Below are 46694 nucleotides of genomic sequence, written 5' to 3' on the forward strand. Positions count from 1 at the left end.
TTCTCGACGGTCGTGAGGACCTTCTCCAGGTCGGCGCCGTCGAGGGCGACGGGCACCGCGGTGTCGCCGGAGGACTTCTTGAGCCCCGCCTGCACGGCCTTGTCGGTCTGGAAGATCTTCACGAGCTTGAGGTAGGTCGCGTTGTCCTTGTCCTCGGGACGGGACGCGAAGATGTTGACGTAGGGCTGAGCCTGGGCGTCCTTCGCGTCGTCGGTGGTGAGCGCGTCCTTGAAGGTCAGCCCGGCCTTCGTCACGAAGTCGTTGTTGAGGATCGCGGCGTCCACGTCGGGCAGCGCGTTGGGGATGAGCGCGGCCTCGAGCGGCGTGACCTTGACCTTCGACTTCGCCGTGTCGATGTCGGCGATGTCGCTGAACGCGGTGCCGCCGCTCTTGAGCGAGATGAGTCCGGCGGACTGCAGCACGAGCAGCGCGCGGGCCTGGTTCGACGCATCGTTCGGAACCGCCACGCTGCCGCCGGCGGGGATGGCCTTCACGCTGTCGTGCTTCTTGGAGTAGAGGCCGAGGGGGTAGATCGCGGTGGATCCGATCGGGACGAGCTTCTGCCCTGAGGCCACGTTGTACTGCGCGAGGTAGACGATGTGCTGGAACTCGTTGAGGTCGAGGTCCTTCTCGGTGAGGGCCGGGTTGGGCTTGTCGTAGGACTGGAAGTCGACGAGCTGCACGTCGATGCCGTCCTTCTTCGCGGCCGCGACGAAGGCGGGCCACTGCGGGTCGCTCTTGCCGACGACTCCGATCTTGACGGTCTTGTCCGAGGAGGACGCGGACGAGCAGCCGGCGAGCGAGAAGGCGAGCGCGGCGGCCGCGGTGGCGGCCACGAGCACGGTGGTGAGACGACGGGACATGACGGTGGGTTTCCTCTCTTGGGGGACTCCGTCACGCTATGCGTGGGATCGGATCCCTCCCGAATCGAGGTGTCACACGGCGTCACAGCCTCCCGTGCTCGCTCAGTCGACCTCTTCCAAGCCCTGCAGCCGCAGCTGCTCCAGATCGAGCCGAGCCGAGATCCGCCGGACGATGAGGTCGTCCACCGTGCCGGACCTGCGCAGCCCGAGCAGCACCTCGCGCTTGCGATCGAGCAGCGCGAGCTTGAGCCGGGTGAACTCCTCGTGCCGCACCAGCGGCGAGCGCTGGAGCAGGTCGACGTCGTCCGAGGTGGCGAGCATCTGCAGCGTGGCGCCCTCGGCGGAGGCGCGCGCGCCGACGGCTCCCTGACCGTCGTCCCCGTCCGGCGCGTCGCCGTCCGGGGAGGGATCCGAGCGCGCGGACTCCAGGTCTCCGATCGATTCCCTCCGATCCGTTTGCCCGGCGAGCGGATCGGGTTGGTCGAGGATGGCGTCCAGCGCCTCCACCTCGGCATCGACGAGGGCCTGCTCGCGGGCCAGGGTGCGCGCGTTTGCATATTCCAGCATCTGGTAGCCCTCGAAGCGCACCCGGTCCCGCACGTCGTCGCTGACCCCGTGCTCGACCGCGAGGTCGTCGAGCGCGGCGAGCGCCGCCCCCGAGATCGCACGCTCGGCGAGCTCGTACTCCTCGGCCTCGCCCTGATCGCGCGGGATCCTCGCCCAGCGCACCATCGCGGGAAGGAGCATCCCCTGCACGAGCAGGCTCAGCAGGATGACGCCCGCCGTGACGAAGACGATCTCGTCCCTGCCGTCCAACGCTCCCCCGGCGATCTGGCCGGTGGGCACGCTCAGCGCGATCGCGAGCGAGACCGCGCCCCGCATTCCCGCGAAGGTGCTCAGCACCCGGGAACGGGCGCGCACCCCGCGCGGAGGCCGAGGCCCCCCGCGCGGCGAGAGGAACGGGACGCCGAGCAGCTGGAACGCGTAGCGCACGGCCAGCAGCACGACCCAGACCGCGATCGTGACGAGCACGAGGCGTCCGATCGCGCCGATCGACGTGTGGTGCAGCACGAACTGCACCTCGAGGCCGATGAGCACGAACAGGGCGCCGTTGAGCAGGAAGACCCCGAACGGCCAGGCGGCGTCCGCTTGGCGCCGCGAGGCGGCCGTCGTGACCCTGGGCGACACGTAGGCGATGATGACGCCGGCGACGACGACCGCGAGCACGCCCGACGCGCCGATCACCTCGGCGAGGAGGAAGGCGACGAACGGGATGAGGAGCAGCGTCGTGTTGATCACGATGGTCGAGGCGACGGCCCGCAGCAGCAGGTAGCCGAGCGCGGCGACGACGACGCCGGCGAGGATGCCGCCGACGTAGGACACGACGACCGTCCACGTCACGCTGAGCGGGCTGATGCGTCCGCCGACGGCGAGAGAGAGCGCGATCGCGTACAGCACGAGAGCCGTGCCGTCGTTCGTCAGGCTCTCCGCCTTGAGCTTCATGAACATGCGCCGCGGGAGCATGCGTCCCAGCGCCGCGACCGCCGTGGCGTCCGGCGGGGCGACGGCGGCGCCGAGGATCAGCGCGGTCTCCCAGGGCAGGCCGAACAGCAGACCGACCGCGGCGACGGAGAAGGCGGACGCCACGACGAGCAATGTGCTCATGGGCAGGATGTAGCGGAAATCACGACGGATCGACCGCAGCGAGGTCGTCAGGCTCTCCCAGAACAGCATCACCGGCAGGAACAGCAGCAGCACCGTCTCCGGAGGGAGCTGGATCTCGCGCAGCGCGGGCACGAACCCGAGGGCGAGTCCCAGCACGACCAGGACGAGAGGGAGCGCGATCCGCAGACGCGGGGCGAGAAGGGCTCCGACCAGAATGGTCGCGCCCAGCAGTACGGTGACTTCGAGTCCTTGCATCAGTGCCTTCCGACGAGCGCGATCGCACGGGGCGGCGCGCACCCGTGCTGGGCTTCAGCACCGTCCACCCCCACGGTATTCCCGTCCGCCGCCTCCGACCAGGGCATCCGTGCGAACAGCGGCCCGGGACGCCTCAGAGTTTGAAGAAGGCGACGACGCCGTGCAGCGCGAGCTCGACGCCGATCGCCGCGATGAGGAATCCCATCACGCGGGTGAGCGCGCCGATCCCCGTCGGCCCGAGCTTCTCGACCAGTGCGGTGCCGTAGCGCAGGGAGATCGCGATGACGACGGCGATCGCGAGGCAGGCGAGGACCACGCCGATGCGCTCGTCGACGCGGGTGTGCCGCGCGGAGAGCGCGATCACCATGCCGATCGCGCCCGGACCCGCCACGAGCGGGAGCGCCATCGGTGAGAAGCTGATGTCGCGCTTGCTGATCGCCCCCTCCTTCTCCTCCCCGGAGAGCTTCGGCTGGGCGGTCAGCATCCCGTATCCCGAGTGCAGGACCACGAGGCCACCGGCGATCTGCAGGGCCGCCAGGGAGATCCCGAAGACGCTGAGCAGCAGCGTGCCGGCGACCGCGAAGACGATGAGGATCGCGGCGACGCAGATCCCGGTGCGCCAGGCCTGCCGGCGCACGTCTTTCTCCGCCATCCCGGACGTGAGACCGGCGAACGCGGCGAGCGCGCCGATCGGATTGGTGATCGGGATGAGCGCGACGAACGACGCGAGCAGGACGGTCCACATGGCTCCATTCTCCTCCGAGGCGGATACTGTTCGAGGAGGGCGACCCGCCCGCGAGTCGGAGGAGAGCACATGTTCGGTGAGAAGCGACGCGAGGAACGACGCGACGAGGAAGCACTCGACCTCGCGAAGAAGCAGGCGGCGGAGGCCGTCGATTCGAGCGAGACCGACGATGCGTCGTTCGAGCCGGACGAGCCCCTCGAGGAGTCCGAGGAGACCGACGACGTCCGGGAGCACCCCGGTCGCTGACCTCTGACGTGCGCGGCCCGCGCCTCGCGTGTCAGAGGATCGGGGACATCATCGCCACCGCGTTCTGTCCCAGCCGCCGCGGCCACGGCCACGCCGCGACCTCCTCGGCGGTCACTCTGCGCGAGGCCGCGAGATACTCCTGCTGACGCGCGCCGACGCGCGCGGCGAGGGCCGGGCTGTCCGCGAGGAGGTTGTTCTCGTCGTTCAGCTGCAGGCTGCGCCGATCCATGTTGGCGGATCCGACGAGGCACAGTCGGTCGTCGATCGTCATGGTCTTCGCGTGCAGCAGTCCGAGCGGGTACTCGTACACCTCGACCCCTGCGTGCAGCAGGTCGGCGTAGGTGCTCCGTGCCGTCGCGGCGACCAGCCAGGAGTCGTTGTGCGCCGGGAGGATCAGGGTCGTCGCGACGCCGCGCTGCGGGGCCGCGCAGATCGCCTGCAGCAGCGGCTGGTCCGGGGCGAAGTACGGCGTCGTGATGGTGAGGCGATCGCGCGCGGATGCGATCGCCGTGACGAAGGCCTCCGACATCGCGGGATCGGGCGAGGTCGGCCCCGTCCCGAACATGGCCGCCACGTCGCTCCCCGCGTGCGGTGCGGGCGCGCCGGGTGTCGCCGAGCCGGTGTCCGCCGTCACCTGCTCCCCCGTCTCGGCGCGCCAGGAGGTGAGGAACAGCCACTGCTCCTGGGCGACCACGGGTCCTTCGCAGCGGAAGAAGACGTCGACCCAGGGAGCGAACCGCGGCTTGATGCGGAAGGCCGCGTCCGCGCAGTTCCGGCTCCCGCAGAAGGCGACACGCCCGTCGATCACGACGATCTTGCGATGGTTGCGCAGGTCGGGACGCCCGATCGCGAGGTGCCCGAGTCGCGGCACGTCATCGAGCGCGGCCACGAGGTGTGCTCCCGCGTCGCGCAATTGCCCGACGCGCGGAGAGCGCAGGAAGAGCTTCGATCCGAGCGCGTCGACGAGGATCCGGCACGCGACACCACGCCGCGCTGCGGCGGCCACGGCGTCCGCGACGCGGCCCCCGTCCCCGTCGTCGAGCCAGATGTAGAAGCTGATGTGGACGCTCGTGGTGGCGGCATCGATGTCGGCGACAAGCTCGTCGATCGCCCCTTGGGAACTCTCCGCGAGGGTGATCCGGTTGCCCGCGGTCGGACCGAAGCCGTTGATCGACTGGACGAGGCGGAACGCCGACGCGTCCGTGGGGTCCAGGTGCTCCGGCGCGGGTGCGACCGGTCGGGCGATCGCCTGCTCCGCGTCGCGGAGCGCCTTGACCCTCCGTCGTCCGATGTCGGTCTCGCCGAGGAGGAGGTAGGCGAGGATCCCGACCAGCGGCAGGAAGAGCACGACGGCCACCCACGCGACGCGCGCGGACGGGGTGCGGTTCGGACGGACCAGGGCCAGGCCGATGACGACGAGCTGCGCGACGAGGACGACGATCGAGAGGATCACGCCTCCGGGGCCGAAGGCGGTGCTTCCACTCCAGATCACGGGCGCGTCAGTCCCAGAGCGGATCCTGCGGAACCGCGAGATAGCCGGCGCGGAGCTCGTCCCGCAGGCTCGGTCGGGACGGATGCCAGCCGAGACGCTCCCTGGCACGGTCGGCTCCGGCGTGCTGGTCCAGCAGGAGCAGTTCGGCGAGCGCCGGATGGATCCGCGGCGCGGCCTCCGCGACCGTCTCCGCCTGCGTCGCGCCACCCACCGCGGACGCGGCGGCCTCTGCGAGTTCCCCCACGGTCGGGGCGTCGTCGTTCGCCGCGATGTAGAGCTCGTTGTTGTGCGATTCGGCACCGACGATCCGCACATACAGGTCGGCGAGGTCGTCCACGTGCACCGTAGCCCAGTGCTGTGCGCCATCGCCGAGGTATGGGACGACCGTCGATCCGTCGCTCGTCCGCGCATCGTCCACGAAGCGCCGCGGGATGCCCTGTCCGTGGCCGTAGACCACCCCGGGGAAGACGATGACGGAGCGGACCGACTCCTGCGCCATCAGGCTCTTCTGCATGTCCACCATCCACGACACCGCGGCGGGCGGACGCTGCGGGGACCGCTCGGTGAGGTCGCGGCCGGATCCGAACGTCCAGAGGCTGCTGGTGTAGATGAACGGCTTGTCCCCGTTGGTCAGCCCCGGCGTGATCGCCGCGATGAACTCGGCGTCGCCCGCGTGCGACGTGGCGGTGTGGATCACGCCGTCCGATTCCAGCGCGAGCGCGTCGAGCGTGCGGGAGTCGTCCTCGTCCGCGAAGAACGCCTCCGCCCCTGCCGCCTGCACCTCCGCCGCCTCGTCCTGGTCCTCGACGAGCGCGGTCACCCGATAGTCGGCCGCGAGGAGAGCGTTCATCACCCCCCGCCCGAGGAAGCCGGTGGCTCCGGTCAGCAGCACGCTCATCTTGTCCTCCTCGTGGGCCCTCGCGGTCCGGTCTGCGTCCGACGCTATCCGCCGCCCGGCCCGGCGACAAGGGTCGGATCCCCGTGCCGGAACGACGCGCCGTGGCGTCCGCTGGTCAACGGATCGCCCGCGGAGTACCGTCGCTCCCAGCGGGCGCGCCCGGCCCGCCCGGAACGAGGGAGTGCAGAATGAGCGATCACGCCGACAGGGTCTCCGCCGCGCTGATGGGGTCGCCGGCTCCCCGAGACCTCGCCTGGACGGACTTCGTCATGCTCTGGAAGGAGCGTGCGGACGAAGTCGAGGAGGAGTCGGGAGATCGCCTGGCCGTGCGCATGAACGGCCACCGGGTCGTCTTCCGGCGCCCCCACGACGGCGTGGTCTCGATCCAGGACGTCGAGGACGCCCGCCACCTGCTGACCGCGCAGCCGGTCGAGAAGGGCGAAGGACGTCTCCTCGCCGTCACCATGGACGACGAGCGGGCCCGCATCTGGGATTTCGATCTCGACGCGACGACGGTCCAGGACGAGACGCACACCCTGCGGGACGGGGATCCGCGGGCGCATCACCTGCGCACGGTCGAGCGGCACACCGGGCGCGACGACGAGCGCGACCTCGTGCACTACTTCGACGAGGTGGCCGATCGGATGCAGACCGAGTTCGCGGGCCGCCGATTCGTGCTGTTCGGTCACGGCGACGGCACGTCGGATGCGGCCGCGCTCTTCGCCGCGCGTCTGCGCAAGGAGCATCCGCTCGTCGCGGGCGCGATGATCGCCGAGGAGCGGATCGACCTGAGCGCCGCCACCCCTGCCGACATCGAGGCGGCGGCGCAGAAGGCCGCCGCCCGGGGCTGACCGGCCCTCACCGCAACGGGCCGTATTCCGCGGCCGCGGCCGCGACGCGGTTGTTGTAGTGGCCGGAAGCAGGCGATCAACGCTCGGCGCCGAGCACGTCCGTTCGACACCCGCAGCGCAGGGTGCCCCGGGCGGCGAGATGTCCGCGGCCGTGCCGGTGGGCGCGGGCGAGGGACGCCTGCGCGGATCCTCCGCTCGGGCGTTCCGCGGAACGGCGAGACCCGGAGCGCCCGGGCGGGCGGGAGATGCGTCGTGCGTGCGTGCTCGGCATCTCGTCACCACCCTCGCGTCTCATCGCGTCATCCCCGTTATTTAGCATGATTCTCGTTTTCGTTAATGATCCGGCCCGGCGATGCAACTCCTGTCAAGTCGAGTGCGACGCAGCGATTCACCGCGAAGGATGCGGCTGTTATTGAGAACGGTTGTCAGTAAGCTGGCGGGATGATCCTGCCTCGCGTTCCGGTCGTCGCCGTGACGGGGCATCTCGGCGCGGGTAAGACGAGCCTGCTCAACCACCTGCTGCGCGCGGAGGGCGCACGGATCGGCGTGGTCGTGAACGACTTCGGCACGCTGAACGTCGACGCGGCCCTGGTCACCGGTCAGATCGACGAGGCCGCGGCCATCTCCGGAGGTTGCGTGTGGTGCCTCCCCGACGCCGGCGGCTTGGACGAGGCCCTGGAACGCCTCTCCCACCCCCGCCTCCGCCTGGATGCGATCGTGGTGGAGGCCAGCGGCGCGGCGGACCCCGTCGTCCTGGCGAGACTGATCCGGTTCAGCGGCGCCGAACGCGTCAGGCCCGGCGGCGTGGTCGAGGTGATCGACGCGGTCGAGCACTTCACCACCGTCGACACGCGCGAGGCCCCGCCCCTGCGCTATCGCGCCGCGACCCTCGCCGTGATCGGCAAGAGCGACCTGCTGCCGCCGGACGAGCGCGCACGCACGGTCGAACGGATCCGACACCGCATCCGGGAGAGCAATCCACGGATCCCCGTCCTCCTCGCTCGCCACGGCGGCATCGACCCCGCACTGGTCTTCGATGTCGCGGAGCACGCGGATCCCGCCGACCAGCTGCCGATCGCCGCCCTCCTGCGGGAGGAGGCGCACGACCACTCGCCCGGGCACGCGCACGCGCAGGCGACGTCGATCGCGCTGCGCGGGCCCGTCGCGCCCGGAGCCCTGGTCGATTTGCTCGAAGATCCGCCGCCAGGCGCCTACCGGATCAAAGGACGCGTGCGCGTTCGTACTCCGAGGGACGATCGCGGGTACGTGGTCAACGTCGTCGGGCGCATGCTCCACATCGCCGCGTTGCCCGAGCCGCCGCGCGACGGAGAGCTCGTCGCCATCGGGCCGATGCTCGACCCCGTCGAGGCGCATCGGCGGCTGGCCGCCGTGCTCGACGCTCCGTCCGCGGCCCCCGATGCCGCCGGGCTCAGGAGACTCCGGCGGCATCGACGCCTCAGCGAGTGACGTGCCCGTGCCCCCGGTGCGGCGATCCGTCAGGGGACGCGCGCGGCGTAGGCGACCGTCGCCTTCGTCGACGCGATCAGGTGCGGGACGCGCGAGCGATGGACTCGATCGACGCGTCCAGGGTGCGGGTGAACTCGTCGTCGCTCTGCGACACGGCCAGGCCGTCGAGCAGCGCACGGCTGAAGCTCGCGATCACGCCGGGATTCCGCGCCAGACGTGCGTTCGCCTCGTCCCGGCCGTACCCGCCGGAGAGCGCGACGACGCGCGCGACCCTCGGATGGTCGACGAGCTCCCCGTAGAAGCCGTCGACGCTCGGCAGGGTGAGCTTGACGGCGACCCTCCCCGCCTCCGGGAGCGCGTCCAGCTGCGCGAGGAGCTGCGCTTTCAGGAGTTCCTCCGCCCGTTGCTTGTCGGGGATGCGGATGTCGATCTCCGGTTCGAGGATCGGCACGAGTCCCGCCGCCAGAACGTGCTCGGCGACCTGGATCTGCTGCGCCACCACCCTCGCGATGCCGATCGGGTCGGCGGCATGGACGAGCGACCGCTCCTTCGTGCCGAACACGCCGCGGTCCGCGGCGTGGGCGAGCAGACCGTCGAGATCGTTGATCTCACGCATCGTCTGCACGCCGTCCCGGGGATCGTCGAGTCCGTGATCGATCTTCAGGAAGGGCAGGATCCCCTTCACCTTCCACAGGTACGCAGCCACGCCGATCCCGTCGACCGTCCGATCGAGGGTGCCGTCGAACAGGATCGCCCCCAGGATGCGATCCCCGGTGAAGGCCGAGCTGGTGAGGACGCGGGAGCGGGCGGCGTGGATGCGCTCGAGCATCTCCTCCTCGTCGCGATACTGCGACTCGTCGACGCCATAGCGCCGGAGCGCGTCCGGCGTGCTTCCCCCGCTCTGGTCGAGCGCGGCGATGAAGCCCCTCCCCTTCTCGAACCGGGCGAGCTGGGCGGCGTCGGGCATCGGCAGGTGCTGGGGGCCTCGGCGGGCCGGTCTGGCAACCACGCTCAGCCCTGTCGGCCTTTGAAGCGCGGGTTGAGCTTGTTGATGACGTAGACCCGCCCTCGGCGGCGCACCACCTGGGCTCCGGGCTGATTCTTGAGGGATTTGAGGGACGCACGGACTTTCATGATGACTCCTTACTGAGAATGATTATCATTCGCTAGCATACGAGGCACCAGACAAAAGATGAAAAGAGGGACGCGCATGGAACCGGTCGGCGTGATCGCGGTGGTGGGCGCAGGCGACACGGAACGAGGCGGCTACGCGACCGCACTGGCGCACCGGACGAACCGGGCGCTCATCCCCGCGTCGCGGCTGTCAGGATCTCCCGATCCAGCGCAGGAGGCCGCCGTGCTGGCGTCCTGGACCGACGTCCCGGAGGGCGTCGTGGTCGACATGCCCGACGAGGTGCCCGCGGGCGAGATCATCGGCACCTTCGTCGACGTCGAGCAGGGGAGCACCCTCCTCGGCATCGTGTGCGTCGTCGACGCGGCACGAGTGCGCGACGAACTGCGACGGGTGGACGACGTGCCGCTGAGGGACAGGGACAGCGGTATCGCCGCCCTGCGGGAGTCGCGCGCACGGCTCACCGCGTGGCAGATCGAGTTCGCCTCGACGATCGCGCTGGTGAACTGGTCGACTCTGGCCGCCTCGGAGCTGTCGCTCATCGCGTCGCTGCTGAGTCATCTGAGCCCCCGCGCGCGTCTACGCTTGCACGGCGGTATCGTGGAGCGCCTCGTCTCGGACGACGCCTACGCGGTGGAACAGGACCGCCCAGGATGGATGTGCCTTCTCAACGAGAGCTTCGATCCCCCGCTGACGGATCCCCGGGTGTCCGCCCTGCGCTACGAACAGGTCCGCCCGCTGCATCCGGGGCGCCTGGCCCACCTCCTGGACGCGCGGATCGAGCCGGGAGAGTTCGGCACCGTGGTGCGCTCCGCCGGATTCTGCCGTCTCGCGAGCCGCGGCGGCATCGTCGCGCAATGGGAGCACGTCGGGTCCGTGATCTCCCTCAATCCGGTCGCCGTCGACGCGCGACTCGACGATGCGGACGAGATGCTCTCCCTCGGACAGGACCTCGCGTTCGTCGGGATCGACCTGGACCGGGACGGTCTCGTCGCCGCGCTGGACGAGGCCGCACTCACCGATGCCGAACTCGCCGAGGGCCCCGAAGCCTGGGCGAGGTTCGCCGACCCGTTCCCCACCTGGGCGACGGCATCCGATCGGCAGGACTGAACGCCCCGGCGCGTGTGAGGCACGAGACGCGGCAGGGGTGCGTCGCGCACGACGCACCCCGGGCGTGCAGGAGCGTTCGACGCGCTCCGCGAACGGTTCCGACCGACTCAGTGCTCGTCGTAGTGGTCGCCGTGCTGCGCGTGCTTGTGGCCGTCGTGGAGATAGTCCACGTGCCCGTCGTGCTCGACGGTGTCGTGACCGCAGTCGGCGCCGTGCGCATGGTCGGCGGGCGTGTGCTCCGCCACCGACTCGTGCTCGTCGTAGTGGTCGCCGTGCAGCGCGTGCCGGTGCGTGCCGTGCACGTAGTCGACATGGTCGCCATGAGGCACTGCCTCGTGGCCGCAGGCCGCCCCGTGCTCGTGCTCCGCGGCGGTGTGCTCGGCGTGGACGTCGGTGTCGGTCATGATGACCCTTTCTCTATTGATGGGCGGTGCGGAGGGTGACGCTTGCGGAATCGCGGCCTGAGTTTCCGCAGTTTCCCGGACGTGCGCGAGCGCATCGGCGATGACGTGGCTGACATGCAGATCCGCGAGCCGGCAGATGACCTCCTTGCCGCTTCGCTGCGATGTGACCAGCCCCGCCTGGCGCAGGGTCCGCAGATGCTGGGACACCAGCGGCTGCGACATGCCCGTCGCCTCGACCAGCGCTCCGACCGTCCGCGGCTCCTGCCCGATCGCGTGCAGAAGCTCCAGTCTCGACGCACTGCCCAGCACTTTGAAGAGTTCGGCAGCGGCGGCGATTCCCCGATTCATGATCTTTTCCTCCATACGACCATACATATAAATATATTGCAATGTGTCGATAGAGTTGGGAATCGTTCTCACTCGGGGCGCCGACGTCGAAGCCCCGAGTGAGAACGAGTCGCCGGTCGAGGCGGTCCCGGCGCAGGCGCTCAGCCGAGTCGCTCTGTGAGGTCGAACCAGCGGAGCTCGAGCTCCGAGACCTCGTCCTCCTGCGCCGTGATCGCCTTCATCCGCTCCCCCAGCCCCGCGTAGTCGGACTGGTCGTGGTCGGCGAGCGCGTGCTTCGCCTTCTCGACCTCGCCGTTCAGCTTCTCCATCCGCCGTTCGAGCGCCGCGAGCTCCTTCTCCGCGGCACGCCGATCCGCCCCGGTCAAGACGGCGCTGCCGGACGCGGCGGCGGGATCCGGGCGCCCTGCAGACGCGTCGGGGAGCTGTGCCCGCATCCGCAGATACTCATCGACGCCGCCCGGGAGATGCCGGAGACGCCCCGAGCCATCCGGTCCCGGAAGAATCGCGTACTGCTGATCCGTCACCCGCTCCAGGAAGTAGCGGTCGTGCGAGACGACGAGCAGAGTGCCCGGCCAGGAGTCGAGCAGGTCCTCGATCGCGGCCAGCATGTCGGTGTCCATGTCGTTCGTCGGCTCGTCGAGGATCAGCACGTTCGGCTGGTCGAGCAGCACGAGCAGCAGCTGCAGGCGCCGCTGCTGACCGCCCGACAGATCCTTGACCGGAGTGGACAACTGCGCCGACGAGAAGCCCAACCGTTCGAGCAGCTGCCCCGGGGTGAGCTCGGCCGCCTTCGATCCCGTGCCGAAGGTGTAAGTCGTGCGGAGGCGCCCGATCACGACCCGCACGGGCTCGTCCCACACGTCCTGCAGCTCATCGAGGCGCTGTGTGAGCGTGCGCACCTGCACGGTCTTCCCGTGCTTGACCCGTCCGGAGGTCGGCGCGACCGTGCCGGACACGAGTCCCAGCAGCGTCGACTTCCCCGCACCGTTGACGCCGAGGATCCCGGTGCGCTCGCCCGGCGCGATCCGCCACTCGACGTCGCGGAGGACGTCCCTGTCCCCGAAGCGCACGCCCGCGTCGACGAGGTCGACGACGTCCTTGCCCAGGCGAGAGACGGCGAGCGACTGCAGAGCGATCCGATCGCGGATCTCCGGGACGTCGGAGATGAGCGCGTTGGCGGCGTCGATCCGGAACTTCGGCTTCGAGGTGCGGGCCGGGGCGCCGCGGCGCAGCCAGGCGAGCTCCTTGCGGGCGAGGTTCTGACGCTTCGCCTCCGTGGCGGCGGCCATGCGGTCGCGCTCGACGCGCTGCAGGATGTACGCGGCGTATCCGCCCTCGAAGGGCTCGACGATCCTGTCGTGCACCTCCCAGGTCTCCGTGCAGACCTCGTCGAGGAACCAGCGGTCGTGCGTCACGACGAGCAGGGCGCCCTGGTTCGCCGGCCAGCGCCTCTTGAGGTGAGCGGCGAGCCACGTGATGGCCTCGACGTCGAGGTGGTTGGTCGGCTCGTCGAGGGCGAGCACGTCCCAGTCGCCGGCGAGGAGCCGGGCGAGGGCGACGCGGCGCCGCTGGCCGCCGGACAGGTCCGCGACCGAGGCGTTCCAGTCGAGATCGCCGACGAGCCCCTCGATCACATCGCGGATCTTCGCGTCACCGGCCCACTCGTGCTCCGGCGCCTCTCCGACGATGGTCCGCCCGACCGTGAGCGCATCGTCGAGCACGTCCGCCTGATCCAGGACGCCGATCGTGGTGCCTCCGCGCACGGTGACCCGGCCGCGGTCCGGCTCGCGCCGCCCGGCGAGCATCGCGAGGAGGCTGGACTTGCCGTCGCCGTTGCGGCCGACGATCCCGATCCGATCGCCCTCCTCGATCCCGAGGGTGAGGGAGTCGAAGACCACGCGGGTGGGGAACTCGAGGTGGAGGCCTTCGGCCCCGAGGAGATGTGCCATGTCCGTACCAGGCTAGTCGTGCCGTGCTCGGCGCTCTCCGTGCACGGGCGAGTCCGGTACGGTCGGGGAGTGCGCGCCGATGCGATGATCAAGCCCCGCGGCCGCAGGATGAAGGTGGTATGAACGTTTCGCGTCACTCGTCGGAACGAGCGCGTTTCTCCGTGAGCCTGCTTCTCGTCGCGGCCGTGGTCGTCGCAGGCGCGTACATCACCTGGGCCCGCCTTCCCGCCGAGCATCGCCGTAGGCCGTGGGCGGAGGACGCGAACGTCTTCCTCTTCGACGCCGTTCGCCACGGCCCTTGGAACGTGGTCGTCGAGGGCTACGCGGGGTATCAGCATCTCATCCCTCGTCTCGTCATCGCAGCCATCTATCCATTCTTCGACATCGTTCGATACCCGATGCTCGTCTTCGCCATCTGTTCCGTACTCACAGGACTCGCCGCCGCTGCGGTTCTCTGGCTCGCGCGGGACCTCGTGCCGTGGCTGCCCGCGCGATTGACGCTCGCCACGATCACCGTGCTCCTTCCCTTGTCCGCTCAAGAGACCGTCGGGAATCTCGCCGACCTGCACGTCTACGCGATGTGGCTCGCGCCGTGGCTACTCCTGTACAGACCGCGCAAGTGGAGCACAAGCGCGGGCTGGGCCGTCGTCACCTTCCTCGTGGTCATGACGGAAGTACAGGCGGTCTTCTTTCTCTGGATCATCGCATTCCGGCTTCGCCGCGCCGAAGTACGAGCCTTTCCGATCTTTGCGGCGTATCTCTCGGGCGCCGCGTGGCAGATCGTCACTGCTCTCCTCGTCTCCCGCCCTCCCGGTGAAGGACCGCTGAGCATCGGCTCGACCACGCTTGGATGGATGATCAACACGGTGATCCCCATAGTGCAAGCGGACCCAGACGCGGTCCGAGCGATCATCCGGACGTCGGGCGTTCTCCTTGCCTGGCTGATCCTCATCCCGATCGTCGTCGCTGCGGGCGTCGTCTTTTGGAAAGGCGCGACCGCGCAGCGCGTGCTCACCGCCGCTCTGTTGTTGGGCTCCGCGGCAACCTACACCGGCAGCGTCTGGGCGAACAGCTCGAACGCCTTCCGCTATGCCGAAGTCGGCCTGGAGCACATCGATGCGCTTGCGGTGAACATACGGTACGGCGTCCCGTCCGGCATGTTCCTGATCGCTGTCATCCCGGTCGCTGCCGCAGTCCTCGTGGATCGCGCACGGGACGCCCCTGCATCCGAGCACCGAACGTCGACACGCGTGCATCTGACGGCGGCCATTGCCGCGATCTGCTGCAGCGCCCTGATCGTCCTTCTTTGGCATGGGTCCCTTCATGTCTTCTCGCTCCGCACGACGGTCCCCGAATGGCCGACCGCCGCGCGCGCGGCGATTGACGAATGCCAGTCTGTGTCGCCGCCGACCACCGTCACGCTTCCGGTGGCCCCGTGGCGATCCGTGACGCTTTCCTGTCACGAGCTGCTTGCCGTGCATCGATGACGATCGCGTTTCCCGAAGGGGAATCCGCGGGCCTGCGATCCGAGCCCTCGCCCGTCGAAAGCGGCGGCTCCCTGACGCACGAGAAACGTCCTCTCTTGAAGGGCGCCGCCCATCCGCTGACCGCGTCGCCGGTCGATCTGGCCACGCGGCTGCCGGAGGGCCTGACGCTCGACGCGGCACAGCGCGCCGCCGCGCAGGCGTTGGACGCGCCGCACCGGCACGGCGTCTATCTGTACGGCCCCGTGGGCCGGGGAAAGACCGTGCTCGCGGAGGCGTACCTCGACGCCCTCCCGACGCGACGCCGACGGCGCGTGCACATGCACGACTTCTTCCGCGACCTGCAGGGATCCCTCGGCGCCGACCGCATCCCGCTCCCCCAGGCGCTGGACCGCTTGGTCGGGCGGACACGCGTGCTGCTGTTCGACGAGTTCCACGTGGACGACGTCGCCGACGCCGTGTACCTCGCCGCGACCGTCCAGCACGTGCGGGAGCGCGGGATCCTCCTCGTCGCCACCTCGAACGAGACGCCGGCGGAGCTCCTTCCCGGGGTCTGGCACGAACGCTTCGTCCCGACGATCGACCTCATCGAGCGCCATCTGGACGTCATCCCGATCGGCGAGGGCGCCGACTACCGGCGCACCGACGCGGGACGACCCGCGATCGGTTTCGCGGCGGGGTCGTGGATCGTCGCGGATCCCGGCGAGCAGCCGCCGCCGACGCTCCTCGCCGCGGACGGCGGAATAGAGATCCCCGTCCGCGCGCAGGACGGGGATCGCATCGTCGCGTCGTTCGACGACCTGTGCCGCTCGCCGCTCGGAACGGCACAGTATCTGTGGCTCGCCGAGCGCGCCACAGGGCTGCGCCTCGTGGACGTGCCCGACCTGTCCGGCGCCGACAGGGAGGCGCTGCTCCGGTTCTGCCATCTCGTCGACGTGCTGCACGATCGCGACGTGCGCCTCGACGTGCGCGCCGCCGCCCCGGCCGAGAGCATGAGCTCGGCGGCGGTCCCTCCGCGGGCGCTCCAGCGCACCCTCAGCCGCCTTGCGATGCTCGCGCGCGGGACGGCCTGACGGAGGAACGCCCGACCACCCGGCGTCCGGTCACTCGGCCGTCCGCAGGTGGACGACGTCGCCCGCGGACACGCGGCGCTCGACGCCGTCGACCCGCACGACGAGCGCGCCGTCCGGGGCGAGCGCCGTCGCCTCCCCGAGGAGCTCGGCATCGCCGGGGAGAACCACGCGCACCCGGCGTCCGAGCGTCACACAGCGTTCCGCCACCGCGGCGTGCAGGCCGCTCGCGACCGCGGAGCCGTGCTCGATGAGACCGGCGACGGCCGCGTCGAGTCGCGCGAGGTACCCCGCCACGAGCAGATCCAGATCGGGCTCGACGCCCTCCGCGGCGAACGACGTCGCGGTCGGGACGGGCAGCTGCTCGGGCGTCATCGCCGTGTTGACACCCGAGCCGACGACGACGACGTCGGCTCCTACCGCCTCCGCGAGGATCCCGCAGATCTTGCGATCGCCGACGAGCACGTCGTTGGGCCACTTCAGCCCGACCGCCGCCCGGCCGAGCTGCGCGGCGATCGCCTCCGCCATCGCCAGCCCTGCCGCGAGCGGGATCCAGCCCCGCTCCGAGACCGGCACACCGCCGACCCGCAGCAGCACGGAGAGCGCGATCGCCGATCCCGCCGGCGCCGTCCACACGCGGTCCAGGCGTCCCCGCCCCGCCACCTGGTCCTCGGTGAGCAGGGCCGAGAGGTGAGGCCAGCCCACGACGTCCCCCGCATGTGCGCGCAGGTCGGCGTTCGTGGATCCGGTGGACGGGACGATCTCGAGACGGGAGGCGGCCGCGGCGCTGTGCGGGAAGGTCATGCGGTCACCCTAGTCCGACCGCCGCGTCGTCCTCCGACGGCCGGAACGCGCCCCTCGGAATCAGAGAGGGGGCACAGAGGAACGGCGATCGGGTTGTGCCGGTCATCCAAGTCGTGCACGGGACCCGGCGCTAGTGTGGGAAGCGTGACGGACACGCCTGACCTCTACACCACCGCCGGCAAGCTCGCCGATCTCCGCGCCCGCTACGAGGAGGCCGTGGTCGCCCCCGAAGCCGCCGCGCGCGACAAGCAGCACGCGAAGGGCAAGATGACCGCCCGCGAGCGCATCGAGCTGCTCGTCGATCCCGGCAGCTTCGTCGAGTTCGACGAGTACGTGCGCCACCGCACCACCGCGTTCGGCATGGACAAGAACCGCCCCTACGGCGACTCCGTCGTCACCGGGGTGGGAACGATCAACGGCCGCACCGTGGCCGTCTACTCCCAGGACTTCACGACGTTCGGCGGCTCCCTCGGCGAGGTGTCGGGCGACAAGATCATCAAGATCATGGAGTTCGCGCTGCGCAGCGGCGTGCCCATCATCGGCATCCTCGACTCCGGCGGCGCGCGCATCCAGGAGGGCGTGCTCGCTCTCAGCAAGTACGGCGAGATCTTCCGTCTCAACACCCGCTCCTCCGGCGTGATCCCGCAGATCTCGATCATCATGGGTCCGGCGGCGGGCGGCGCCGTGTACGGCCCCGCGCTGACCGACTTCGTGATCATGGTGGACAAGACGAGCCAGATGTTCGTCACCGGCCCCGACGTCATCAAGACCGTGACCGGCGAGGACGTCGGCATGGAGGAACTGGGCGGCGCCTACACGCACAACACGCGGTCAGGGGTCGCGCACTATCTCGCGGAGGACGAGGACGACGCGATCGACTACGCGCGGACGCTGCTCGGCTTCCTTCCGGACAACAACATGGCGGAGCTGCCGTCCTACTCCTCGACGTTCGAGTTCGAGACGACGGACGCGGACCGCGAGCTCAACGTCCTCATCCCGGACTCCCCCAACCAGCCCTACGACATCCACACCGTGATCGAGCACGTCGTCGACGACGGGGACTTCATCGAGGTGCAGCCGCTGTTCGCCCCGAACATCGTGATCGGCTTCGGCCGGATCGAGGGGCGCTCGGTCGGCATCATCGCCAACCAGCCCTCGCAGATGGCGGGGACGCTGAACATCGAGGCCGGCGAGAAGGCCAGCCGTTTCGTGCGCTTCTGCGACGCGTTCTCGGTGCCGATCGTGACACTCGTCGACGTGCCGGGCTACCTGCCGGGAACCGACCAGGAGTGGACCGGTGTGATCCGCCGCGGCGCCAAGCTCATCTACGCCTACGCCGAGGCCACGGTGCCGCTGGTGACCGTGATCCTGCGCAAGGCCTACGGAGGCGCGTACATCGTGATGGGCTCCAAGCAGCTCGGCGCCGACGTGAACCTGGCCTGGCCGACGGCGGAGATCGCCGTGATGGGCGGCCAGGGGGCGGTCAACATCCTCTACCGCAACGAGATCAAGAGGGCCGAGGAGGCGGGCGAGGACGTCGCCGCCGTGCGCACCCGACTCGCGAACGAGTACACGTACAGCGTCACGAGCCCGTTCCTCGCCGCAGAGCGCGGCGAGATCGACGGTGTCATCGAGCCCGCGACCACCCGCGTCGCGATCGCCAAGGCGCTGCGCGCGTTGCGTGGCAAGCGGGCGGAGCAGCCGCCGAAGAAGCACGGGAACATCCCGCTGTGAGCGCGGAGGAATCGCCCGCGGCCGTCGAGATCCAGGTGCTCCGCGGCACGGCGTCGGAGGAGGAGCTGGCGGCTCTCATCGCCGTGCTCTCGGACGCCTATCTCGCGGAGGAGGCCGACGCCGTGGCCGCGGAACGTCGCGTCTCCGTGTGGGAACGCAACCAGCGGGGATTGCGCTCCCCTCTGCGCCGGGACATTCCCTGGGGACGCTTTTCCGGCTGATCCCGGCACATTTCCCGGAGCGATCGGAACGTTCTTCGCCTGGATCCGGATTTGTCCCCCGAAATACCTACATACACCTGAACGGCGTTTCGGAATACTTTTTCTTGCAACGCTTCGCGTTCGGCCGGATCTCTGCCACAGGGTAGGCAGACGATCTCCGGTCTCTGCGGAACGGTTTTCGGGTAACTGTTCCGCACTGGCGAGGGGCCGGCGATCACGCCGCCCCTCGCCCTTTCCGTTCCCGGGCACCGAACGCGCGCGCACGAGCACGCGCGGCGCGCTCGCGGCCACGGGGGCGCGAACGGCTGCGCGGGGCGCTCAGCGCGGGATCTCGTGCCAGAGCTCGACGGAATCGTCGTCCGAGGACTGTCCCGCGGCGGATCGGCCGACGACGGTGACCGCCACCCGCTCGTCCTTGGGCGCGCGAATGATGAGACGCGCGGACGTGGCCTCCGCGAGCACGTCGGCGAGTTCCTCCCTCACCCTGACCTTCACGGCCTCGTCGAGACCGGCGAGCCCGCCGTCGTCGAAGACCGTGACGGCGGCGCCGCGGGCTCGCGCGATCGCGATCGTCTCCCGCGCACGGTCGTTGAGCAGCTCCCCGCCGCGCATCTCGTCGCGCAGGCGGCCCTCCGCGAGGTGGGCGACGCGGCGCTCCTCGGCCGAGAGGTTCCCCCGGGTCTCGATCACCCTGCTGAGGCTGGGGCCGGCCGCGTGCAGCGCGTACTGCACGCGTTCGCGTCGCTCGCGCTGTCGCACGGCCTGCGTGGCGTGCCACGCCGAGGCGTCCTGCTGCACGAGGGCGAGGCGGTCCGTGTCGCGCACGGCACGCCCCCAGAAGCCCACCAGCAGCTGGGCGATCACCATCCAGACGATCGAGCCGACGAGGCCGAGGCCGAGGGCATCGGGAAGCCCGATCCATCCCGCGGCGGACAGCGTGAGCACGGCCAGCACGATCCACCCGATCGTGGGCCGTCGTCGCACCACGCAGACCACGCCGATGAGACCCACGGAGCCGATGTACCAGGTGGCGTAAGGAGCGCGCAGGGTCTCCGGGGAGAGCCCGAGGTTGGTGAGCTCGGGGATCGCCGCGGCGGCGAGCAGGGCGATCACCGCCGCCCAGGCGGGCATGCGCACCTCGGCCGCGGAGCCGACGAGGGAGATGGTGGCGATGGTGGCGAGGAAGGTGAGGACAGAGAGGAGCACGAGCACCGGTCGTGCCGGAATCGTGGTCCACCAGACGGCCCTCGCCGCGAAGTAGAGGGAGAAGATCAGGGCGAGTCCGGTCGCCACCGTGCGGACGGTCAGCTTCATATCCGTGCCCACCTCAGCGTCACCGTCGTGCCTCCGCTCCCGGAATCGATGGTCGCCGATCCGCCGACGGCCGCCATCCGGGCGATGATCGAGCCGCGGATCCCCAGCCGGTCCGGACGCACCTGGGACGGATCGAATCCGCCGCCGGTGTCGCGCACCGTCACCTTCGTGCCGCCTTCGCCGATGCCCTCGACGACGACCGCGAGGCCGCGGGCGCCGGCATGGGCGACCGCGTTGCTGATCGCCTGGCGCGCGGCGAGCGCCATCGCACGGGCGATCCGGTCGGGCACCGTGCCCTGTCCGTGGCACTGCACGTCGGCGGTGACGCCCAGCTGCTCGATCGCGAGACGCAGATCCTCGGCGATGAGCTCGATCCGCACCGGCTCCTCGTTGCCTTCCTGGGTCGGCGCCTCCGCGTTCGCGAGCCGGGTCAGCGCCTCGCGGGCCATCTCGACGGCGAGGTGCCGCGCACGGTCCGTGCTGGCGCGCTCGGCCGCGATCAGCGCCGCCAGGACGCTGTCGTGCATGAGCGCCGCGACCGCGACGCGCTCGTGCTCCGCCGCCTCGGCCGCGGCGGCCGCGGTGTAGAGGGCGACGGCCCGCTCCCTCGCGTCGTCGACACCGCTCGCCACGGAGCGGAACATCCAGCCGAGCCCGACGAGCACGAGGCCCAGGATCAGGGTGAAAGAGACGTCGAACGCGGTGACGATCCAGAATTCGGGGCGGAAGTCGCCCTGGATGAGGCGGATCGTGCCGTATAGGAACGGGCCGAACACGGCCCAGGCGACCTGGACCCGGAGGGGGAAGGCGACGACCGCCGCCACGCCGGCGACGTTGACGAGGAAGAAGATCCAGGGCTGGTCCGCCGGCTGCACGCCCGGACCCCGGCTCGCGACGACCGGCCACAGCACGAGGACCCCGATGTAGGCGATGAAGAACAGTCCCGCGGCCACCCGCGCCCCGCGCCCGATCACGCAGCAGCACAGCATCGCGAGCCAGGGGCCGAACACGAGGGCGAGCAGGGCGAGGTGCGGGAGATCCGGACGGGTCATCTTGACCAGCGCGTTGATGAGCGCCTGGGCACCGAGCGCGAACGCGCCGACGCCCACGACGATCATGATGATGCGCTCCATGCGACGGCCGGTGAAGCGCTCGAACTCCTGGCCGACCTCCTTGGGCGTCGAGACGTGCTCCCAGGCCTCGCGCAATCCCTGATCGGCGGACATGTCGTTCAGCCGATCCGGTTCAGCCGACGCTCTGCGCGTCGTCCTCGGAGGCGTCGACGATGCCGTCCTCCATCGCACGCCGCAGCAGATCCACCTTGGTCGGCGCGGGACGGCCGACCTCCACGTACTTCACCCGGATCCGGGTGATGTTCTCCTTCGCCGTGGAGTACGCCACGCCGAGCCGCTCCGCCACGACCTTGAGCGGAAGGCCGGTCGCGTACAGGCGCAGCACCTCGCGTTCGCGCACCGACAGCTGCGCGTCGGCGAAGGCGGTGTCGCCGTCGACGGCGTTCGCCCACTCCACGTTGTTGAGGGGCTCCCCGCTCGCGACCGTGCGGACCGCATCGATCACGTCGTCGAGAGGGGCGGATTTCGAGATCACGCCCGCGGCACCGGCGGCGAGAGCCTCGCGCACCGCTGCGGGGCGGTCCGCGACGCTGTGGATCACGACACTGGATCCGTCGGCGACGAGGCGCGTGACGTTCTCCGTGACGGTGCTGCCGTCGCCGAGCATGAGGTCGAGGACGACGACGTTGGCCGGCCGGGGAAGGCTCGCCCGGCGATGCTCCAGATACTGCGGCACCCCGGCGCCCGAGAAGACGACGTGGAAGGACGCCTGCTCGAGGGCAGCCGCGAGGCCCAATCGCACCGACTCGTGGTCATCGACGAGAGCTACGCTGTTCACGGATTCACCATAGCCGGGAAAAGGCATCCGATCCGCCTCCGTGCGCGACAACCGCCACGCATCGTCATCCGCGGCCGAACAGCACCACGGTCTCGAGGTGATGGGAGTGCGGGAAGAGGTCGAAGGCGCGCAATCGCTGCGGTTCGTACCCGAGGCCGCGGAACGTCGCCAGGTCTCTCGCGAGGGCGACGGGATCGCAGGCGACGTAGGCGATCGCGGCGGGATCCAGGGCGGCGACGTCCTCGACGACCGCGCGTCCCGCACCCGATCGCGGCGGATCCAGGATCACCGCGCCGCCGGCGATCGCGGCCCGCTCCTCCCCCTCCTGGTCCCGGAGGAACCGATCCACCCGGGCCGTGACCGCGCGCGCCCCGAGGTCGCGGAGGTTCTCCGCGGCATGACGGGTCGCGCGCGGCGAGGACTCGACGGTCGTGATCCGGCGTGCGCCGAGCCGCGCAAGCGTGGCCGAGAAGAGGCCGACGCCGCCGTAGAGGTCCAGGTGCGCGGCGTCCGGGTCCACGCGTCCGTCGAGCACGTCGGCCACCGCGTCGTCGAGCAGCGTCGCCGCGGCCGGATGGATCTGCCAGAACCCGTTCGCATCGAGGGCGAAGTCGCGGCCGGCCACGCTCTCCCGGATGGTCTCGGGATCCGCACGGCGGGGTGTGGTCCGCCGCCGGCCGGATCCGGACCTCGCCGGATCGCGAGAGGCGCGCGCGGACTCGGGACGGAGCAGTCGCCGTACCTCCCCGTCCCCGGGCTCGACGAGCTCGATCCTTCCCTCCGGGAGTCCGTCCAGCCCCCGGGCGACGGCGGCGATCGCCGGACGGGCGAGCACGTGATCCGCGACGGGCACGACTCGGTGGCTGCGCGCGGCGAACGGCCCGATCCTGCCCTCCGCGTCGATGTGCAGCGTAACCCTGGTGCGCCAGTGCTCGTCCGCACCCGGCGCCTCGACCTCGGGCGCAATGAGGCCGCCCCCGGCGAACCGGTCGAGCGCCTCCTGCAGCACGGTCCTCTTCAGGACGCGCTGCTCGGCGATGTCGATGTGCCCCAGGTCCGCGCCGCCGGGGCGCAGCGCGGGCGCGCGCGACACGTCCGCCTCGGCCCAGACGTGCGGACGACGATGGGGGGACGCGTCGAGCACCTCGACCGTCTCGGCCCGCCAGAACGAACGCGTGTCCTCCCCGGTCTGCGGGTCGCTGAGCCGCGCCCGTACCCGCTCGCCGGGGATCGCGTCCGAGACGAACACGACGCGGCCCTCGTGGCGGGCGACGAAGACGCCGCCGTGCGCGACGCCCGTCACGTCCAGATCGAGCAGGGGGCCTTCGGCGGGGGACGAGGAGTTCACCCCCCGATCATTCCAGAGTGCGCCGAGCGCCGGGAGGAGGCCGCTCCTCTCCTCCCCCTCGCGCCCGCGATCCGGCTAGCGTGGCCTCATGCGCGTCTGCCTCGCCTCGACCTCGCCCGCCCGCCTCGCCCTGCTCCGGCAGAGCGGCATCGAGCCGCTGTGCGTGTCCCCCGACGTGGACGAGGACGCCGTGGGAGAGGCCGCCGCGGCTCGCGCAGGGCGGCCGCTCGCGCCCGACGAGCTCGTGCTGCTGCTCGGCCGCGCGAAGGCCGCCGACGTCGCAGCGAGGATCGAGCGGATCGAGCCGGGCTTCGACGGCATCGTGATCGGCGGGGACTCGATGTTCGAGATCGACGGCGAGGTCTACGGCAAGCCGCACGAGCCGGAGCGGGCCATCGCCCGCTGGCGGGCGATGCGCGGACGCACGGGCGTGCTGCACTCCGGGCACAGCGTCATCCGCGTGACTCCCGGCGCCCCGGATCGGGAGGAGCACGCGGTCGCCGATGCCTCGGTCACCTTCTCCGCGGACGTCGACGACGCGGAGGTCGCCGCGTACGTCGCGACCGGTGAGCCCCTGCTCGTCGCCGGCGCCTTCACGGTGGACAGTCTCGGCGGCGCGTTCATCGAGCGCGTCGACGGGGATCCGTCCACGGTCGTGGGCATGTCGCTGTCAACGCTCCGCCACCTCGCCGGGCGCCTCGGGATCCGCTGGACCGACCTGTGGAACGCGGTCCCCGCCGAGTAGGCCCGACGTCCCGAGGGGTCTCTCGTAGGATCCGACAAGGATCGGCCGGTGATTCTTGTGGAGGGTCGTCAAAAGTATCGCCCCCCATGTGGATAGGCTGACACTCATGCCTGCTATTGCCAAGGTTCTCGTCGCCAACCGTGGCGAGATCGCCGTCCGCATCATCCGCGCCGCGCGCGACTCCGGCCTCTCCTCCGTGGCGGTGTACGCGGACCAGGATCGGGACGCGATGCACACGAGGCTCGCCGACGAGGCCTACGCGCTGGACGGCGCGACCAGCGCCGACACCTACCTGCAGATCGACAAGATCCTCTCGATCGCCCGCCGATCCGGCGCCGACGCGGTGCACCCCGGCTACGGCTTCCTCGCCGAGAACGCCGACTTCGCACGCGCGGTCATCGGCGCTGGCCTGACCTGGATCGGCCCGTCTCCCGCGGCGATCGAGGCCCTGGGCGACAAGGTCACCGCACGGCACGTGGCCGAGAAGGTCGGCGCGCCCCTGGCACCGGGAACCCCCGGTCCCGTCGAGACCGCCGACGAGGTGGTCGCCTTCGCGAAGGAGGTCGGCCTCCCGATCGCGATCAAGGCGGCCTACGGCGGCGGCGGCCGCGGCCTCAAGGTCGCGCGCGAGCTCGACGAGGTCGCCGAGCAGTTCGAGTCCGCGACGCGCGAGGCCATCGCCGCCTTCGGACGCGGCGAGTGCTTCGTCGAGAAGTACCTCGACAAGCCGCGTCACGTCGAGACGCAGTGCCTCGCGGACGCCGAGGGCAACGTCGTCATCGTCTCCACCCGCGACTGCTCGCTGCAGCGTCGCCACCAGAAGCTCGTCGAGGAGGCTCCGGCGCCGTTCCTCACGGAGGAGCAGAACCGCGTTCTCTACGAGGCGTCCAAGGCGATCCTCAAGGAGGTCGGCTACGTCGGGGCCGGCACCTGCGAGTTCCTCATCGGGGCCGATGGCACGATCTCGTTCCTCGAGGTCAACACGCGACTGCAGGTCGAGCACCCGGTCTCCGAGGAGGTCACCGGGATCGACCTGGTCCGCGAGCAGTTCCGCATCGCCGCCGGCGGCACCCTCGACTACGACGACCCTGCGCCCCTGGGCCACTCGATCGAGTTCCGCATCAACGGCGAGGACCCCGGCCGCAACTTCCTCCCGCAGCCCGGCCCCGTGCACGTGTTCAAGACGTTCGGCGGCCCGGGCGTGCGCCTGGACTCGGGCGTCACCGCGGGCGACGAGGTGTCCGGCGCCTTCGACTCGCTGCTCGCGAAGATCATCGTGACGGGCAAGGATCGCGCCGAGGCGCTCGAGCGTTCGCGCCGCGCGCTCGAGGAGTTCGAGGTGTCGGGGCTGCCCACCGTGCTGCCCTTCCACCGCAAGGTCGTGAACGACCCGGCGTTCACCGCCGAGGACGGACGCTTCGGGGTCTACACCCGCTGGATCGAGACCGAGTTCGTCAACGACATCCCGGCCTGGGACGGAGAGCTCGAGGCCCCGTCCGCCGCGGCCGGCCGGCACACGGTCGTCGTCGAGGTCGCCGGAAAGCGTCTCGAGGTCAGCCTGCCCGACCGCGTGGCCGCATCGGTGGTCGGCACCGGGGGCCGCCCGGCCGCCGTGCCGTCGTCCCGACGCAGCCACGCCAAGACGGCGAACGCGGGCGCCTCCGGCGACGCGGTGAAGTCGCCGATGCAGGCCACCGTCGTCAAGGTCGCGGTCGAGGAGGGGCAGCAGGTCGTCAAGGGCGATCTGGTCGTCGTCCTCGAGGCGATGAAGATGGAGCAGCCGCTGCAGGCGCACAAGGACGGCGTCATCGGCAACATCAACGCCGACGCGGGTGCGACGGTCGCCGCCGGACACCAGCTCCTCACGATCAGCTGACGCTCCGACTCCGGCCCCCGGTCCCCCGGACGCCCGAACCCCCGGATCGCGTTTCCCTCCCCTCTGCGTCTTTCCCTCCCCTGCGCTGCGTAGCTGGGGGGAGGGAAAGGCGATCAGCAGAGGGAAACGCGCGTGATCGCCGCGGGCGCGATCGTCTCAGCGGGCGATGTAGACCTGGTGCATCGCTCGCGTGGCGTCGGTGATGCTGCTCGTGATCGAGGGGTAGGCCGCGAAGACGCGCGACACCTGGTCGACGTTGAGCCGACGCTCGACGGCCAGGGCGAGGGGGTAGATGAGCTCGGACGCCTTCGGGGCGACGATGACCGCGCCGATCACGGTGCCGGATCCCTTGCGCGCGATGATCTTCACGAAGCCGTCGCGGATGCCCATCATCTTGGCGCGCGGGTTCGCGGCGAGCGGCAGCTTGTGCACCAGTCCGTCGATGACGCCGTCCTCGACGTCCTTCTCGCTCACTCCGATCGTGGCGATCTCCGGCGCGGTGAAGATGTTCGCGGTGATCTTCTGCTTCTCCAGCGGGATCACCACGTCGCCGAGAGCGTGGAAGACGGCCGTGCGCCCCTGCATCGAGGCCACCGAGGCGAGCGGGAAGAAGTTGGTGCAGTCGCCGACCGCGTAGATGTTCGAGACCGAGGTGCGGGCGACGCGGTTCACGCGGATGTGCCCGGATTCGGTCAGCTCGACGCCGACCTCCTCGAGCCCGATCCCCGCCGTGTTCGGGATCGAGCCGACCGCCATGAGGCAGTGGCTCCCCTCGACCGTGCGACCATCCGAGAGCGTCACCACGACGCCGTCCTCGGTGCGCTGCACGCTGTCGGCACGGGACTTCGACAGCACGGTCATGCCGCCGCGTTTGAAGACCTTCTCCAGCACCTTGGCCGCGTCCTGGTCCTCCCCGGGCAGCACCTGGTCGCGGCTCGAGATGAGCGTGACCTTGGCTCCGAGGTTCATGTACGCGGAGGCGAACTCGGCTCCGGTGACGCCGGATCCGACGACGATGAGATGCTCGGGCAGCGTCTTCATGTTGTACAGCTGGGTCCACGTGAGGATGCGCTCGCCGTCCGGTTTGGCGGAGTCGAGCTCGCGCGGCGAGGCGCCGACCGCCACGATGAGCGTGTCCGCCTCGATCCGGTCGAAGTCCGTGCCGTCCGCCGACGTCGCCACGACGATCGCGTTCGGTCCGTCGAGCCGACCGTGGCCGGAGAGGATGGTCACGCCCGCATCGAGCAAAGTCGTGCGCATGTCCTCGGACTGGGCGCCGGCGAGCGCGAGCAGCCGCTTGTTCACCGCAGCGAGGTTGATCGCGATCTGGGGCTTGAGCGGCTTGCCCTCCGCACCCTTCGCGTAGAACTGCACGCCGAGGTCCGTGGCTTCGGAGATCGCGACCGCGGCATCGGCCGTCGCGATGAGGCTCTTGGACGGGACGACGTCCGTGAGCACGGCGGAACCTCCGACGCCGACGCGCTCGACGAGGGTCACCTCGGCTCCGAGCTGGGCCGCCGCGAGGGCGGCCTCGTATCCACCGGGGCCGCCGCCGAGCACGGCGACGTGCTGAGAACGCTCGAACATCAAGGTCATGCCTCCATTCTCCCGCATCCGCTCCCCCGCGCGTGCCGCTCCGGCCCCGCACGCTCATCCGCGCTCCGCCTCGCGGCGCTCCGATCCGGGGCCGTATCCTCGATCTCATGGCTGATCTGAACCACCCCCTCGACGACCCGAGCGCCGACCCCTTCGCCATCGCCGCCGAGGCCGCGAGCGACATCCGCCGGCTCACCGGCGTCGACCGCCACGACATCGCCGTCACGCTGGGATCCGGCTGGGGCAAGGCCGCCGAGCTGATCGGCGAGACCGTCGCCACGATCCCGGCGACCGAGGTCACCGGGTTCTCCAAGCCTGCCCTGGAAGGCCATGTCGGCACGCTGCGCAGCATCGTCACCCCGTCCGGCAAGAACGTCCTCGTGATCGGCGCGCGCACGCACTACTACGAGGGTCACGGTGTGCGCCGCGTCGTGCACAGTGTGCGCACCGCGGCGGCGACGGGTGCGTCCACCATGGTCCTCACCAACGGCGCCGGCGGGGTCCGCGAGACCTGGACCCCCGGACAGCCCGTGCTCATCAGCGACCACATCAACCTCACCGCGGACTCGCCGCTCGAAGGGGCGACGTTCATCGACCTCACCGACCTCTACAGCGCGCGTCTGCGCGACCTCGCCCGCACGATCGACCCGTCCCTGGACGAGGGCGTCTACACCCAGTTCCGCGGCCCTCACTACGAGACCCCGGCCGAGGTGCAGATGGCCAAGCGCATCGGGGGCGACATCGTCGGCATGTCGACGGCGCTCGAGGCGATCGCCGCGCGCGAGGCCGGCATGGAGATCCTCGGGTTCTCGCTCATCACCAACCTGGCGGCCGGCATCCAGACCACGCCGCTGAGCCATGCCGAGGTGATCGAGGCGGGGCAGGCCGCCGAGCCCGTCATCTCCTCGCTGCTCGCCCGCGTGATCGGCGCGCTGTGAGCGCGCGGGAGACCGCACGGCTCGCGGAGGCGCGGGCGTGGATGCGGCAGGATCCGGATCCGGAGACGCGCGACGAGCTCGCCGGCCTCATCACCCTCGCGGCGTCTGGGGACGAGGCCGCCGTCGCCGAGCTGGAGGACCGGTTCGGATCACGGCTCGCCTTCGGCACAGCGGGTCTCCGCGGCGCGCTGGCGGCCGGCTCCAACCGGATGAACCGGGTGCTCGTCGCGCAGGCCGCTGCCGGCTTCGCCGCCTACCTGCGGGAGAAGGCGGCACCGGACGCGACGCCCACGGTCGTCATCGGCTACGACGGGCGCAAGAACTCCCGGGTGTTCGCGCGCGACTCGGCCGAGATCTTCGCCGGGGCCGGGCTGCGTGCCGTCCTCCTTCCGCGACTGCTGCCCACCCCGGTCCTCGCGTTCGCCGTGCGGCACCTGGACGCGGACGCCGGCGTGATGGTGACCGCGAGTCACAACCCGCCCAACGACAACGGCTACAAGGTCTACCTGGGCGGCACGGATCAGGGTTCGCAGATCGTGTCCCCCGCCGATGCCGAGATCGCCGCGCACATCGAGCGGGTGGCCGCCGACTCCGACGCGCTGACCATCCCGCGCTCGACCGGGTACGAGACCGCGGGCGAGGACGTGGTCGACGCCTATGTCGCCGCGACCGCGACCGTCGCCCCCGCTCCCATCGGCGCCGCCGGTCTGCGCTGGGTCTACACCGCGATGCACGGCGTGGGATGGGAGACCCTCTCGCGGATCCTCGGCGACGCCGGGTACCCGGCACCGTGGACGGTCGGCGAGCAGCGCGACCCCGATCCGACCTTCCGCACCGTGTCGTTCCCGAACCCGGAGGAGCCGGGTGCGATGGACCTCGCCTTCGCGAAGGCCCGCACGCTCGGCGCGGAGCTCGTCATCGCGAACGACCCCGACGCCGACCGCCTCGCGGTGGGCATCCCCGACGAGACCGCGGAAGGCGGCTGGCGGCGGCTCTCCGGCAACGAGGTCGGGATGCTGCTCGGCTGGCGCGCGGCCCGCGCCGCGACCGCCTCCGGCCCCGCGGCCCCCGGCACCTCGCTGGCGTGCTCTCTCGTGTCGTCGCCCGCGCTGGCCGCGATCACCCAACGCTACGGCCTCGACTTCCACGAGACGCTCACCGGCTTCAAATGGATCTCGCGTGCGCCAGGGATCGCGTTCGGCTACGAGGAGGCGCTCGGATATCTGGTCAACCCGGACACGGTGCGCGACAAGGACGGCATCTCCGCCGCCGTCGCACTTCTCGGCCTGGCCGCCGAGGCCCGCGGTCGGGAGGCGACGATCGCCGATCTGCTCGACGAGATCGCGGCCGAGATCGGGTTCTTCGCCAGCGGGCAGGTCTCGATCCGGGTGGACGATCTGACGGTGATCGGACGGATCATGTCCGCTCTACGGCAGGATCCGCCGACCGCGTTCGGCGAGGGCGCGGTCGTGTCGGCCGAGGACCTGCTCGCGGCCCCGGAGGGGGCGCCGACCGGCGACGTTCTCCGGTACCGCCTGGCCGACGGTTCGCGCGTGATCGTGCGCCCCAGCGGGACGGAGCCCAAGCTCAAGGTCTACATCGACGCCCGCGCCGATTCCGCACCGGCGGCGGCGCAGACCGTGGCGGACCTCGAGGACGCCGTGCGCGCGCTGCTCGCGGCGCGCGGCTGAGCCGCCGATGGCGAACCGCACCGTCGTGATCCGCGTCGCGGGAGGCGCCCACGCGCGTCCCGTCGCGGAGCTCGTCCGCCTCGCGATGGCCCACGACGGTGCGGTGGAGCTCACGACGTCCACCGGACGGCGGGTGGACCTCGGCAGCGTGCTCGCGGTGATGGACCTCGCGCTCCTGGCGGGCGACGAGGTCGAGCTCTCCGCGGACGGAACGGATCCGGAAGCGGTCCTCGACGCGCTCGAGCGCGTGCTCGCCGGCTGACGGGACCCGGCGCTCAGCCGTCGATCACGGCGGCGAGCTCGTCGAGGAACCCGGAGAAGGTCTCGCCGCGGCGCAGGATCCGCTGCACGCTGTCCGCCTCGCCGAACACCTCGACGAGTTGCTCGAACACGGTCTGGAACGCGTCGCGATCCTGCTCGCTGAAGGCGGCGAGCGCGACGACCTGCACCCGTCCGCCGCCCCAGCCGACGGATCCGGCGGCGACTCCGATCGCGATCGCCGTGCGCCGGGCGGTCATCTGCAGCGCATGCGGGACCGCGAGGGCGTCGCTGAAGGCCGTCGAGGAGAGCCGTTCGCGGTGGATCGTGTTCTCGATGTACGCCTCGTCGATGAGACCGGCCGCGACGAGCCGGTCGCCGAGGAGACGGATGATCCCCTCCTCCCCCACGTCCGGCAGGGGTTGCACGTAGGCGTCGGCGGACAGGTAGCGCGACAGCTCCTCGCGCAGCCGTGCGAGCCGCCTGCTCCGCCGGACGCGGGCCGCGGCCTGCTGCACCCGCTCCACGTCGGCCTCGGTGAGGAAGGGCTGGATCAGCACCGTGCGATCGCCCGCGGTGCGCAGGGGCACCGTGCTGAGCACGAGGTCGGTGTCGATCTCGGAGGCGTCGGGATCGACCGTGGTGATCATCCGCACGACGTCGATGCCCTGCCCGAGCGAGCGGTCCACCCGAGAGCGCAGCACCTCGTGCAGCTCGTAGTAGCCCGGACAGACGATCGTGGCCGTGAGGAGGGACTCGGCGCGCCGGCTGCGCTCGAGCCGTCCGCCGACGTGCATCGCCACGTAGGCGATCTCGTCGTCGTCCACGCGCAGGCCCAGGCGATTCTGCAAACCGTTCACGATCGACACCGCGACCTCGAAGATCATCGGGTACGCCGCCTTGAGCGAGCGCGTGAGCGGGTTGCGCGCCCGCGACTCCTCCTGCGCCCGGCGGAGCAGGTTCTGGGTGTGCAGGGCCAGCCTCAGCACGAAGGCGTCGTCGATGAGATCGACCTGGTAGTCGTTCGCCGCCTGCACCACCTCGGCGCGCACGGCCGCCTCGACCTCCGGATCCAGCCCCGCACGGGCGAGCGTGGCGGGATCCGTGCCTCCTGGGCTCACGATGCGGGTGAGGATCAACCCCGACAGATGCGCCAGGTCGCCCGGCCCGAGCCGCACGCCGAGCCGATCCTCGGCGAGCTGCGCGATGACCCGCGCGACGGGATCCGCCTCCCGGGGGATCTCGTCCGACCGGAGCGCACCCGACCGCGCACTCCCCGGGGCGCGCCCGTCCGGATCCTGCGCGCTGCCGGACTCGCGCCCCGCGGCGTCGAGCGGCCGGCCTGCGGCGACGCGGTCGGCGGCGATCGCGATGTGCAGCAGCACGTCGGTGATCCCCAGCTCGTTCACGTAGTAGCCGAGCCCCGCGAGCTCCGCGACGAGGTCCGCCTTGAACGGTGCGACCGCCTCGGGGGTGATCGCCCCTCCCGCGAGCGCCAGGCGGAACGGATCGACCGGGAAGTCCGCCGCGTCCATCTCGTCGTGCGCGAGGCGGCTGAGCAGCCGGCGCTGCTCCTTCTCCGGACCGACGAGGCGGACCACGTCGCGCTCGCGCACGAGCCGCAGCCCTGTCCCGTCCAGCAGCGCGCGCACGCGGGAGAGGTCGGCATCGACCGTCGCCTCGCTCACGTGCAGCCGGTCGGCGGCCTCGAAGACGTCGATCCCGTCCCGCTCGTCGAGCAGGGCGCGCACGAGCGCGTGCATGCGCGCCCGCGGCGTCGCGTCGCTCCCCGATCGGGCGGCCAGCGCCTCCCGCGCCGAGGCGCCGGCACGGTATCCGGAGCCGCCCGACAGCACGGCGTCCCGCTCCGGCACCCGCGCGTTGAGCGCGGTGACGTAGGCGCGCACGCTGCGCGGCGTCACGCCGAGCATGTCCGCGAGGCGGGGGCCCGGGATCCAGGCGTCTTCCCGCAGGAGCGCGGTGAGCAGCCGATCCTGCCGTCGAGTCGACACGCCGCCTCACCTCTCGTCTCGCCCGTCGTCGCCCCGGCGGCATCGCCGGGACGTCACTTCCTCCTCCGCCATGATCTCAGGATCCACGGCGGAAGGGGCCGGAAGGCGTCTTCCGCCCCGGCGGAAGGGATCCTGGTGGCACCCTCCGCCCCTGGGTCGGGAGGATGATCCGGAAGGAGGGTTCGATGAGGATCCAGGTGGTCTGTGGCGCGGGCGCCTCGAGCACATTCGTCGCCGGCCGGCTGCGCCGGGCCGCGCTCGACGCAGGCCGGGACTGGGAGATCACCGCCTCCTCCGTCGATCGCCTCGACCCCACCGCCGACATCGTCCTGCTCGGCTCTCATCTCGCCGAACGGCGCGACGAGCTCGCGCAGCGCGCGCTGCGGGCCACGCTCATCGTGCTGCCCCCGGAACTCCTCACCGACCTCGAGGGGGCCCGGCTGCGGGCCCTCGTCGAGGACACCGCTCTGAAAGGAACGTCATGACCGCCGAGACACGCACCGTCCGCATCGGCTCCTCGCACGGGCTGCACGCCAGGCCCGCGAAGATCTTCGCGCAGGCCGCGAAGGAGACCGGCCTGCCGGTGACGCTCGCGAAGGACGCCGGCAAGCCGGTGAACGCCGCCAGCATCCTGGGCGTGATCGCGCTCGGGCTGGAACAGGGGGACTACGTCACTCTCTCCGCCGAGGGCGACGGCGCGGAGGCCGCACTCGACCGTCTCGCCGAACTGCTGGTCACCGACCACGACGAGGGCGCCGCCTGATGGCCGAGGTGCGCGGCGTCGGCATCGGACAGGGCGTCGCGGCGGGGCCGGTGCGCCGCATGACGCAGGCCCTTCCCGCGCCGGACGAGACGCCGAGCACGATCGGCGCGGATCAGGAGCGCGTCCGGGTGCAAGACGCGATCTCCTTCGTCGCGGCGGACCTGTCGTCCCGGGCGGAGTCGGTCGACGGAGCGGCCGCCGAGGTGCTGGAGGCGCAGGCCATGATCGCCGAAGACCCGACACTGGCCGACGAGGTCGAGGAGCGGATCGCGGCGGGGTCGACGGCGGAATGGGCCGTGCATGACGCGTTCGCCGGATTCCGCTCCTCGCTCGAGGCCGTGGGCGGCTATCTCGGCGAGCGCGCGGCCGATCTGGACGACATCGCCCAGCGCGTCCTCGCCCGCCTCCGCGGAGTCGCGGCCCCGGGCATCCCCGATCCCGGGCACCCCTTCGTCCTCGTCGCGCGCGATCTCGCGCCCGCGGACACTGCTCTGCTCGATCTGGACAAGGTGCTCGCGCTCGTCACGATCGACGGCGGTCCCACGTCCCATACCGCGATCCTCGCCCGGGAGAAGGGCATCGTCGCAGTCGTCGGCGCCTCCGGCGCGGCGGACCTCGTCGACGACGAGACCGTGATCGTCGACGCGTCGTCCGGTGTGGTCACCGCCGATCCGTCCGCCGAGGACGTGGCCCGTGCGCGGGAGCGCGCGAGCGCTCGGAAGGAGGCGGACGCAGCCCCGCCGACCCCGGGCGCGCTCGCCGACGGGACGCCGGTCGCGCTGCTCGCGAACCTCGGCAAGCCCGCCGACGCGGCCGATGCCGTCGCCCGGGGGGCGGAGGGGGTCGGGCTGTTCCGCACCGAGTTCCTCTTCCTGTCCTCGACCAACGCGCCGACCGTGGCCGTCCAGCGCGCCGCCTACCGCGAGCTGCTGGCCGCGTTCCCCGGCAAGAAGGTCGTCGTGCGCGTCCTGGACGCCGGTGCGGACAAGCCGCTGCCGTTCCTCAACGACGCCCACGAGGAGAACCCGGCTCTGGGCCTGCGCGGCCTGCGCGCGCTTCGGGCGAGCGAGGACATCCTCCGCGAACAGCTCACCGCCCTCGCCGAGGCCGATGCAGAGACGGAGGCCGACCTGTGGGTGATGGCCCCGATGGTCGCGACCGTCGAGGAGGCCGGCTACTTCACCGGAATCGCCCGCGAGTACGGGCTGCGCACCGCCGGCGTGATGGTCGAGGTCCCCTCCTCCGCGCTCCTCGCCGATCGGATCCTGCAGCATGCGGACTTCGCGTCGATCGGCACGAACGATCTCACCCAGTACACGATGGCCGCCGACCGCCTGCTCGGCTCCGTGTCCTCGTTCCAGGATCCGTGGCATCCCGCGGTGCTGCGTCTCGTCGCGGAGGTCGGTCGCGCCGGCGCCGCGCAAGGCCGACCCGTCGGCGTGTGCGGCGAGGCGGCCGCGGATCCGCTGCTCGCCGTCGTCCTGGTCGGGCTGGGCATCGGCTCGCTCTCGATGGCGCCCGCCGCCCTCGCGGACGTGCGCCGGACGATCGCCCAGCACTCCCTCGACGATGCACGCCGTATCGCCGCGGCCGCCCTCGACGCGGACGACGCCGCGACGGCACGTGCAGCCGCGACCGCCGCCTCCGCCTCGCATCCGTAATCCCCTACCGCAGTACCCGCACCACCGGGGCCCCAACGCCCCACCCGAAACCGAATCAGGAGATTCACCATGACGACGACGTCACCCTCGCCCGCAGCGACCGGAAGCTCGGGCGTGCATCGCGCACGCCTCGGCGTCCAGCGCTTCGGCACGTTCCTCTCCGGCATGATCATGCCGAACATCGCCGCGTTCATCGCGTGGGGATTCATCACGTCCCTGTTCATCGCCGTGGGCTGGCTGGGCAACTGGCACCCGGTCGCCGACCTGCTCGGCGGCTTCGGCAACGCCGATCAGGTGGGCTGGCAGCACGCGATGACCGCGCTCGCGCAGAACCCGGACGGCAAGACCTTCCCGCAGTACGTGGGTCTGGTCGGCCCGATGATCACGTACCTGCTGCCGCTGCTCATCGCGAACACCGGCGGCCGCATGGTCTACCGTGAGCGCGGCGGCGTCGTCGCGACCATCGCCACGATGGGCGTCATCGTCGGCACGACGATCCCGATGTTCCTCGGCGCGATGATCATGGGTCCGCTCGCCGGATGGCTCACGAAGCAGATGGACAAGCTCTGGGACGGCAAGATCCGCCCCGGCTTCGAGATGCTGGTCAACAACTTCTCCGCCGGCATCCTCGGCATGCTGCTCGCGATCGCCGGCTTCTTCGGCTTCGGACCCGTCTTCACGGTGATCAGCACGTTCCTCGGCGTCATCGTCGGCTGGCTCGTCTCGCACGGCCTGCTGCCGCTGCTGTCGATCATCGTCGAACCCGCCAAGGTGCTGTTCCTGAACAACGCCATCAACCACGGCGTGTTCACGCCGTTGGGCCTGCAGCAGGCGAGCGAGACGGGCAAGTCGATCCTGTTCCTCGTCGAGGCGAACCCCGGCCCCGGCCTCGGCATCCTCCTCGCCTTCGCCTTCTTCGGCGTGGGCGAGGCGAAGGCGACTGCCCCTGGCGCCATCCTGATCCAGTTCGTCGGCGGCATCCACGAGATCTACTTCCCGTACGTGCTCATGAAGCCGGTGCTGATCGTCTCCGCGATCCTCGGGGGCATGACGGGCGTGGCGACCAACGCGCTGTTCAACGGAGGGTTGAAGTTCCCGGCCGCACCGGGATCCATCATCGCCGTCACGCTGGCCGCGGCGCCTGCGGGAGTCGGCAACCTGCTCGTCGTGTACCTCTCGGTGATCCTCGCCGCGGCCGTGTCGTTCCTCGTCTCCATGGTGTTCCTGCTGCGCACGCGCCGGCGCGACCTCGAGACGGCCGGTGCCGGGGACCTCTCCGCGGCGATCGCGCAGACCGAGGCGAACAAGGGCAAGTCCTCCGCTGCGATGGATGCGCTGCGCGACTCGTCCGCCGCCACCGCCACGGCGGGCGCTGCGGCCGCGACCACCGCGGTGGCGACGGATCGACGCATCGACACGATCGTGTTCGCGTGCGATGCCGGCATGGGGTCCTCCGCCATGGGCGCGAGCGTGCTGCGCAACAAGATCAAGAAGGCGGGCATCGACGGCATCACCGTCACGAACAAGGCCATCGCGAACCTCGACGGCAGCGAGGACCTCATCATCACCCAGCAGCAGCTCACCGACCGTGCCCGCGGTCAGAACGGCGAGGCGATGCACGTCTCCGTCGACAACTTCATGAACTCGCCGAAGTACGACGAGGTCGTGGAGCTGGTGCGCCGCCAGCGCGAAGGCGCCTGATCCGCCGCGCGGATCCTGGATCCCCGCTCCCATCCGAACACCCCGAGAGGAATGACGCCATGAGCATCCTGACCCCCGACCGGGTCCGCATCCACCCCGGCCCCGCCACGCAGGAGGAGGCCCTCGCCGAGGCCGCCGGCCTCCTCGTGGCCGCCGGAGCGGTGACCCCGGCCTATCTCGACGCCATGCGGCAGCGCGAGCAGACCGTGTCCACCTTCATGGGCAACGGCCTGGCGATCCCGCACGGCACGAACGAGGCGAAGGACGAGATCCTCGCGTCGGCGCTCTGCGTGATCCGCTACGACGGCGGCGTCGACTGGGCCGGCGATCCGGTGACGTTCGTCATCGGGATCGCGGGCAAGGGAGACGAGCACCTGGAGATCCTGTCGCAGATCGCGATCACGTTCTCGGAGGAGGACGACGTCGCCCGATTGGCCGCCGCGGCCACACCGGAGGAGCTGTACGCGATGCTCGCGGAGGTGAACGGCTGATGCCCGTCGCGGTGCACTTCGGCGCAGGCAACATCGGACGGGGTTTCGTCGGGCTGCTGCTGCACGAGGCCGGATACGACCTGGTGTTCTCGGACGTCGCGGGCGAGCTCGTCGATGCGATCCAGGCGGCGTCGGAGTACACCGTGCACGAGGCAGGACCCGGCGGCGTCGATCACGTCGTCACCGGGTTCCGCGCCGTGAACAGCCGTCTCGATCCCGAGGCCGCGGCAGACGCCGTGGCCTCGGCGGACGTCGTGACGACGGCGGTCGGCCCGACCGTGCTGCGCTTCGTCGCCCCGGTGATCGTCGCCGGGCTCGAACGTCGCGGCGACGCGCAGCCGCCGGTCGCGATCATGGCCTGCGAGAACGCGATCGGCGCCACCGATCTGCTGCGCGCGGAGGTGGAGAAGGCGGCCGGCGACCGCGCCGAGGAGCTCCTCGGCCGAGCCGTCTTCGCGAACACCGCGGTCGACCGCATCGTGCCGGCGCCGCAGTCCGGAGCGGGGATCGACGTGACGGTCGAGCCCTATTACGAGTGGGCGATCGAGGAGGGCCCGTTCCGCGGATCGCCTCCGCGGATCCCGGGCGCCCACTTCGTCCCCTCGCTGGCGCCGTACATCGAACGCAAGCTGTTCACCGTGAACACCGGTCATGCGGCCACCGCCTATCTCGGCGCCCGCGCGGGCTACGCCACCATCGCGGAGTCGCTCGCCGACCCCGCGATCGAGCGCGCGGTGGAGGCCGCCCTCGAGGAGACCGCCGCCGTCCTCACGGCGCGTCACGGGCTCGATCCCACCGAGCTCGCGGAGTACCGCCACCGCATCCTCGAGCGCTTCCGCAACCCCGCTCTGCCGGACACGGTGCAGCGCGTCGGTCGTCAGCCGCTGCGCAAGCTCTCCCGGCACGAGCGGTTCATCGGACCCGCGGGCGATGCCGCAGAACGCGGCCTCGCCACGTCCGCGCTGCTCCGCGCGGTCGGTGCGGCACTCGCCTTCGCGGATCCGGCGGACGAGGAGGCCGTGCGGCTGCAGGAGCTGCTGCATACGCGCACGGCCGATGAGCTCGTCGCCGAGGTGACGGGGCTCCCCGAGGATCATCCGCTGTACCGGGGCGTGCGGGCCGAGGTGGCGGCGCGGCAGTCCTCGCTCTGATCCGTGCGCGACGCCCCCGCGCCAGGGACGGCGCCGGTCGCCCGCGGGGGCCGTCGTGTGCGGATACGCTCGACGCATGGACTTCCTCGCTCCCGTCACGCTCGAGAACGACTTCGTCCGGCTGGAGCCGCTGGCCGTCGCCCATGCCGCAGACCTCGCTGCGGCCACGGCTGGCCTCGAAGACCGCTGGTACACCTCCGTGCCGGACGCGGAGGGCGTCCCCGCCGAGATCGCGGCCCGCGCCCGACGGCACGAGCTCGGCGAGATGAACCCTTTCGCGGTCCTCGACCTGGCCACCGGACGCGCGGTCGGCATGACGACGTATTGCACGATCGACCAGCCGAATCTCGCCGTCGAGATCGGATACACGTGGATCTCCCCCACCGTGCACGGCACTGCGGTGAACCCGTCGGCGAAGCGGCTGCTCCTCGCGCACGCCTTCGAGACGTGCGACGCTGTGCGCGTGCAGTTCCAGACGCATTTCCACAACCGCCAGTCGCGCGCCGCGATCGAGCGGCTCGGCGCCAAGCTCGACGGCGTGCTGCGCAACGACAGGATCTCCCCCGACGGCTCCCTGCGCGACACGGTCGTCTACTCGATCCTGCCGCACGAGTGGCCGGCGGTGCGCAACGGACTCGACGCGCGCCTCGCCCGGCGTCGCTGAGACGCGGTGCCCCCGCGCGCGATCGTGCTCCCGACGGCGTCCTCGCCGAGGATAGGATCGGTGCACCGCGCGCGAGAGCGCGCGTGCCCGGGGAGGAGAGCATGAGCACGACGCTGTTCGCCGTCACCGGTGCCGCGCGCTCGCGTCTCGCCACGACGACGCTGCGCGCGGGGCCCGTCCGATGAGGCGCGTCCTCGTCACCGGGGGCGCCGGATTCCTCGGCAGCCGGGTGACGGCGCTGCTCGCGGCGCACCCCGAGGTCGACGTCGTCGTCAGTGCGGATCTGCGCGAGACCGAGGTCCCCGGGGTCGTCTCGGCCACGGTCGACGTGACGGATCCCCTCAGCCTCCCGGACGTGCTGGAGCGGCACAGGATCGACTCGGTCGTTCATCTCGCCGCGATCGTCGATCCGGGTCGCGACGCGCAGGCCGACTTCCGCGTGGACGTGCTGGGTTCCGCGAACGTCGTCGCCGCGTGCGTCTACGCCGGCGTGCGTCGTATCGTCGTGGCCGGTTCCGGCGCGGCGTACGGTTATCATCCGGACAATCCCGAGTGGATCGACGAGACGGATCCGCTGCGCGGGAACGACGATTTCCCGTACGCCCGGCACAAGCGCCTCATCGAGGAGCTGCTCGCCGCGGCCCGCTCGACGCACCCGGAGCTGGAGCAGGTCGTGTTCCGGATCGGGACGATCCTCGGCCCCTCCGTGCAGAACCAGATCACCCGCCTCTGGGACCGTCGGCGCGTCCTGCGCATCGCGGGGGCGGACTCGCCCTTCGTGTTCGTCTGGGTGGACGACGTGGCCTCCGCGATGGTGCGCGCGGCGATCGGCGACGGCCCTGCGGGCATCTACAACGTCGCGGGCGACGGGGCGCTCAGCGTCCCGGAGATCGCGCGGAGGATGCGCAAGCGGCTGCTCACGGTTCCTGCGCCCGTTCTCGCGCTCGCGCTCGGCCTCGGTCGGGTGTTGAGGGTCGGCGCGCACGGGCCGGAGAAGATCCGCTTCCTGCGCTACCGTCCCGCGCTGCGCAATGACCGGCTCAAGGACGAGTTCGGCTACCTCCCGCGCTACACGAGCGCGGAGGCGTTCGACGAGTACCTGCGCGCGCACCCGCAGATCGTGCAGCCCTGATCCCTGTCCTGGGCTGCACGGGCATCACTCGTCGAAGCCCTCGGCGATGAGCTCGACCAGCTCCTCGCGCTCCTCCACGGGCAGGAAGGCCCCGGCGGCCGCGTTGAACTGGAACGACTCCAGATCCTCGAGGTCGTAGCCGAAGGCGTCGACGAGAAGCGCCATCTCCCGGGTCAGCGAGGTCGCGCTCATCGTGCGGTTGTCGACGTTCACCGTGACCGCGAAGCCGAGCTGATAGAGCAGGTCGAAGGGATGATCGGCGAACTCGCTCCCCCACGCGGCGATCGCGCCGGTCTGCAGGTTCGAGGACGGGGACAGCTCGAGCGGGATCTCCCGGTCGCGCACCCAGCGGGCGAGGTCGCCGAAGCGCACCTGCACCTCCTCGCCGTCGCGGTTCACGATCTCCAGGTCCTCCGCGATCCGCACGCCGTGGCCGAGACGCAGGGCGCGCCCGTCGACGAGGGCCGAGCGGATCGAGTCGGGTCCGGCCGCCTCGCCCGCGTGCACCGTGATCGGGAACATCCGGTCCGCGAGGAACGCGAACGTGTCGCGGTAGCGGGAGGAGGGATAGCCGGCCTCGGGGCCCGCCGTGTCGAAGCCGACGACGCCACGGGCCCGGTTCGCGACCGCGAGCTCCGCGATCTCGCGCACCCGGTCGGTCTGGCGCATCGCCGACAGGAGCTGGCCCACGCGGATGCTCCGGCCGGACCGCTCGGCCGCGTCCTCCGCCTCGTCGATGCCGTCCTGGACCGCGTCCACCGCCTGCTGCAGGCTGAGCCCGCCGGTCAGGTGGAGCTCCGGCGCCCAGCGCACCTCGCCGTAGACGACCCCGTCGCGCGCGAGGTCCTCGACGAACTCGCGCGAGATCCGGCGCAGGTTGGCGGCGCTCTGCATGACGGAGAGTGAGACGTCGAACGTCTTCAGGTAGTCCACGAGGGATCCGGCGCTCGCCTGCGTCCGGAACCACATGCCCAGGGCGGTCGGATCCGTCGCGGGGAGCTCCAGGCCCGCCGCGTCCGCGAGCTCGATGATGGTCGCGGGGCGCACGCCGCCGTCCAGGTGGTCGTGCAGCGAGACCTTGGGCAGGTCGCGGAGGGAGAGGCCTCCCACCTCCAGGTCGCCGTTCGCGTCGATGGGCATGACGGATCCTTCCTCAGATCGCACAGGGGCTGTCGGTGGGCGGCGCCGTCTGCGACGGGGCCGCCGGTCGTCGAAGGGAGTGTTCCGCCGGGGGAACGCGGTCACGGGTGTGGCGCGGACACCGCACCCGTGTTTCAGCCTAAGCGGTGATGCGCTCCCGCACGAGGGGTGCGCGCTCGATCCGCTCCGAGCCGATCTCCCAGGCGCCCTCGACCGCGTCCAGGGCGCGCTCGAACCGCGCGGGGTCGTCGGCGAGGAGAGTGAACACGGGATCCCCCGCGCGCACGGCGTCGCCCGGCTTGACGTGCAGGTCGATGCCCGCCGCGAACACCACCGCGTCATCGGCACGCGCGCGTCCGGCGCCGAGCCGCCACGCGCCCACGCCGAACGGCAGGGCGTCCATGCGGGTGATGAAACCGTCCTCCGCGGCGGTGACCGTGTGCGTCTCCCGCGCGACGGGGAGCGGCGCATCCGGATCCCCGTCCTGCGCGCGGATCATGGCCTTCCACGAGTCCATCGCACGTCCGTCGTCGAGAGCCGCCTCCACGTCGGCGTCGGGCTGTCCGCTGAGGGCCAGCATCTCCCGCGCGAGGGCGATCGTGAGCTCGCGCACGTCGGCGGGCCCTTCGCCGGCGAGCACCTCGACCGACTCCCGCACCTCGTTGGCGTTGCCGATCGCGAGGCCCAGCGGAACGTTCATGTCAGTCAGCAGCGCGGTCGTGCTCACTCCGGAGTCCGTTCCCAGCTCGACCATCGTGCGGGCGAGCTCTCGGGCGCGGTCGATGTCCTGTATGAACGCGCCGGAGCCGAACTTCACGTCCAGCACGAGCGCATCGGTGCCCTCGGCGATCTTCTTGGACATGATGCTCGAGGCGATCAGCGGAATGGCCTCGACCGTGCCCGTGACGTCGCGCAGGGCGTAGAGCTTCTTGTCCGCGGGGGCGAGACCGGATCCGGCCGCGCAGATCACCGCGCCGACGGCGCTCTGCAACTGCGCGAACATCTCCTCGTTGCTCAGCGCGGCACGCCAGCCCGGGATCGACTCCAGCTTGTCGAGCGTGCCGCCCGTGTGACCGAGGCCGCGCCCGGAGAGCTGCGGCACGGAGACGCCGAAGCTCGCGACCAGCGGCGCCAGCGGAAGGGTGATCTTGTCGCCGACCCCGCCGGTGGAGTGCTTGTCGACCGTCCGCTTCCCGAGCGCGGCGAAGCTCATCCGCTCGCCGGAGGAGATCATGGCGTCCGTGAGGACGCGGATCTCGTCGCGCTCCATCCCGCGCTGGAAGATCGCCATGGCGAAGGACGCCATCTGCGGATCGGTGACGTACCCGCGGGTGTAGGCGTCGATCATCCAGCGCAGCGCCGGCTCCGGGACGACGCCGCCGTCGCGCTTGGCGCGGATCACGTCCACGGCGTCGAAGGGCTCGACCGCGTGCTGCGGCTCTCGGTCTGTCATCGGGTGTTCTCCAGGTCTCGCGGCCCGAACGCGTCGGGCAGCACTTCGTCGATCGTCCGGATGCCGGACACGGTCTCGAGCAGCATGCCGGGCGCCGAGTGCTCGTAGAGCAGCTGCCGGCAGCGGCCGCAGGGCATGATCGTCTCGCCGTCGCCGTTCACGCAGAGGAAGGCGACCAGCCGCCCGCCGCCCGACATGAACAGGTCGCCCACCATCGCGCACTCCGCGCAGAGGGTGACCCCGTAGGAGGCGTTCTCGACGTTGCAGCCGGCGACGATCCGGCCATCGTCCACGAGGGCGGCCGCTCCCACGCGATAGCGAGAGTACGGCGCGTACGCCTTGCGCTGCGCCTCGTCGGCGATGCGGCGCAGCTCGTCCCAGTCGATGTCCATCGCTCCCCTAGGCCTTGATGTACGGCTTGCCGGACGCGGCCGGCCCACGGATCTGTCCGACGAAGCCGACGACCGCGAGGATCGTGACCAGGTACGGCAGCATGAGCATGAACTCGCTGGGGATCGGCGTCTTCAGCACGCTGAGCAGGTTCTGCAGGTTCGTCGCGAACCCGAACAGGAGCGCGGCGAGCGCGGCGCGCACCGGATCCCAGCGCCCGAAGATGACGGCGGCGAGGGCGATGAAGCCGAGCCCGGCCGTCATGTCCTTCGTGAACTGCGGCACGGAGACCAGCGTGAAGTACGCGCCGCCGATGCCCGCGATCGCGCCCGCGAGAAGCATGTTCCAGAAGCGGGTCGGGTTGACCTTGATGCCGACGGTGTCGGCCGCCTGCGGGTGCTCGCCGACCGCGCGTAGGCGCAGGCCCCACCGGGTGCGGTACATCGCCCAGGCCACGACCGCGACCATGACGTACATGAGGTAGACGAGGAAGGTCTGGTTGAACAGCGCAGGGCCGATGATCGGGATGTCGCCGAGCACCGGGATCTTGATCAGCGAGAACCGCACGGGGCTATTCAGCGTCGCGCCGTTCGGGGCGAGCACCGCTCCGTAGAGGAAGCCCGTGAGTCCGGAGACGAAGACGTTCAGCACCACGCCCACGATCACCTGGTCCACCAGGTAGCGGATCGCGAAGGCCGCCAGCACGAAGGCGACGAGCACGCCGCCGATCATCGCGCCGATCAGCCCGACGAACGGGTTGCGGGTGACGGAGGCGAGGATCGTCGCGGTGAACGCACCGAGCAGGAACTGTCCCTCGATGGCGACGTTCACCACGCCGACGCGCTCTCCGATCACGCCGCCCAGGGCGCCGAAGACCAGGGGGACGGCGAGGGAGATCGAGCCGCCGAGGAGCCCGACGAGCGTGATCGCGCCGGATGCGCCGGCCCCCGCCCAGGTCAGGAAGGCGGTCATGCCGAGAAGCGCATACACGATCGGGAGCCACAGCGGGATCCGGCGGTACTGCAGCGCGGTGAGCAGCGCCACGACCGCCAGGACGACGGCGAGGGCCCAGGTGATCCAGAGCACCGGCCCCGACGGGACCTTGACGTCGCCGAGGGGGATCGCCGCCCCCGCCTCCGCGAGGCGGAACGTGGTCGTGCCGTACCGGGGAAGCAGCAGGAACAGCAGCGCGATGAGCGCCGCGATCGCCAGCAGGGTGATCGGCGTCTTCAGCGAACGGACTCGGACGATCGTCGGCTCGTCGAGGTCGACGGGTGCGGAGAGGGAGGTGCTCATGCGGCCACCGCCTTCTGGTCGGAGGACTCGGCGTCCTTCGCGGCACGGCGCGCGGCGAGGCGGGCCCGCGCGCGCGGCGAGCGCTCGGAGTCGTTCTTGGGCAGGAAGAAGATCGTGCGGATGAGCGGGGGCGCGGCGATGAACAGCACGATGAGCGATTGCACGACGAGGACGATGTCGACGGGGATCGACTGGAGCGCCTGCATCGGGAACGAACCCGCCTTGAGCGCACCGAAGAGCAGACCCGCCCAGAACGTGCCCCAGGCGCGGCTGCGTCCGAGCAGCGCGACCGTGATCGCGGTGAAGCCGATGCCGGCGTCGATGTTGCCGTCGAATCCGCTCGTGATGGTGCTCTGGATCTGCACCATGCCCGCCAGACCCGCCAGGCCGCCCGAGAAGAGCATCGCGTAGATGTAGATGCGCGGCACGCTGATGCCCGCGGCGCGTGCGGCGTGCGGGTTCTCCCCCACCGCGCGCATGCGGAAGCCGAGGCTGGACCGCTCCACGAGCCACCACACGAAGAGGGTGGCCACGATCACGAGCGGGAAGCCCGCGTCGAGCTGGTCGAGACCGGGGAGCTTGGGCAGCTGGCCGGTCACGGGCGTGGGCCGCGAGATGGGCTGGATCTGACCGGGCTTCTGCAGCAGCTCCGGCACACGCACCATCCATGAGACGAGGTAGAACGCCACGTAGTTGAGCATGATCGTGAGGATCACCTCGTGTGCGCCGGTGCGCGCCTTGAGCACGCCGACCAGGCCTCCCCACAGCGCACCCGCGGCGATGCCGACGGCGAGCGTGAGCGGGACCTGCACGATCGCGGGCAGGTGCAGCTGGAAGGTGACCAGGGCCGCCGCCGCGCACGCGATGAGCATCTGCCCGCGGGCGCCGATGTTGAACAGGCCCACGCGGAACGCGACCGCGATGCCGAGGCCGGCGGCGATGAGCGGCACGGCGAAACCGATCGTGTTGGCCAGCGGCTTGATCGCCGTGACGAGATCGGGCGCCGAGAAGTTCACGATCGAGCCAGAGAACAGAGCTCCGTAGCCTCCTGCGACGGCGTTCCACGCGGCGCCGATGGTGTCCATCGGGCGCGCGAAGAAGTAGCCGGACGCCGCCTGCACCTCGGGATTGGTGAGGGCGATCAGGATCCCGCCGACGACCAGGGCCAGGAAGACGGCCAGGATCGTATTGACGGTCCCGCCGCGGAGGATCTCCCGGAGCACCCGGTTCGACACCGGGATCTCCTGGATGTTGCGCGTCATCGGCGGCTCCGGCGTCGGGGTCGGCGTCTGCGCGTCCGGCTGCTGCGGTGCCGGGGAGTGGGGGTCGGGCTCGACGCTCATGCGGCCTCCTCCGTGGGGTTCTCGCCGGCCATCATCAGGCCGAGCACGTCTCGGGGGGTGTTCGCGGGCACGATGCCGACGATGCGTCCGCGGTACATCACCGCGATCCGATCCGCCAGGGCGGCGACCTCGTCCAGCTCTGTCGAGACCACCACCACCGGGATGCCGGCATCGCGGGTGGCCACGATGCGCTTGTGGATGAACTCGATCGAGCCGACGTCGACGCCGCGGGTCGGCTGGGAGGCGAGCAGCAGCTTCAGATCGCGGTTCAGCTCGCGGGCGATCACGACCTTCTGCTGGTTGCCGCCGGACAGCGATCCCGCCGCCTGTCCAGGGCCCTGGGTGCGGATGTCGAACTCGGCGATGCGCGCCTTCGCGAACGCGTCGAGGACGCCGCGCTGGATCGTGCCGACACGCGTGAAGAACGGGTCGTCTGACCGGTCGAGCATGAGGTTCTCGGCGACCGAGAAGGCGGCGACGAGGCCGTCCTCGTTGCGATCCTCCGGCACGAACCCGACCCCGGCCGCGAGCACCTGGTTGACGCTGCGGCCGACCAGTTCGACGCCGTCCAGACGGATCGACCCCGTGCTGCGCGAGTCCAGCCCCATGATCGCCTCGGCGAGCTCGGTCTGGCCGTTGCCCTGCACGCCCGCGACGGCGAGGATCTCGCCGGGACGTACCTCGAAGCTCACGTCGTCGACCACGACGACACCGTCCGCGGCGACGACGCGGAGACCGGAGACGACCAGTCCTGGGCCGTCCCCGATGCGCGGAGGATCCTTGTGCACGGTGAGCTCCACGGGGCGGCCGACCATCATCGACGCCAGCTCGGTGTTCGAGGAGTGCGGATCGGCCTCGCCGACCACCCTCCCGAGGCGGATCACCGTGATCCTGTCCGCGATCGCACGGACCTCGCGCAGCTTGTGGGTGATGAACACGATCGCCGTGCCCTCGTCCCTGAGCTGCTTCATGATCCCCATGAGCTCGTCCGTCTCCTGCGGCGTGAGCACGGCGGTCGGCTCGTCGAATACGAGCACCTTCGCGTCGCGGGAGAGCGCCTTGATGATCTCGACGCGCTGCTG

43 protein-coding genes (1 of these 43 only partly in view) are annotated in these 46694 nt (G+C 70.9%); 21 read left to right on the plus strand and 22 right to left on the minus strand.

Annotated features, from left to right (window positions below; genetic code table 11):
* The 3 genes from Q0P88_RS04825 to Q0P88_RS04835 form a co-directional block, all read right to left on the minus strand.
* A protein-coding gene (locus Q0P88_RS04825) for a MetQ/NlpA family ABC transporter substrate-binding protein (RefSeq protein ID WP_295011636.1) crosses the window boundary here: on the minus strand, positions 1 to 863 show its 5' portion. It extends 25 nt beyond the left edge of the window; 863 of the gene's 888 nt are visible here — the first part of the coding sequence; the start codon lies at positions 861 to 863; its stop codon lies beyond the left edge, outside the window.
* Between the two features lie 102 nt (positions 864 to 965).
* A complete protein-coding gene (locus tag Q0P88_RS04830) occupies positions 966 to 2783 on the minus strand; it encodes a Na+/H+ antiporter (RefSeq protein WP_295011638.1) in 1818 nt (605 codons plus the stop codon).
* Between the two features lie 133 nt (positions 2784 to 2916).
* Positions 2917 to 3528, minus strand: a complete 612-nt coding sequence (locus tag Q0P88_RS04835; RefSeq protein ID WP_295011640.1) for a MarC family protein — start codon at positions 3526 to 3528, stop codon at positions 2917 to 2919.
* 69 nt (positions 3529 to 3597) lie between these two features.
* Here Q0P88_RS04835 and Q0P88_RS04840 point away from each other — a divergent pair, with 69 nt between their 5' ends.
* Positions 3598 to 3774 carry a hypothetical protein gene (locus Q0P88_RS04840; protein WP_295011642.1) on the plus strand — a complete coding sequence of 59 codons (177 nt, stop codon included), beginning with the start codon at positions 3598 to 3600 and terminating at the stop codon, positions 3772 to 3774.
* 31 nt (positions 3775 to 3805) lie between these two features.
* On the opposite strand, the gene cls is transcribed toward Q0P88_RS04840, so the two are convergent.
* Together cls and Q0P88_RS04850 are read right to left on the minus strand one after the other, a co-directional pair.
* Positions 3806 to 5266, minus strand: a complete 1461-nt coding sequence (gene cls / locus Q0P88_RS04845; protein WP_295011644.1) for a cardiolipin synthase — start codon at positions 5264 to 5266, stop codon at positions 3806 to 3808.
* Between the two features lie 7 nt (positions 5267 to 5273).
* The gene (locus Q0P88_RS04850; protein WP_295011646.1) at positions 5274 to 6164 is read right to left on the minus strand and encodes an NAD-dependent epimerase/dehydratase family protein; all 891 of its coding nucleotides are present in this window, start codon (positions 6162 to 6164) and stop codon (positions 5274 to 5276) included.
* A 188-nt stretch (positions 6165 to 6352) separates the two neighbouring features.
* Here Q0P88_RS04850 and Q0P88_RS04855 point away from each other — a divergent pair, with 188 nt between their 5' ends.
* Together Q0P88_RS04855 and Q0P88_RS04860 are read left to right on the plus strand one after the other, a co-directional pair.
* On the plus strand, positions 6353 to 7015 hold the full coding sequence (locus Q0P88_RS04855; protein ID WP_295011648.1) for a hypothetical protein: 663 nt from the start codon (positions 6353 to 6355) through the stop codon (positions 7013 to 7015).
* Positions 7016 to 7456: 441 nt separating this feature from the next.
* Entirely contained in the window at positions 7457 to 8482 is a 1026-nt protein-coding gene (locus tag Q0P88_RS04860) for a GTP-binding protein (RefSeq protein WP_295011650.1), read from the plus strand.
* 76 nt (positions 8483 to 8558) lie between these two features.
* On the opposite strand, the gene Q0P88_RS04865 is transcribed toward Q0P88_RS04860, so the two are convergent.
* Positions 8559 to 9449 carry a fructose bisphosphate aldolase gene (locus Q0P88_RS04865; protein WP_295011652.1) on the minus strand — a complete coding sequence of 297 codons (891 nt, stop codon included), beginning with the start codon at positions 9447 to 9449 and terminating at the stop codon, positions 8559 to 8561.
* 44 nt (positions 9450 to 9493) lie between these two features.
* Positions 9494 to 9616, minus strand: a complete 123-nt coding sequence (gene ykgO, locus Q0P88_RS04870; protein ID WP_067949122.1) for a type B 50S ribosomal protein L36 — start codon at positions 9614 to 9616, stop codon at positions 9494 to 9496.
* A 76-nt stretch (positions 9617 to 9692) separates the two neighbouring features.
* Between ykgO and Q0P88_RS04875 the strand changes: the two genes are divergently transcribed.
* The gene (locus Q0P88_RS04875; protein WP_295011656.1) at positions 9693 to 10724 is read left to right on the plus strand and encodes a GTP-binding protein; all 1032 of its coding nucleotides are present in this window, start codon (positions 9693 to 9695) and stop codon (positions 10722 to 10724) included.
* A gap of 107 nt (positions 10725 to 10831) precedes the next feature.
* Here the strand turns inward: Q0P88_RS04875 and Q0P88_RS14065 are convergent, their stop codons facing one another.
* Together Q0P88_RS14065 and Q0P88_RS04885 are read right to left on the minus strand one after the other, a co-directional pair.
* Positions 10832 to 11476 carry a metalloregulator ArsR/SmtB family transcription factor gene (locus Q0P88_RS14065; protein ID WP_363316497.1) on the minus strand — a complete coding sequence of 215 codons (645 nt, stop codon included), beginning with the start codon at positions 11474 to 11476 and terminating at the stop codon, positions 10832 to 10834.
* A 140-nt stretch (positions 11477 to 11616) separates the two neighbouring features.
* On the minus strand, positions 11617 to 13425 hold the full coding sequence (locus Q0P88_RS04885; RefSeq protein WP_295011658.1) for an ABC-F family ATP-binding cassette domain-containing protein: 1809 nt from the start codon (positions 13423 to 13425) through the stop codon (positions 11617 to 11619).
* Positions 13426 to 13586: 161 nt separating this feature from the next.
* Between Q0P88_RS04885 and Q0P88_RS04890 the strand changes: the two genes are divergently transcribed.
* Both Q0P88_RS04890 and zapE read left to right on the plus strand, forming a co-directional pair.
* Positions 13587 to 14912, plus strand: a complete 1326-nt coding sequence (locus Q0P88_RS04890) for a hypothetical protein (RefSeq protein WP_295011660.1) — start codon at positions 13587 to 13589, stop codon at positions 14910 to 14912.
* A gap of 95 nt (positions 14913 to 15007) precedes the next feature.
* Positions 15008 to 15982 (plus strand): cell division protein ZapE, encoded by a 975-nt coding sequence (zapE, locus tag Q0P88_RS04895; protein WP_295011662.1) that lies wholly within the window; start codon positions 15008 to 15010, stop codon positions 15980 to 15982.
* Between the two features lie 30 nt (positions 15983 to 16012).
* Here the strand turns inward: zapE and Q0P88_RS04900 are convergent, their stop codons facing one another.
* Positions 16013 to 16783, minus strand: a complete 771-nt coding sequence (locus Q0P88_RS04900) for a biotin--[acetyl-CoA-carboxylase] ligase (RefSeq protein ID WP_295011664.1) — start codon at positions 16781 to 16783, stop codon at positions 16013 to 16015.
* Between the two features lie 144 nt (positions 16784 to 16927).
* Between Q0P88_RS04900 and Q0P88_RS04905 the strand changes: the two genes are divergently transcribed.
* Together Q0P88_RS04905 and Q0P88_RS04910 are read left to right on the plus strand one after the other, a co-directional pair.
* Entirely contained in the window at positions 16928 to 18517 is a 1590-nt protein-coding gene (locus tag Q0P88_RS04905; protein ID WP_295011666.1) for an acyl-CoA carboxylase subunit beta, read from the plus strand.
* The gene (locus tag Q0P88_RS04910; protein ID WP_295011668.1) at positions 18514 to 18738 is read left to right on the plus strand and encodes an acyl-CoA carboxylase subunit epsilon; all 225 of its coding nucleotides are present in this window, start codon (positions 18514 to 18516) and stop codon (positions 18736 to 18738) included. Before Q0P88_RS04905 ends, Q0P88_RS04910 begins: the two co-directional genes overlap by 4 nt.
* A 318-nt stretch (positions 18739 to 19056) precedes the next feature.
* Here Q0P88_RS04910 and Q0P88_RS04915 read toward each other — a convergent pair whose 3' ends face one another.
* From Q0P88_RS04915 to Q0P88_RS04930, 4 genes are all read right to left on the minus strand, one after another.
* Positions 19057 to 20052 carry a hypothetical protein gene (locus Q0P88_RS04915; protein WP_295011670.1) on the minus strand — a complete coding sequence of 332 codons (996 nt, stop codon included), beginning with the start codon at positions 20050 to 20052 and terminating at the stop codon, positions 19057 to 19059.
* Positions 20049 to 21278, minus strand: coding sequence for a sensor histidine kinase (locus Q0P88_RS04920; protein WP_295011672.1), 1230 nt, complete (start codon positions 21276 to 21278; stop codon positions 20049 to 20051). Before Q0P88_RS04920 ends, Q0P88_RS04915 begins: the two co-directional genes overlap by 4 nt.
* Positions 21279 to 21297: 19 nt before the next feature.
* Positions 21298 to 21963 (minus strand): response regulator transcription factor, encoded by a 666-nt coding sequence (locus Q0P88_RS04925; protein ID WP_295011674.1) that lies wholly within the window; start codon positions 21961 to 21963, stop codon positions 21298 to 21300.
* Between the two features lie 64 nt (positions 21964 to 22027).
* Positions 22028 to 23311, minus strand: coding sequence for a class I SAM-dependent RNA methyltransferase (locus Q0P88_RS04930; RefSeq protein WP_295011676.1), 1284 nt, complete (start codon positions 23309 to 23311; stop codon positions 22028 to 22030).
* 88 nt (positions 23312 to 23399) lie between these two features.
* On the opposite strand from Q0P88_RS04930, the gene Q0P88_RS04935 reads away from it, so the two are divergent.
* Together Q0P88_RS04935 and Q0P88_RS04940 are read left to right on the plus strand one after the other, a co-directional pair.
* The gene (locus Q0P88_RS04935) at positions 23400 to 24056 is read left to right on the plus strand and encodes a nucleoside triphosphate pyrophosphatase (RefSeq protein ID WP_295011678.1); all 657 of its coding nucleotides are present in this window, start codon (positions 23400 to 23402) and stop codon (positions 24054 to 24056) included.
* Between the two features lie 106 nt (positions 24057 to 24162).
* A complete protein-coding gene (locus tag Q0P88_RS04940; protein ID WP_295011680.1) occupies positions 24163 to 25932 on the plus strand; it encodes a biotin carboxylase N-terminal domain-containing protein in 1770 nt (589 codons plus the stop codon).
* Between the two features lie 156 nt (positions 25933 to 26088).
* Here Q0P88_RS04940 and Q0P88_RS04945 read toward each other — a convergent pair whose 3' ends face one another.
* On the minus strand, positions 26089 to 27528 hold the full coding sequence (locus Q0P88_RS04945) for an NAD(P)H-quinone dehydrogenase (RefSeq protein WP_295011682.1): 1440 nt from the start codon (positions 27526 to 27528) through the stop codon (positions 26089 to 26091).
* 107 nt (positions 27529 to 27635) lie between these two features.
* Here Q0P88_RS04945 and Q0P88_RS04950 point away from each other — a divergent pair, with 107 nt between their 5' ends.
* The 3 genes from Q0P88_RS04950 to Q0P88_RS04960 are packed head-to-tail and all read left to right on the plus strand — an operon-like array spanning position 27636 to position 30419.
* Complete coding sequence (locus Q0P88_RS04950) at positions 27636 to 28466, plus strand: purine-nucleoside phosphorylase (protein ID WP_295011684.1); 831 nt, start codon at positions 27636 to 27638, stop codon at positions 28464 to 28466.
* A gap of 41 nt (positions 28467 to 28507) precedes the next feature.
* A complete protein-coding gene (locus Q0P88_RS04955; RefSeq protein WP_295011735.1) occupies positions 28508 to 30157 on the plus strand; it encodes a phospho-sugar mutase in 1650 nt (549 codons plus the stop codon).
* Positions 30158 to 30164: 7 nt separating this feature from the next.
* Complete coding sequence (locus tag Q0P88_RS04960) at positions 30165 to 30419, plus strand: HPr family phosphocarrier protein (protein ID WP_295011686.1); 255 nt, start codon at positions 30165 to 30167, stop codon at positions 30417 to 30419.
* Between the two features lie 13 nt (positions 30420 to 30432).
* Here the strand turns inward: Q0P88_RS04960 and Q0P88_RS04965 are convergent, their stop codons facing one another.
* A complete protein-coding gene (locus Q0P88_RS04965) occupies positions 30433 to 32427 on the minus strand; it encodes a transcription antiterminator (protein WP_295011688.1) in 1995 nt (664 codons plus the stop codon).
* 185 nt (positions 32428 to 32612) lie between these two features.
* Between Q0P88_RS04965 and Q0P88_RS04970 the strand changes: the two genes are divergently transcribed.
* The 8 genes from Q0P88_RS04970 to Q0P88_RS05005 all read left to right on the plus strand — a co-directional run bounded on the left by Q0P88_RS04970 (position 32613) and on the right by Q0P88_RS05005 (position 39990).
* Entirely contained in the window at positions 32613 to 32912 is a 300-nt protein-coding gene (locus Q0P88_RS04970; RefSeq protein WP_295011690.1) for a PTS sugar transporter subunit IIB, read from the plus strand.
* A complete protein-coding gene (locus Q0P88_RS04975; protein ID WP_295011692.1) occupies positions 32909 to 33190 on the plus strand; it encodes an HPr family phosphocarrier protein in 282 nt (93 codons plus the stop codon). The genes Q0P88_RS04970 and Q0P88_RS04975 overlap by 4 nt, the downstream gene beginning before the upstream one ends.
* Entirely contained in the window at positions 33190 to 34851 is a 1662-nt protein-coding gene (gene ptsP / locus Q0P88_RS04980) for a phosphoenolpyruvate--protein phosphotransferase (protein WP_295011694.1), read from the plus strand. Before Q0P88_RS04975 ends, ptsP begins: the two co-directional genes overlap by 1 nt.
* Before the next feature lie 69 nt (positions 34852 to 34920).
* On the plus strand, positions 34921 to 36552 hold the full coding sequence (locus Q0P88_RS04985) for a PTS mannitol transporter subunit IICB (RefSeq protein ID WP_295011696.1): 1632 nt from the start codon (positions 34921 to 34923) through the stop codon (positions 36550 to 36552).
* A 59-nt stretch (positions 36553 to 36611) separates the two neighbouring features.
* Positions 36612 to 37043, plus strand: a complete 432-nt coding sequence (locus Q0P88_RS04990; RefSeq protein ID WP_295011698.1) for a PTS sugar transporter subunit IIA — start codon at positions 36612 to 36614, stop codon at positions 37041 to 37043.
* Positions 37043 to 38194 (plus strand): mannitol-1-phosphate 5-dehydrogenase, encoded by a 1152-nt coding sequence (locus Q0P88_RS04995; protein WP_295011700.1) that lies wholly within the window; start codon positions 37043 to 37045, stop codon positions 38192 to 38194. Before Q0P88_RS04990 ends, Q0P88_RS04995 begins: the two co-directional genes overlap by 1 nt.
* Positions 38195 to 38270: 76 nt before the next feature.
* Positions 38271 to 38858, plus strand: coding sequence for a GNAT family N-acetyltransferase (locus tag Q0P88_RS05000; RefSeq protein ID WP_295011702.1), 588 nt, complete (start codon positions 38271 to 38273; stop codon positions 38856 to 38858).
* 181 nt (positions 38859 to 39039) lie between these two features.
* A complete protein-coding gene (locus tag Q0P88_RS05005; protein ID WP_295011704.1) occupies positions 39040 to 39990 on the plus strand; it encodes an NAD-dependent epimerase/dehydratase family protein in 951 nt (316 codons plus the stop codon).
* A gap of 24 nt (positions 39991 to 40014) precedes the next feature.
* Here Q0P88_RS05005 and Q0P88_RS05010 read toward each other — a convergent pair whose 3' ends face one another.
* The 6 genes from Q0P88_RS05010 to Q0P88_RS05035 all read right to left on the minus strand — a co-directional run.
* Complete coding sequence (locus Q0P88_RS05010; protein ID WP_295011706.1) at positions 40015 to 41130, minus strand: adenosine deaminase; 1116 nt, start codon at positions 41128 to 41130, stop codon at positions 40015 to 40017.
* A 139-nt stretch (positions 41131 to 41269) separates the two neighbouring features.
* Complete coding sequence (locus Q0P88_RS05015; protein ID WP_295011708.1) at positions 41270 to 42583, minus strand: thymidine phosphorylase; 1314 nt, start codon at positions 42581 to 42583, stop codon at positions 41270 to 41272.
* Positions 42580 to 42975: a cytidine deaminase gene (locus tag Q0P88_RS05020; protein ID WP_295011710.1), complete on the minus strand. Its 396-nt coding sequence runs from the start codon at positions 42973 to 42975 to the stop codon at positions 42580 to 42582. Before Q0P88_RS05020 ends, Q0P88_RS05015 begins: the two co-directional genes overlap by 4 nt.
* Before the next feature lie 7 nt (positions 42976 to 42982).
* Positions 42983 to 44269, minus strand: coding sequence for an ABC transporter permease (locus Q0P88_RS05025; RefSeq protein ID WP_295011712.1), 1287 nt, complete (start codon positions 44267 to 44269; stop codon positions 42983 to 42985).
* A complete protein-coding gene (locus Q0P88_RS05030) occupies positions 44266 to 45531 on the minus strand; it encodes an ABC transporter permease (protein WP_295011737.1) in 1266 nt (421 codons plus the stop codon). The genes Q0P88_RS05025 and Q0P88_RS05030 overlap by 4 nt, the downstream gene beginning before the upstream one ends.
* Before the next feature lie 77 nt (positions 45532 to 45608).
* Positions 45609 to 46694, minus strand: a 1086-nt coding sequence (locus Q0P88_RS05035) for an ABC transporter ATP-binding protein (protein ID WP_295011714.1), incomplete at its 5' end; no start/stop codon positions are given.

This window comes from uncultured Microbacterium sp. (assembly GCF_945952435.1).
Taxonomy (GTDB): Bacteria; Actinomycetota; Actinomycetes; order Actinomycetales; family Microbacteriaceae; genus Microbacterium.

What these genes read in the sequence shown, in the direction of transcription:
- ykgO (WP_067949122.1), bottom strand. Translation starts at nt 9,616, where the DNA reads ATGAAAGTCCGTGCGTCCCTCAAATCCCTCAAGAATCAGCCCGGAGCC.
- Q0P88_RS04950 (WP_295011684.1), top strand. Translation starts at nt 27,636, where the DNA reads ATGGCTGATCTGAACCACCCCCTCGACGACCCGAGCGCCGACCCCTTC.
- Q0P88_RS04865 (WP_295011652.1), bottom strand. Translation starts at nt 9,449, where the DNA reads ATGCCCGACGCCGCCCAGCTCGCCCGGTTCGAGAAGGGGAGGGGCTTC.
- Q0P88_RS04970 (WP_295011690.1), top strand. Translation starts at nt 32,613, where the DNA reads ATGAGGATCCAGGTGGTCTGTGGCGCGGGCGCCTCGAGCACATTCGTC.
- Q0P88_RS04875 (WP_295011656.1), top strand. Translation starts at nt 9,693, where the DNA reads ATGGAACCGGTCGGCGTGATCGCGGTGGTGGGCGCAGGCGACACGGAA.
- Q0P88_RS04990 (WP_295011698.1), top strand. Translation starts at nt 36,612, where the DNA reads ATGAGCATCCTGACCCCCGACCGGGTCCGCATCCACCCCGGCCCCGCC.
- Q0P88_RS04915 (WP_295011670.1), bottom strand. Translation starts at nt 20,052, where the DNA reads ATGAAGCTGACCGTCCGCACGGTGGCGACCGGACTCGCCCTGATCTTC.
- Q0P88_RS04920 (WP_295011672.1), bottom strand. Translation starts at nt 21,278, where the DNA reads ATGTCCGCCGATCAGGGATTGCGCGAGGCCTGGGAGCACGTCTCGACG.
- Q0P88_RS04955 (WP_295011735.1), top strand. Translation starts at nt 28,508, where the DNA reads ATGCGGCAGGATCCGGATCCGGAGACGCGCGACGAGCTCGCCGGCCTC.
- Q0P88_RS04940 (WP_295011680.1), top strand. Translation starts at nt 24,163, where the DNA reads ATGCCTGCTATTGCCAAGGTTCTCGTCGCCAACCGTGGCGAGATCGCC.
- Q0P88_RS05005 (WP_295011704.1), top strand. Translation starts at nt 39,040, where the DNA reads ATGAGGCGCGTCCTCGTCACCGGGGGCGCCGGATTCCTCGGCAGCCGG.
- Q0P88_RS05030 (WP_295011737.1), bottom strand. Translation starts at nt 45,531, where the DNA reads ATGACGCGCAACATCCAGGAGATCCCGGTGTCGAACCGGGTGCTCCGG.
- Q0P88_RS04830 (WP_295011638.1), bottom strand. Translation starts at nt 2,783, where the DNA reads ATGCAAGGACTCGAAGTCACCGTACTGCTGGGCGCGACCATTCTGGTC.
- Q0P88_RS04975 (WP_295011692.1), top strand. Translation starts at nt 32,909, where the DNA reads ATGACCGCCGAGACACGCACCGTCCGCATCGGCTCCTCGCACGGGCTG.
- Q0P88_RS04855 (WP_295011648.1), top strand. Translation starts at nt 6,353, where the DNA reads ATGAGCGATCACGCCGACAGGGTCTCCGCCGCGCTGATGGGGTCGCCG.
- Q0P88_RS04945 (WP_295011682.1), bottom strand. Translation starts at nt 27,528, where the DNA reads ATGACCTTGATGTTCGAGCGTTCTCAGCACGTCGCCGTGCTCGGCGGC.
- Q0P88_RS05000 (WP_295011702.1), top strand. Translation starts at nt 38,271, where the DNA reads ATGGACTTCCTCGCTCCCGTCACGCTCGAGAACGACTTCGTCCGGCTG.
- Q0P88_RS04960 (WP_295011686.1), top strand. Translation starts at nt 30,165, where the DNA reads ATGGCGAACCGCACCGTCGTGATCCGCGTCGCGGGAGGCGCCCACGCG.
- ptsP (WP_295011694.1), top strand. Translation starts at nt 33,190, where the DNA reads ATGGCCGAGGTGCGCGGCGTCGGCATCGGACAGGGCGTCGCGGCGGGG.
- Q0P88_RS05010 (WP_295011706.1), bottom strand. Translation starts at nt 41,130, where the DNA reads ATGCCCATCGACGCGAACGGCGACCTGGAGGTGGGAGGCCTCTCCCTC.
- Q0P88_RS05025 (WP_295011712.1), bottom strand. Translation starts at nt 44,269, where the DNA reads ATGAGCACCTCCCTCTCCGCACCCGTCGACCTCGACGAGCCGACGATC.
- Q0P88_RS04840 (WP_295011642.1), top strand. Translation starts at nt 3,598, where the DNA reads ATGTTCGGTGAGAAGCGACGCGAGGAACGACGCGACGAGGAAGCACTC.
- Q0P88_RS05020 (WP_295011710.1), bottom strand. Translation starts at nt 42,975, where the DNA reads ATGGACATCGACTGGGACGAGCTGCGCCGCATCGCCGACGAGGCGCAG.
- Q0P88_RS04850 (WP_295011646.1), bottom strand. Translation starts at nt 6,164, where the DNA reads ATGAGCGTGCTGCTGACCGGAGCCACCGGCTTCCTCGGGCGGGGGGTG.
- Q0P88_RS04835 (WP_295011640.1), bottom strand. Translation starts at nt 3,528, where the DNA reads ATGTGGACCGTCCTGCTCGCGTCGTTCGTCGCGCTCATCCCGATCACC.
- Q0P88_RS04935 (WP_295011678.1), top strand. Translation starts at nt 23,400, where the DNA reads ATGCGCGTCTGCCTCGCCTCGACCTCGCCCGCCCGCCTCGCCCTGCTC.
- Q0P88_RS05015 (WP_295011708.1), bottom strand. Translation starts at nt 42,583, where the DNA reads ATGACAGACCGAGAGCCGCAGCACGCGGTCGAGCCCTTCGACGCCGTG.
- Q0P88_RS04995 (WP_295011700.1), top strand. Translation starts at nt 37,043, where the DNA reads ATGCCCGTCGCGGTGCACTTCGGCGCAGGCAACATCGGACGGGGTTTC.
- Q0P88_RS04900 (WP_295011664.1), bottom strand. Translation starts at nt 16,783, where the DNA reads ATGACCTTCCCGCACAGCGCCGCGGCCGCCTCCCGTCTCGAGATCGTC.
- Q0P88_RS04885 (WP_295011658.1), bottom strand. Translation starts at nt 13,425, where the DNA reads ATGGCACATCTCCTCGGGGCCGAAGGCCTCCACCTCGAGTTCCCCACC.
- Q0P88_RS04860 (WP_295011650.1), top strand. Translation starts at nt 7,457, where the DNA reads ATGATCCTGCCTCGCGTTCCGGTCGTCGCCGTGACGGGGCATCTCGGC.
- Q0P88_RS04985 (WP_295011696.1), top strand. Translation starts at nt 34,921, where the DNA reads ATGACGACGACGTCACCCTCGCCCGCAGCGACCGGAAGCTCGGGCGTG.
- Q0P88_RS14065 (WP_363316497.1), bottom strand. Translation starts at nt 11,476, where the DNA reads ATGAATCGGGGAATCGCCGCCGCTGCCGAACTCTTCAAAGTGCTGGGC.